Origin of the sequence: Rheinheimera sp. 4Y26 (genome assembly GCF_025245835.1) — a bacterium.
Lineage (GTDB): Bacteria > Pseudomonadota > Gammaproteobacteria > Enterobacterales > Alteromonadaceae > Pararheinheimera.
Map to the genome: position 1 here is coordinate 1 of NZ_JAOBWS010000004.1, position 57,671 is coordinate 57,671.

The following is a 57,671-nucleotide window of genomic DNA, read 5'->3' on the forward strand; positions in this document are numbered from 1 at the left end:
GCACAAAGCACAAAGCACAAAGCACAAAGCACAAAGCACAAAGCACAAAGCACAAAGCACAAAGCACAAAGCACAAACAGCCTGTGGTAGCGCGTTTTATTGCCTCGCATCCTTCAGCAATTTTTGCTGCTGGTGGTTTGGGTGTCCTGACTATTTTTTGGCAAAAGCCGTTTATTTCCCTTCAAATATATTGTATACAATATTCTTATTCAATCGGAATCAGCTTTGTTACAGGACTTTTGTGTGTCAAAAAATGCATTTGCTTTATGGCAGCCGCCTTCAGACTGGCAGCAGATCAGTTGTTTAGATTGTCATACCGGTGGCGAACCGCTGCGGATTGTGACCTCAGGTTTTCCAGCCCTTCACGGCGACACTGTGCTGGCACAGCGGCGTGACTGTCAGCAACGCTTTGACCATTTACGCCGTGCCCTGATGTTTGAACCCAGAGGCCATGCCGATATGTATGGCTGTATTATTCTGCCGCCTGAACGCAGCGACAGTGCTTTTGGGGTGTTGTTTTTGCACAACGAAGGCTACAGCACCATGTGTGGCCATGCCATGATAGCGCTGGCCAAAGTGGCGGTGGAAGCCGGTGTGGTGCCAGCCGCTTATCCGATAACACGCTTTAAGGTGGATGCACCTTGCGGTCAGATCCAGCTGTATGCCGAACTGGCGCCGGCGGCTCAAAGCAAGTCGGATAACAACTATGCAGTGCAGCCCCAGGTGCAGCGCTGCTGGTTCGACAATGTGCCTTCATTTGTCCTGGCCGCCAATCAGCAAACGCAGGTACCCGGCATAGGCGCTGTGCCTTATCAGCTGGCTTATGGCGGGGCTTTTTACGCTTATGTGGAGGCCCAGGCTATTGGCCTTGATTTGGATATCAGCAATCACAGGCAAATTATTCGTTACGGCGAGCTGATTAAGCAGCAGCTGCTGGCTGAAATCTCGGTGCAACATCCTTTTGCCGATGATTTGAGTTTGTTATATGGCGTGATTTTTACCGCACCTTCGGCAAAAAACGGCGTAGCGCAGCGCAACGTTTGTGTATTTGCCGATGGCCAACTTGATCGCAGTCCAACCGGCAGTGGCGTGTCCGGACTTGCCGCTTTGTTGCATCAACAAGGCAAGCTGGAGCCGGGACAGAGCATCCGGATTGAAAGTATTGTCGGCTCCGAGTTTAGCGTGGTTATTCAATCACTTTGTAATTATGGCCCTTATCAGGCGGTGATCCCTCAGGTGGCCGGCACCGCTTATGTTACGGCAATTCAGAACTTTGTGTTTGACCCGGCTGACCCTGTTGCAGAAGGATTTATTTTCCGATGAACACCACTATTCCAATGAAAGCTGAGCCTGGCTTTACAAATCACAATGCAGATAACCGCACATACAGCAGCGCAGACAAAGCTGCCGGCAAGATGAGCGCGCCGCAATTTGCGCAAAGGTTAAGCCGCTTTCGCTATCAGATGGTGCAGGCCGGTCAGGATGCGGCGCTTGTTTTTTCGCCGGTGAATTTGCGTTATTTATTTAATTACAGCGGTGAAGCGCTGATGGCCATTGTCAGCCCCTCAGCTGTGGTGCTGGTGACCGATTATCGTTTTATCGCACAGGCAAGTCAGGAGGCGCCGGCAGAGCTTCAGTTGAAATGTTATTGCCGTGACCGTGACCGCGAAAGCCTGGCGCAGGTGATTGCAGCACATCTTTTGCAATTTAAAGCACGCCGGGTCTGGTTCGAAGACAGTGATATCAGTGTGCTGCAATGGCGAGCCATTTGTGAAGGCAACGGCCTGATTGAATTTAGTCCTTGTCCGCCGCATCTGGCGGCGCAGCGTATGGTGAAAGATGAATGGGAGGTGGTGCAGATTGAACAGGCTGCGGCCATTGCCGATCTGGCATTGGAGCGTGCTCTGCCGCTGTTGCAGGTGGGGGTCAGTGAGCGGGAATTTGCCACTGAGCTTGAATATCAGCTGAAAAAGGCCGGCGCTGAAGATTTTTCTTTTGCCACTATTTTGGGTTTTGCCGAACGTTCCGCCTTACCTCATGCCTTGCCTGGTAGTAAAAGACTGAAAAAAGGCGACTTGATAGTGCTGGATTTTGGCGCTGTGGTAAATGGCTACCGCTCAGATATGACCCGAAGTTTTGTCTGCGGCAAAGCCAGCCCTTTGCAACAACAAATGTACAACGCTGTGTTTAACGCGCAGCGGGCTGCGCTTGACGCAGTGCGTGCCGGTATCAGCGGTGCTGCACTGAATAACATTGCCGCCGATGTGCTGGCCGCTTCGCCTTTTGCCAAAGATGCCGGGCCTGGTCTTGGTCATGGGGTGGGTTTGCAGCTGCACGAACAGCCTTTTCTCGGCCCTTTGTGCCGGCAGTTATTGCCGGAAAATGCCGTGATCACTATTGAACCCGGTATTTATATCACCGACTTTGGTGGCGTCCGGATTGAAGATGACGTGCTGGTAACCAAAGAAGGTTGCCGTATTTTAACCAAAGCCGCTAAACAATTTGAATTGCCAGAGAGGTTGTAGCCATGCTGATGCTCAATGGTGCGCAAGTCAGCGCGTTCCTCGATTACCCGTCGTTAATTCAGGCCTTGCATCGGGGTTTTGCTGCGGAATTTACCGCACCGCCGCGCCTGTTGTATCCACTGTCGGCAGGTCAGCACGACGCTTTTGCACTGTTGCCGGCCTGGAATGAACGTTATCTCTGTGTCAAAGCTTTTACTTATTTGCCGCAAAACGCGGCCAAAGGCCGGTCGGTGTTGCATTCACAGCTGATGCTATTTGCGCGGGAAAGTGGTGAGCCACTCGCTTTTATCGACGGTGTAGCTGTGACCTGCGCCCGCACCGCAGCAGTGTCGGCACTGGCGGCCTTTCATCTGGCAAAACCTGATGCGAGCAGTTTGTTATTGCTGGGTACCGGCAATCTGGCGATGCCGCTGTTACGGGCACATCTGGCTATCAGGCCGCTTCGTCACATCACACTGTGGGGGCGAAATGCCGTCAAAGTGAAGGCGCTTTGCGAGCAGGCGATAGCAGAGCTGCTGCCGCTGTATCCTGACCTGCATATTCAGATTGCCGACGATGTGGAGAGCGCACAACAAACACATCAGATCATTGTCAGTGCAACAGCTTCAGCAGAGCCATTGGTGTTTGGCGAGCTTGTTGCTGCCGGTACTCATGTCGATTTACTTGGCAATCACAATGTGGATAAACGCGAATGTGACAGTGCTTTGGTGCAACAAGCGCGGGTTTTTGTCGATGATAAAAACAATGTGCTCAGAGAAGCCGGCGAGCTGTTGTTGCCGATAGCTGAAGGTTGTTTTACTGACAGCCAAATTCAGGGCGATTTGGCGGCCTTGTGCCGGGGCGGTGATTTACCTGTTGCGGGGCAAACCAGAACTCAGCTGCCGCCCGCACGGCTAAACCACAGTGACATTACCTTGTTTAAGTCGGTCGGCACTGCGCTCAGTGATTTGCTTTGTGCCGCTTTGGTCTATGAGCGCAAGCTCGCGAAGGAGCCGCAGAGCAGATGAGCATGTTGATATCAGAATCGACCACAGAGCCGGTTGCAGGCCAGCACCCGGCAGCACGCGCCGATGGGCCCGGCTCTGCTGCTGTGGCAAAGCGAAAAACCGCGCGCAGTGCTTTTCCGGCGGCTTTTTATCTGGCCAATGGTATGGAAATTTTTGAGCGGTTGGCCTGGTATGGTTTTTTTACCTTGTCGTCGTTATATCTGACCAGCCCGTTAAGTCAGGGCGGACTGGCTTTTAGTGAACAACAACGGGGATTTGTGCAGGGCATGATCCCGTTTTTGCTGTATTTATTGCCGGTGCTGACCGGTGCCATGGCCGACAGATATGGCTACAGGCGCATGTTTTTATTGTCTTTTATGCTGATGACACCGGGTTATTATCTGCTTGGTCAGGTGCAGGAATTCTGGACTTTTTTTGTGGTGTTTTTGCTCGTTGCACTTGGCGCCGCCTGTTTTAAACCTGTGGTGGTGGGCACAGTAGGGCGCACTACCGACAACAGCAACAGAGGCCTTGGCTTTGGTATTTTTTATACCATGGTCAATATTGGTGGTTTTATCGGGCCATTGGTTGCAGGTTATGTGCGCGCCATCAGCTGGGACTGGGTATTTGTGATGTCGGCGTTCTGGATCAGCCTGAACTTTATTCCGGCTTTACTCTGGTACAAAGAGCCAGCGCTGACAGATGTCGAAAAAGCAAACAAAACCAAAGATTTACCGCTACTGCAGGAAATTCAGCTGGTGCTGGGCAATGGCCGGCTGGCGATTATGGTGCTGCCGCTGTTGCTGCTGTTAATGTTCAGCAGTTTAACGGCGCTGGTTTTTTGGCAAATTGCTGCGATTGCCGGTTTGTGGGTCACGCTCAATGCAAGCTGGAGTCTGTTGCTGTCGGCTGCCAACATTAAGGCAACACGCTGGTATTCATCGCCGATGAAGGTCGGCAATAAAGCTTTTGTCTGGTATTTATTGATCCTGACCGGTTTCTGGACCATCTACAACCAGCTGTTTATTACAGTACCGCTTTTTATCCGCGACTTTGTTGATACCCGGGATTTGGTGCAGGCTATAGCGCAATTTGCGCCGTCCTGGCTGGATTATCTGGCGGTGGTGGATATCAAGCAGCTGGCGCAGCTGTTACCCGGCCTTGCTGATGCTTATCAGCAGCAAAGTCAGAGTCTTTTGCAAATCAGTCAGACTTTGCATCACTACAAAGTGCGGGTTCCCACCGAAGAGCTGGCGCCGGCACTGCAGGCACTGGCACAACAACAAACCGATGCCGCAAGCCTCGCCACAGCCTGGCAACAGCAGCACCGGCAGCTGAATCCGGAATATATTGTGAATCTCGGGTTTGCGCTGATAGTGCTTTTGCAAATTGCCATCAGTTTGGCCATTGCACGGATGCCGGCGTTGCCTGTTCTGGTGGGCGGCACCCTGGTGCTAAGTGCCGGCTTATTTTGTTTTGGTGTCAGTGGTCTGTTGCCTGTTGGTGGTTTTGCGATAGCGGGTGCTGTGTTGTTATTTTCGCTTGGCGAAATGCTGGCATCGCCGAAAAGTCAGGAATATGTAGCAGCAATTGCACCCGGCCATCAGACAGCTATGTATATGGGATATTATTTTGTGGCTATGGCGCTTGGTTATTTATTTGCCGGTTTATTGTCGGGCTGGGCTTATCAGTTGTTTGCGATAGAGCAGCAACAGCCAATGTTAATGTGGACTTTTTTTGCTTCATTGGGGCTTGTCACCTCATTGATGCTGTTTTGGTTGCATTATTCGGTGGCCAAAGCGCATTAAGTCACACAAGGATGTCGCCAAAGACAGTTACTCCAGACTGCGGCAATCAGCTTTGATTGCCGCTGCCGATTTTGCTTTGCAAATATTGCAGCACCAGTTTCAGGCCGGCTTTCATATGGGTGCGATGTGGATACACCAGATGAACGGGTAAAGGTTTTGGCATATAGTCGGGTAGCACAGGCACCAGCAAACCAGACTGCAACTCTTCTTCCACCTGATAGCGGGTAACAAACATCAGCCCCATGCCAGCCAGCACTGTGGGTTTGGCGGCTCTGTTGCTGTTGGTATAAAAAGGGCCGCTGGCCGGTACTTTGAGCACCTGGCCATCTTCCAGAAACTCCCAGCTGGTTTCCGGCCCGCCACTGCCGGTAGAGATACAGGCATGGTTGGAAAGATCCCGCGGATGCTGAGGCACACCCTGTGTTGCCAGATAAGCAGGGGATGCCACCAGCACTATCGGCAGATGGGTTAGTGGCCGGGCTATTAAACTGGAACTGGGTAATTTGCCAAAACGAATGGCCAAATCCACTTCATCAGCCACCAAATCAACCATTTTGTCATTGAGTTCAAGTTCTAACTGCAGTTTGGGATAGCGCTGTAACAACTCAGGGATCAGTGGTGCTATCACAGTGGAGCCATAAGTGACGGCCACACTAATGCGGATACTGCCAACAGGTTCATCCCGAAGTTCAGCCAGATGATGCTCGGCCTGATCGGCCTGGCGCACCACCTGCTGACAATAAGCAAAAAAAGCCTGACCTTCACTGCTGAGTCTGAGCTGGCGGGTGGTTCTTTGTAATAAACGCACTGCCAGATGTTGTTCGAGCCGGGCTATGGCTTTACTGACAGCCCCTTTGGACATGCCAAGCGCAATAGAAGCCTGAGTAAAACTGCCACTTTCTACCACCCTGGCAAAAATGGCCATATCGCTGAGTCTTTGTAATAACGACATTGTAACCCCGTGTTAAACAGCAGCAGTGGATGATACCAGTAAGATATCTGGCTAATTGTTTCCTTTAGGAAACAATGTATCTCTGGCTTGCTGTCTAATCAAGGTAACAATAGCTACTTACAATACGCAGGTCGCAATCGGCAACAAGGAGCCTGGTGATGTTTTTCCAAATTTTATTCAGAGTGTTTAAAGGAATGCTGGAAATGGACGGTGTGGTGCTGGATAAGTTGCCACCACAACCACAAGACAAAACAAGCTGCTGTGACAGCGCTTGTCAGGCCAAAGTTAAACCTTGATTTACAGTCTAATTAATACAGTTATTTTAACCTCAGGGCAAAACGCCGGTAGGATTGATACCGGCGTCTATGATGTCGAAATAGAGTGTGGCACTGCTGCCAAAACAATCAATCGCTAGAGTCAGACTTTACTCGGGTTGTAATTTTCCATCGCCTGATCAAGTTGTGCCAGAGTGGGCGGGTTACAGCCTTTGCTGGCAATATTTAAGCTTGCTGCCAGCATAGCCCGGGTTAAACATTGTTCCAGCTGCAAGGCATTACACCGTCTCGCGTCAGGTAAACCCAGCTTTAACAGTGCAGAGAGCAAATTGGCCCAAAAAGTGTCGCCAGCGCCCACTGTATCTACAAAGGGGGTTGCAGTTATCACGGGTAATCGAATCTGATGATTTTGCCAGAAAATCGTTGCGCCTTTATCGCCCTCAGTCAGCGCCAGCAGAGCGGCGGGTGCAGTTTGCCTGATTTCAGCGACAGCATCGGCTAGTGCCGTAGCGGCAAAAAGCAACGTCAAATCTTCGTCACTGGCTTTAATAAAATCACTTTGTTGAATCATTTCAAGCACAAAGCTACGATAGGCCCTAGGGTCAGATACCGCGTTCAGACGCACATTAATGTCGAGTGCAATTTGAATACCGCGCGTTTTTGCCGCTGCAACCACCTGCCGGATGCGGGGGGCGTCTTCGCTTTCAAGCGCCAGTGAACCTAAATGCAGCAGCTGGCAAGTTGGCGGCAAAGCGGCTATTTGCCTGTCGGCACAGATGTCACGATCTGCGATGCCACTGCGGTATAAACTGTACTGAGGCTGCAGCTGCTCGTTGATACTGACCAGTGCCAGCGAGCTTGGACAGCTGCTGAAGCTATCCAGGCCGTAGGTAGCACCATGTTCACGCAGATAATCAGCAAACTGTCGGCCAAAGTTATCCTCTGACAAAGGTGAAATGTAACTGACCTGAATTTGTTGTCTGGCCGCCCCTATGGCGACATTAAAAGGCGAACCACCCAGACAGGCCCGGTATAAACCATTGGCGTCAGGCAACAAGTCAACAACGTTTTCTCCAATTACAGCAAGCATAGTAGTATCCTGTGACAGTCAGCTCAGCCAGAACCAGCGGTTGGCTATTGTTTAAAAATCATATAACTTAATCAATTAAGATGAAAGCCTGAAGTGACCGGGTCATGAGTAAATTAACGCTGAAAAGTGTGGCAAAAACGCTGGGTGTGTCGACGGCCACCATTTCCAATGCCTTTAACAGGCCCGATCAGCTGTCTGTTGTGCTTAGAGAAAAAATACTCAGCGCTTGTGCCGAGCTTGGATATTTTGGCCCAAACAAAGCAGCCCAGTCGTTGCGTACCGGTAGTTCAGGCATTGTGGCTGTGATTTTATCTGACTCGCTGGAATATATGGTCAGCGACCCTGTTGCCAGTCAGTTTTTACGAGGGGTCACCCGAGAGCTGGAGCGGCATAAACTGCATTTATTATTGTTTTCCGGCAGCAGTGCAAACTTAGAGGCGATTAGTGATTTTGTCGATGGTTTTATTTGTTATGGCGCACCACGCAATCTGGGACTGATTGAACAATTAATACGCAGCCCAAAGCGGGTGTTAAGCGTTGATTTTGATTTGCCCGGCCGGCCCTCCGTCAATATCGACAATGAGCAGGCGGCCTATCAAAGTGCGCTTGCGGTGTTAAAGCCCACAGACACTGTTGCCATTTTAGGTTTGCGGCTGATTGACGCCCAAGACAGTCGTCCCGTGCTGCAAGCTCCGATGTGGGACAACCAAAGTTCGATTGCCCACCGCAGGCTGGATGGATATTTGCGAGCCATGGCCGAGTGCGGTGTAACACTGCGGCCCGAATATCTCTGGCACTTGCCCGAAAGTAATCAGCATTATGGCCAGCTTGCTGCCAAAGCGGTGTTGGCATTAGAACCCAGACCCACTGTGCTGCTGTGTATGAGTGATTTAATTGCACTCAGTGCCATGCGCGAAGCGTTACAACAAGGTATTGCGATCCCGGATCAGCTCAGAGTGGTTGGGTTTGATGGCATTGAAGAAACTTTACGCTATCACCCGACTTTGAGCACTGTCTGGCAGTTCAGCGATGCCAAGGGCCAGGCCGCGGTGCGGGCATTTTTGTCCGGTGATGATAGCCCCCAGCTGTTACCTTACGAGCTCAGGCTGGGGGAGAGCAGTTAATTTGTGGGCAGGCTTTGCCACCGAGACAGCTGGCTTGTTACGCCAGCAAATCGGCAAGGGGCAGTTGCTGTGGCGCTTGTCCCTGATGTTGCCAGGCGATCGTGGCCGTCATGTTATCCAGTGTCAGGCTTAAACTGGCCCGATGACCGCCGTGCTGCCAGTTCAGCTGATACAGGTCGGGCGCTAAAGTCTGGCTAAAGTCACCCTCAAAAGCTTTCAGGGTTCGGCGCAGTTTGATGAGTTTTATTAGAGCTTGCACCACTGGTTTTTGCAGTGCCTGCTGCAGGCTGGTCTCATCAAAATACGGCCTGTTAATGTCACGGCCAACCGCGGTTTGCTTTAACAGTGCAACGTCATTTTCCGCCGCCAGCAGTCCGCCATAATAAATCTGGCTGATGCCAGGGCAAAACAGCTGAATAGCGCGCGCCAGCAGATAGTGCTGATTGTTACGGCCCAGTGCATCATAAAAACTGCAATTGACCTGATACAAATCAACGTTATTGGCAGCATTGCCTGTTGCCAGTTTTGAGCTGCCGCAGCTGTTGTGATGGATTTTTTCGACCAGACTATCCAGCTCCGGATCGGTGAGAAGTCCGGGCTCGCCCTGATAATCGGCAGCGTCAACAATGCCAATGCCGTCATGGGTGTCGAGCACGGTAATACAATTGCGTGGCGCTATATCAAGCCAGGTTTTTAATGCCTGAGCGTTGCCGCTGAAAATTGTATGCAATACCAGGGGGGGCAGCGCAAAGTCGTAGACCATGTCACAGCGTTTGGCGATTTCTATCTGCGTTTTATGGTAACCATGAATTTCAACCAGGCAGGTCATGCCACGCGCCTTGGCTTGTTTTGACAGTTTTTCAATAAATTCAAAGGTTTCAGGCAGCATAAAACAACTGCTGCCGGCTTTTTTAATGGCATAACCAGCCGCGTCCAACCGGATATATTTAACACCATGGTCGGTAAAACGCTGCAAAATGGCCTGCAGGTAAGCTTCACCCTGAGCGGAAGTTACATCGATATCAATCTGATTGGCGGTAAAAGTGGTCCAGAATGCTTTGGTGTCACCATTGGCTAAGCGAATATCGGTAAAGCAGGGGGTTGGCCTTGGCCGGTAAATGGCATCGAGCTGAGCCTGATCCGGCTGCTGACCAAACACTTTGTCACGGGTTAAAAACAGTGGCCAGTAGGGGGAGCTTTCGCCTTGTTGCAGGACATCCAGAAATTGCGGTGACTGCGCCGACATATGATTAACAATCATATCCGCCATAATGGGGTAATCGGCCGCCAGACGTTCAATATCAGCCCAGCTACCTAAGCGGCTGTCCACTGCGGTATGGTCTGTCGGGTCAAAGCCTGCGTCTTCACCGTCAATAGGCGGGTAAAACGGCAGCAAATGCACAGCATCAAACAAGCCGGCCAGTTGCCCCTGAAGTAGCCTGTGTAAATCTGTTATTTTTCCGCCACTTAATCTATCAACATAGGTGATTAACTGGATCTGGTTGGTCTGTACAGCATGGGTCATTGTGCGCTTCCTAAAAAAATATTTGCATCTTAAACGATTAAGATATAGCTTTAAGCCAGCACGCAACTTTGTCAAGCCCCGAGGGAATAATTACAGGGCGAAGGTACAAAGCACTGTCACCAGGCGTCTAAACCGGATGGGGAATGAAGGCCAGCCTGCTGTAACCACGGGGAATAAAATGCAGACAAGTAAAACGCATGGGGTCGCTGTTTCTGCCGATGGCACCCTTGATGCAACACAACAGGCGACACAACAGGCGACAGAACAGATGCAGCGCCAGGTGCGCTGGATGACTTATCTGATGTTTTTTGTTTTTGCCATGACCACAGACGCAGTTGGCGTCATTATTCCTCAGGCCATGGCGCAATACCAACTGAGCTTATTTCAGGCCAGTGCTTTTCATTACGTTCCTATGGTGGCCATTGGCCTGGCCGGACTGTTCCTTGGGCGGCTGGCAGATAAATTGGGGCGCAAAAGTCTGATTATCGTGGGTCTGAGTTTGTATGCTGGCGCTTGTTATGCTTTTACTGCCGGCGACAATGCGCTGTTTTTTATCCTGCTGATGGGCATTTGTGGTTTGGCAATCGGCATCTTTAAAACGGCTGCTTTGGCCCTTATCGGCGATATCAGCCCTGACAGCTTAAGCCACACCAGAACCATGAATAAAGTGGAAGGTTTTTTTGCACTCGGCGCTATCGCAGGTCCTGCATTAGTGACAGTAATGATTGCTGCTTCAATACACTGGAAACAGTTATATCTGGTTGCCGGCTTGTTGTGCACTGTACTGGTCATTATGGCGGCCAGATTGCCATATCCGCCTTATCAGGCCGCTGCCGAACAGGTTTCGCTGCGTCAGTCACTGGCTTTATTAAAAGATCGCTACGCACTGGGTTTTTCCCTGGCCATTGCACTTTATGTGGGCTGTGAAGTGGCTATTTTTGTCTGGTTGCCGACTCTGCTGGCCGATTATCAAGGCAGTTTTGCTGTTGTTGCGACGCATGCCATCACGCTGTTTTTTATGCTTCGTGCCGCCGGGCGTTTTGTCGCCGGACTTATCCTGCAACATTTTTGCTGGAGCAGTGTGATGGCAAGCTGCACCCTGGCCATCTTTGCCTGTTTTTTCTTTAGTATGCTCGGCGGTAAAGCGGTTGCACTTTGGTTAATGCCGCTGTCCGGTCTTTTTATGTCAATGATTTACCCCACGTTAAATTCCAAAGGCATCAGCTGTTTTGGCCGTCAGCAACACGGTGCTGTTGCCGGTTTGATCCTGGCATTTACTGCCTTATCAGCAGCGCTGGCACCTGCGCTGATGGCGCTTATCGGAGATTTAGCGGCCGATGTCAGTGCCGGTTTTTATCTTGCCACTGTTTTTTCGGCATTGCTTGCGGCGGCCATGCTTTACAACTACCTGGCACAACCGGCCAAACGCCGGCTCGATTACCGCCGGCAATCATAACCTGATACCTAAAATGATAAGTCAGATCGATGTTGTCGGTTTAATAGACTTAAACGATTAAGTTTTTAATAAAAGAGCTGTCCAGTCAAAGAGATAGCACAATCAACACGGGAGCTAGACGATGAAAATACAACAGATAAAACCTGCTTATCTTGCGCTGGCGGTCAGCCTGGCCCTGGGCAGTGGTTATGCACAGGCACAACAGAATGAGTCAAAGGCACAGCCTGCCGATGACAGTAAAACTCAGTCTGAGCCTGCAGCCGGTGCAGGCCTTGATTTTGAGCGTATTGTGGTGACAGGCGCTGTTGCCCGTAAACAAACTGTGATGCAATCAAGCGTCTCGGTCAGCACTTTAACGCCCACTGATATTGAAGTGGCAACCCCACGCAGCACGGCGGAGATTTTCCGTATGTTGCCTGGCGTGCGCAGTGAATCGACCGGCGGTGAAGGCAATGCCAATATTGCCGTGCGCGGTTTACCTGTTGCATCGGGCGGTGCCAAGTTCTTAGCACTGCAGGAAGATGGTTTGCCTGTACTGCAATTTGGCGATATCGCCTTTGGGAATGCCGATATCTTTTTGCGATCTGACGCCACCTTAGCCCGTCTGGATGTGATCCGGGGTGGGTCAGCCAGCACAGCCGCCAGCAATTCACCCGGCGGTATTATTAATTTTGTCAGTAAAACCGGTGAAAACGAAGGCGGCAGTATCGCCTTAACCAATGGCCTGAATTACGACACTTTGCGCACCGACTTTGAATATGGTGGTGATATCAATGCAGAAACCCGCTTTCATATCGGTGGTTTTGTCCGGCAGGGCGAAGGTGTAAGGGATCCGGGTTATCAGGGCGAAAGCGGTTATCAGCTCAAAGCCAACCTGACCCGCGAATTTGACAGCGGTTATGTACGGTTATATCTGAAACACCTGAACGACAAAGCCGCCAGTTACATGCCAATGCCGATGCTGGCGGATGGCAGCTCGGTTGCCGGTTTTGATGCAAAGCGTGACACTTTACAGTCGGCCTATTTAACCCAAACTGTGCGCCTTAACGGCGATAATCAAATATCCCGCGGTGATGTGCGTGACGGTATGAACCCACAGGTGAACAGTGTGGGTGCTGAAGCTGTGTTTGAGTTGCCGGAAGGCTGGACCATGGAAAACCGCTTTCGTTTAAGCGATATCAGCGGCAATTTTATCACCCTGTTCCCGGCAGAAGTTGGCGATAGTCAACAAATGGCAAACAGTATTGCAGGCGCTGGGGCAGCACTGAGTTACGCTGTGGGGCCAAATGCGGGTCAGGCCTATAACGCAAAAAATGCCATGCGTATTCATACTTTTGATGTTGAGCTCAATGACTTTGGTTCTATCGTCAATGATCTGAAATTGTCCCGCAGCTTTGGCGATGTGGATGTTAACCTTGGGTATTATGTTGCCGACCAGAACATCAGTATGTCCTGGTTGTGGAACAGTTATCTGATGGCACTCAAAGGGGACAATGCTGAGCTTTTGAATGTGACTGCTGCCGATGGCACCGCGTTTTCCGAACAAGGTTTAGTCGCTTATGGCGTGCCCTATTGGGGCAATTGTTGTCAGCGTAATTACGATACCAGCTACAGCATAAAAGCGCCTTATGCCGGTTTGAGCTGGGCTTTTGGCAGCTTGTCACTGGACGCCAGTGTGCGTCGTGATAATGGTGATGCGTCCGGCACTTATGCTGGCGCTGCACAAAGTGCACGGGATATGAATAACGACGGCGTAATCAGCCGTGTTGAGCAAAGTGTGTCCGGTATCAATCTGGCCCAGCCAAACCTGGTCAACTATAGCTGGGGTTATAACTCCTATTCCGCCGGCGCCAACTATCAGCTTGAGACAGACTGGGCGCTGTTTGCCCGTGTCAGTCAGGGTGGCCGTGCCAATGCGGATCGTTTGTTATTCGGCAAGGTAAATGCCGATGGCAGCGTGGCCAAAGAAGATGCCGTTGATGAAGTGACTCAGTATGAATTTGGCAGTAAAAGCCGTCATGGTGATTTAAATCTGTTTGCGACGGCCTTTTACGCCGAAACCGAAGAGCAGAATTTTGAAGCGACCAGCCAGCGCTTTTTTGATCGGGTTTATCAGGCGCAAGGCCTGGAGCTGGAGAGCAGCTACCGCTTAGGTGATTTGGAACTGCGCGGCTCTGTCACGCTGACCGATGCCGAAATCAGCAAAGATGCGTTAAATCCGGAGCTGGTCGGTAATAAACCACGGCGCCAGGCGGATCTGTTGTATAGCCTGCTGGCCCGTTATTACCTGGAAAAAGCCCAGCTGGGATTCAGCATTATTGGCAGCAGTGACGCTTATGCGCAGGATAATAACGACCTGAAGTTCAGTGGTTATGCGCAGGTCAACGCCTTTGCCAGCTACAATTTGGCGCAAAACCTTGATCTGTCAGTGAATATTAACAACCTCTTTGACAAAGTTGGTTTAACCGAAGCAGAAGAGGGCTCAGTGCCGGCCAACGGTATTATCCGTGCCCGTACTATTAATGGCCGTACCGCCTCACTGGGTTTGAAGTATCAGTTTTAAGTCTGTAAGTTTTAATTAAAAATACCCCGCACTGGCGGGGTATTTTTTTAACTGGCGAGCAAGTATGAAGAGTTAGCATCTGCATCCAACGGATATTTGCATTTAATTTCCCACCTCATTACAACCTGTCCTCACCACCTGTTGCAGGTGAATCACACCACCACGTTTATGCAAAGTACCACTTCGTCGAAAAGTGGCTTTGTACCAGGAGTTGCCATGAGTTTGTGATGCAGTTAACGTCCGCTTTGACCTTAAAGCGGACATTGCTAAGACCGAATGAACCGCAGCTCTCGAAAGATTCGAAACATTAAAACATTGCCAACAGGTTAACAATACGTGCATTATTCAGCTCAATTTTTAGTTGATAATCAATATATAAAGTATCAGTACGACGGATGCACACCGTTTAAAACCGGTGAATCTTGGTTGCAAATGTTGGTATGACGACCCTACCTACTGCATGCATTTGGCAATGCAATTGGTAACTCGATAGTTTCGTCAATGATGCCAGCCACACCGCAGCAAGCGGAAAAGAAAGCAGAAGTTGCAGCAGAGCAAGCCAAACGCCGTGGAGCTTCACCGAGGCAAGTTGAAGCCATCAAGCTTGAAACTTACGCCCGAGAGCGGGGCGCTGTGGTTGAACCTGTCACGACCACTGCGGATGGTCGCAGTACCAGTGTGACATTACGCGGTGAAGAGCATACCGGCTTTAGGTTATCCAATGGCAAAGACACAGCGCTGATTGATTACAGTGCCGGTCTGGATGCGGTATCGGACTTCCTTGGCGACAGCCCGGCACGGGATTTAAGCATGCAGTATGCGGCACAAGTGATGACTATCCAGCAGAAATCCCAACAGGCATTTGACGATGGTTATAACCGTGGTTTTGTAAGTTCGGTACGTTCTGGAGTTAGAGCGCAGCAACAGCAACAACTGCAAACGTCACGTCAACTCGATGTAATTAACCAGCAGCGATACAATGAAACAAAGAATGCGATGTCATTTGGCGAAAAGGTGACGATGGCTGGGTTTAAGCACGGTGATTTTATTTTAACTGCACACATTGATGCGTTTACATTGCTCACGGATCCAAATGCAATATTTAAACTCGAAGAACGTACTGATAAAGTGATTAGCCAAGGATATCTGGCTAAAGGAGAAGAGCTTTCTTATCGAATGGCAAAGGAGATTTATGATAGAGGCCTTGACGATTTTGTCCTCAGAGTCGATGGTCGTGTAATTGGAACAGTAGGTCCGATGGTCACACCATTTCCATTAGATAGTTTAAAAGTTCATGGAAGTGTAGGTACGAGCCCAGCTGGTCGAATTTTTGACGGCGATTATGATTTCCTAGAAGGTAATGGCACACTGAATCAGACAATACCGAGTGGTGCTGGTCTGCTTGATTCTACTATCATATATAGTAGGAATCAGTTAAATCACATCGCGTACTCGCAGCATTCTCCTAACGGAAAACCTTATCATATTGAATATACTTACAATGATAACGATTTAATGTATGGTAGGAAGAATTATGCTCCTTGGAAACTTGATGTTGATCCTTCATATGCTGATTCATATGCGTCTTATCTAACTAAGTATCCAAGAAATAAGGGGTTAAAGTGATAAAGTGCGTCAAAATGCTCATTGCCATCGCTGGGATTTTATTTTTTTTGTTTGTTTTCTTTGAAGATGAAATTAGGCTTGGTTGGGGGTACGATATAAAATACCGAGGAACAGGTGAGTGGTTTGTAAGTCGGTATGATAAGGTTGTTGTCGAGCCAGCGTTGTTTGATTATCAGATTTTGTCTGGTTACCTTGTAGCGATTGGTTTGCCAACTCAAGATATAGTTTGCAATCATAAACCTATGAGAGTGTATATCGATAGTCCTGTTTATTATGTTTTGAAGCTGGATGAAACAATTTTAAAAAGTTTTCTAAATAAGTCTGACTTTGATAAAACGCTTGGTGATTTGTTACTTAGCAAAGATGTAAATTTAAATTACTCATTGTTGGATGACTTATTTCGATATGGTCATAGGTTGGATAGTAGTTCAGATTATTCTGAATGTTTAGATGGCTATAACTTGAGTGGAAAACAAGTTGTTACCAGCAAATAGCTATAAATAATAATTCTGGATAGAACAAAGCCCCTATACTGGGGCTTTGTTCTATCCGATGCTTTTGGCAATGCGTTGGGGAACTCGATTGTCTCCAAACTCAGCCAGCCGAAAGGTTACCAAATCGGTGATGAAATCACTGTCGATGGCCAAAAAGGTTATGTGGCTGGTGTGGATGCCAATGGCGAGCCGACATCGATTAGTCATAGTGCGGACAATCTGCGAGTTGAGCGTGAACAGCTTGCAGAGTGGCGAATGCAAGACATGATACAGCAGCTTCCATCGAATGGTTTTGACCGTTTGAGGGGGGCTGATTCAGGATTTATTGTAAATGATGCTTCAAGAAAGCAGCGCTACGATACTTATTCGAATTCTTTAGAAAAACTTAAAGATTTTAATTCAAAACAGTTGCGAAAATTGATCAATGGAACGGCATCGATTGAAGATCGAACTATATTAGCCGGTGTCTTAACTGCCGGGCGAAGTGGCGACGAGCGCTACAGAGCATATCTTGAAAATGTTGATACTCAAATGCTTAACCAGTTATCTAAAGTTGACCGGTTTGAAGTCATGTTTGATATTTTCGCGACAGGTATCAATCCAAAAAGTACAGAGTTTGAAAAAATTAATGGTGTCTTATATCCATCTATGACGTTTACTGATGGCCCAATTATTGATGCTTTATCTGGCACAGAGTCAATCGACTTCGTTAGGCAAAAGCTCTCAGTTGACCCATCCGTTTCACTAGAAAATGTCCGTGGAGCTTGGTTTGACTTCAGTTACCCTATCAAGCACACCAATCAATGGATGAATAATATGCTTGAAGCAATAGTATCAGGTGGCAATATGTTGGAAGCATATGATCCACGTGGTTATAGGGCTATGAATAAAGCTGGTGAAAATTTCTTCGGCAATGTTGGTGGATGGTTTGAATCACGAATTAACTCAACATTGGGTGTGAATTCAAATTGGTCACCTAATAATAATTTTGATTGGGATCAGCATTTTATTGGCAGCTACAGTGTTGAGAAAGCTTATATAACTTCAACCACTAGAATGCAAGTTAGAGCATCAAATGCAACTTCGTGGAGCTCAATGACTCCATATTTTGCAAATAGTTATACAGATTCTGGCCCATTTAGAACTTTTATCTGGAATTACCATTGGAGCGAGGCTTTTAATGGCAAATAATAAAATTATAGTATTTGGGACGTTGCTGGCATGTTCGTTGGCGGCTTCATTTTTATTAAATCTCAATATTTTTTCTAGGGCAGTTTCGGATTCGCTTGCAGAGAGTAAAAAAGATGGGGTAATCATTTACGGTATATACATAAGTGATTTTGGTGAGCAATTAACACTTCGTGAAGATGGATCGTATACCTATCATAAAGTATTAGTTACTGGGGAGGACTACAAATTCTCTGGCCAGTTTTATTTTTCGGAAGAGGAAAATTTTGAAAGTGGAAAGTTAAACAAAGTAATTAAGTTTAAGGACTATGCAAGTACATTTGATGCCTGGAAGAACGATAAATCGGTACCGAAGGGTTCCACTTTCCATGTATTTTTTGGTACAACGGGCTCTGTTAAATTTTGCAATTATGGTGGTTTGCATGGTGATTACAATTGTTTTAGACCTGTCAAAGAGCTTCGATAAATCAAGGCTGCATTAAATTGATTGAGCCCCTTCGTTGAAACAGGGGCTTTGTTTTACCCGATGCATTTGGCAATGCGTTGGGTAAACGGAAAAACGAATGTCTCCGGTAAATTGAGGTGACGTTTTGCACCCAACGCAGCAGACGTTTTATTTGAGCGGTCCGGCAACGCTCCGCTTGTTTATTGCGAACATCAAATGGCGGGTAGAACCTGCAAATTTCAGTTACAAAAAACCGACATCAAGCTGGCTTTTAAGTTGGCAGCTTGAGTCGCCCGGTTTTTTTGAGAGCGAACCGGCGACCTTCGGGTTATCTGTTCGGCATGTCTGTTGTCATTACCAAATTTCAGATACAAAAAAACCGACATCAAGTCGGCCTTTAAGTTGGTTGCTGGAGTCGCCCGGTGTTTTAGACAGCGAACCGGCGATCTTCGGGTGGTGAAGCAGTGAGCCTGAATTTTAGATACAAAAAAACCGACATCAAGTCGGCTTTTAAGTTGGTTGCTGGAGTCGCCCGGTTTTTTTGAGAGCGAACCGACGACCTTCGGGTTATTTATTTCGAGTACCAAAGTACAGATACAACCCTGAATTTCAGATACAAAAAAACCGACATCAAGTCGGCTTTTAAGTTGGTTGCGGGAGCCGGATTTGAACCGACGACCTTCGGGTTATGAGCCCGACGAGCTACCAGGCTGCTCCATCCCGCGTCCGAAAATTACATTTGAGCAGATAATGTAATTGTTCTACTGCAATGATTTTTATTGTCTGAACCTTGTTAAGTTTCAGCAAGTTGGTTGCGGGAGCCGGATTTGAACCGACGACCTTCGGGTTATGAGCCCGACGAGCTACCAGGCTGCTCCATCCCGCGTCCGTCATTGCGGGGCGCATCTTATGGTTTTTAACTGCTGATGGCAAGTCACAATTTTGATTTAGCGGCTATTTTGCAACTGACTGCTGCTTTAATCGGCAATCTGCTGCTTTATTGGCTGATCCCAACTAAATTAGCCACCAAATGCAGCCGTGAAGCGCAAAAACGCACGGCGGATTTAACAAAGCTTCTGCTATAATGCGCGCCAATTTGCCAAAAGGTAGTGTATATGCAGGAATTCTGGGCCTTAACCTCGAAAGGGGTTGAAGAAGTGTTAGCCACCGAAATTAAACAACATGGCGGTGAAGTTGTAAAACTGGGTTTGGGTATGGTGCGTTTTACCGCCACGACCGAAACCGCCTATCGTTTGTGTTTATGGTCGCGGCTGGCCACCCGGATCATGCGCCAGATAGCAGCTGTGGCTATTGATGAACAAAGTGATGTTTATCAGGTCGCAAGCGCCATTGACTGGTCGCAGTATATGAAGGTGAACCAAAGCTTAGCGCTGGAGTGTGTGGGCAAACACCCAACTATCGATAACACCCAGTTTGGCGCTATGCGCGTGAAAGATGCGATTTGCGACCAATTTCGCAATAAAACCGGCGAAAGACCCAATGTGGACAGGCTGGAGCCTGATGTCCGTTTTCAGCTGAGGATGGAGCGCACCCATTTTTATTTTGCCCAGGATTTTTCCGGCCCTTCGTTACATCAGCGTGGTTACCGTAAAGAGCAGGGCGAAGCGCCTTTAAAAGAACATCTGGCGGCAGCACTGCTTATTCGCTCCGGCTGGCAGTTTAACCAGCCGCTGCTCGACCCATTTTGTGGCTCCGGCACTTTATTAATTGAAGCGGCTTTAATGGCCCGTAATCTGGCGCCTGGTTTAAAACGTCCGCATTTTGCATTTGAAAAACTGCAGGATTTTGACGCCTCTTTATGGCACCAGTTGCGTGCCGACGCTTTAGCGGCGCGCCGCGCTATTGAACCTGGTGTGCGTTTTATTGGTTTTGACCTGGATAGCCGCTCGCTGGAAAAAGCACGGCAAAATGCCAACAGAGCAGGGCTCAGTGATTTAATTGAGCTAAAACAAGGTGATGCCACCAGGCTTGAAGCTATTGAAGGCCTGACACCAGGTGTGATTGTGACCAACCCGCCTTATGGTGAGCGGTTAAGTGATTTACCTGCGCTTATTCCGGTGTATGCCGAATTTTCGCTTAGGTTAAAACAACATTTTGCCGGTTGGCGTTTGGCGGTTATCACCTCCAACAGCGACTTATTGCGGGCGCTGAAATTATCCAAACTGAAAAACTATAAGTTTAACAACGGTCCGCTGGAATGTGACTTTAGCTTGTTTGATCTCACCGAAAAACAGGTGCAGGTGAACAGTGCAGCGCCAGCGCAGTTTTTTGCCGAAAGTGATTCTTTTGCCAACAGACTAAAGAAAAACGTGAAGCAACTGGAAAAGTGGGCCAAACGCGAGAATATCAGCTGTTATCGTTTGTATGATGCTGATATTCCGGAATATAACGTCGCCGTTGACTGGTACGACGGTGAAGTGGTGATCCATGAATACGCAGCGCCCGCTAATGTTGATGAGCAGATAGCACAAAAACGTTTATTTGATATTGTGAATTTAACACCCAAGGTGCTGGGTATTCCGGCCGACAAAATGGTGCTGAAAGTTCGCGAAAAACAAAAAGGCAAAGAGCAGTACCAGGTGCTGGCCAAAGCCGGTCAGTACAAAGTGGTTAGCGAATATGGTGCTAAGTTCTGGGTGAACCTGCGTGATTATCTTGATACCGGTTTGTTTTTGGATCACCGCGTGACCCGTCGTGCTATTCAACAACAAAGTAAAAACAAAGCGGTGTTAAACCTGTTTGCCTACACCGGCACAGCCTCAGTGCATGCAGCCCTTGGTGGCGCTCGTAATGTCACCACTGTTGATATGTCTAACACTTACCTCGACTGGGCCAAACGCAATTTTGAATTAAATCAGCTCAGTGGCAAACAGTATCAGTTTGTACAGGACAACGTGCTGGATTGGCTTAAAGGCTGTAAAAACCAGTTTGATCTGATTTTTGTAGACCCACCCACTTTTTCCAACTCAAAACGGATGGAAGATACCTGGGATGTGCAACGTGACCATGTAAAACTTTTGAATATGCTGACGACTTTGGTGGCGCCAGGCGGCAAGGTGATCTTCTCCAACAACAAACGCCGTTTTAAGCTGGACTACGACGCGCTACAACAAGCCGGCTGGCAGATCAAAGATATCTCCGCTGCCAGTTTGCCGGAAGATTTTAAACGTAATGTGCATATTCATGTTTGTTTTGAACTGACACGGGCAGCCTGATGCAAGCAGTGACTTTATACAGCACCTGGGGCTGCCATTTGTGTGAAGAGGCCGAGGCGCTACTTAAGCAGGCCGCTGTCAATTTTCAGCTGGTTGATATAGTCGACGACGAGCAGGCTTTTGCCACATTTCGGCTGCATATTCCGGTGGTTGCAATAGAACAACAATATTTGTACTGGCCTTTTGACCTGGATGCCCTGACGGCTTTTGTCAAAACTCACAGTAATAAAGGATAAGAGTGTGGAATTATTACGTTTTCAGCAAGCGAGTTTAGCTTTTGGCACCAACCCTGTGCTGGATAAAGTCGACTTTAGTTTATTCGCCGGTGAGCGGGTGTGTTTAGTCGGCCGCAACGGTGCCGGTAAATCCACCATGCTGAAATTGCTGACCGGTCAGCAGAATCTAGATGATGGCCAGATAGTTAAGCAAAACAATGTGTTATTAAGCCGCTTGGAGCAAGACCCGCCAGCACGGGTGGATGTAAAAATTGCCGATTTTATCCGTGAAGGCGCCGGTGATTTAGCGCAAAAGCTGCATGATTTTTATCAGTTATCTGACCATTTAAGCGAAGCAACAGATGCCCAGATGCACCATTTTGGCGAGTTACAGGCCGAACTGGACGCCCGTGATGGCTGGCAGCTGGAAGCCCGTATTCTGCAACTGTGCGAACAGTTCGAAATGAACCCCGAAGCAACTTTGGCGTCACTTTCTGGCGGTTGGCTGCGTAAAGCGGCTTTAGCCCGTGCCTTGGTGGCAAAACCCAATATTCTGCTGCTCGATGAGCCGACTAACCATCTGGATGTGGCGGCTATTCAGTGGCTGGAGCAGTTTTTAATTAATTTTAGCGGCGCCATTATTTTTGTATCACACGACCGGGCTTTTATCCGCGCTGTGGCTACCCGCATTATTGATTTAGACCGTGGCATTTTAACCTCACATCCTGGCAACTACGCTGAGTATCTGGAGCGTAAACAAAAAATGCTGGAAGTTGAGCAGTCGCATAACGCCTTGTTTGATAAAAAGCTGGCCGAAGAAGAAGTGTGGATCCGTCAGGGCATTAAAGCCCGCCGTACCCGTAATGAAGGCAGGGTGCGGGCGTTAAAAGAGCTGCGAAAAGAGCGGGCGGCCAGGGTTGAACAGTTGGGTAAAGTTGATTTTGCCATCGAGCAGGCGGCTAAATCAGGCAAGCTGGTGTTTGAAGGTAAAAAGCTGAATTTGTCCTTTGATGGCAAAAAAGTAATGGACGATCTGGATCTGTTACTGATGCGCGGTGACCGTGTTGCGTTAGTTGGGCCAAACGGTGTCGGTAAATCCAGCCTGATCAAAGTGTTACTGGACGAATATCAGGTGGAATCCGGTGAAGTCAAACGCGGCACCAATTTAGAAGTCGCCTATTTTGATCAACACCGCATGGCGCTGGATTTAGACAAAACAGTGCAGGACAACGTGGCCGATGGCCGTCAGGAAATTACCCAAAACGGTAATACCCGTCATGTGCTGAGTTATTTGCAGGACTTTTTATTTGCGCCAGCACGCGCCCGTACCCCGGTGCGGGCTTTATCCGGTGGTGAAAAGAACCGTTTATTGCTGGCGCGGCTTTTTGCCAAACCAAGCAATTTACTTATTCTCGACGAACCGACCAACGATCTGGACGTAGAAACGCTGGAACTGCTCGAAGACATTCTGGAGCAGTATCAGGGCACTGTGATTCTGGTCAGCCACGACCGGGAATTTGTGAATAACACAGTCACCAGTTCTTTGTGGTTTGCCGGTGAAGGCAAAATTATTGATATTGCCGGCGACTATAACGACGTAGTTGCCTATCAGCAGCGTTATCAGCAACAAACGAAAACAGTTGTCAAACCACAAGTTTCTGCTGAAATCAAAGCCGAACCTGTGGTACAAACTGCAGCAGCAACTTCAGCATTAAATACCAAGAAGTTATCTTATAAAGAAAAACGCGAACTGGAATTATTGCCTGCTTTGATTGAAAGCCTGGATGCTGAACTCAGCAGCCTGCAAAGCAAGGTCAATGATCCAGATTTTTTCCGGCAAAGCGCCGAAGCCACCACAGCTATATTGAACCAATTGCAGCAGACCGAGTCGAAGCTGGCGCACGCATACGAGCGTTGGGAACAATTAGAAGCATTAAACCAGCAGTAGTAGGGGATTTGAATGAAATTAACGCCTATTTTTTTCGCAATGTTACCGGCTTTATCGGTATTTGCGACTCAGGCTGAAGTCTACCAGGTTGTTGAACTTGGTCCTGTCGACGGTTACAAATCAAGTTTTTCTTCGGCAATCAATAACAGTAATCAGGCAGTGGGTACTATAACGGGTCAGTTTAATTTCCCTGTGGATTTAACTTATGTTGATTTTACCAACTCAGCCATTACCTCGGCCCTGACTGCTGCTGAAATTGAAGAAGTCAAAAAAGGCAATATTAATGACAAGGCGCAAACGGCCCTGCTGAACTATCTGCAGGCTTCTGTCAATGACTATAAGGCACAACGTTTTAGTGACGCTTTTGCCAGCCGTTTAGATAACAAACAACTGCTGAAATTAAGAGAAACAGCACCAGTTCAGACCAACTATGAATATCTGACCGATATCAATGATTTGGGGCAAATTGCAGGTTATGCCAGCGCGCCTTTTAGTGTACAGAGTTTTACCCCGGCAGTGACCGAAACAACACCCAACCCGGCGGCGCAGAGATTGTGGGTGCCGCAACCAGGTTATGTGTTGGGCACTGTCATGACCAATGGCGTGACTGAAACTTTGCCTCCACTTTATACCAATTATGGTGGTGGTTTCTCAGTAGCCCGGGCTATTAGTAACAATGGCAAAGTGGTGGGTTATGGTAGCGTTTCGATGACAGATGCCACCATCAGTGCCATCACTACCGCATGTGTTGGTAAAACTGAACCTGTTGCGCTCTGTTATCACAGCATTGTCAGCAGTCCGCAGAGTATGGCTTATATTAATAACGGCCTGGCTTGGCAGTTGGATGCCAATGGTAAACCGGCTGCTCCGGTACAGTTAGGTTACCTGGGTGATAAAAATACCGGCCTGGCCCATACCAGAACTGATTACCCGGCAGTGCAGTACACGTCCATACCAAATGAAGTTAATGACGCTGGCCTGATTGTCGGCAGTTCTATTTACACCGACAGCACTGACATTCGTTTTAGCCCATTTAGCTTTCGCGATGAGATTTATACCGTCACTCAAGCCACTGTATTTAGCGGCTCTGAGGTGAAACCACTGCTTGATGCAAAAGAATGGGAATTCAGCAACGCTGTGGATGTGAATAATAAAAACATCATTGTCGGTGTGGCGCAGCAAAAGTGGTATACCTATGCCCAGTCGCGAACTGCACAAAAACTCTTTGTTTATGACTACAACAGTAAAACCGTGAGTTTCCCGAATGCATTGTTTGCAACAGCCAATACCATTCCGGAAGCGTTAAACGACAATAATCTGGTAGTAGGTACCACAGAGGCATACACTGAGCAGTCTTCTTCCCGCCGCAATGTGGCGTTTTTATACGACATCAGCACAGATAAATTTACCAACCTCAATACCATGCTCAAATGTGACGCCGGTTATACACTAGTGTCAGCGATGGATATTAACGAAAAAAATGTGATTCTGGCCACAGCAGTCAAAGCTGTTGATAAAAAGGACAGTCAGGGCAATGTGGTCAAAGACAGTGCCGGCAATGTGGTGCGTGAAGAAGTTGCTGTAGCGGTGCAATTAAATCCGGTGGCTGGCGGGACTATCGACAACTGTAGTCCAGCCGAAGATGCGGGTTACGAGCGTAAAGGCGGTAGCACAGGTATGGTGGCGTTATCTTTATTAGCGCTGGCAGGTCTTCTGCGCAGACGCGTGCTGCGTTAATGTTTTAATTATCAGTGTATTAAGCTGTTTAATGCAGATTGGCGCCGGTTTTATGCCTGCGCCAATCTGCTGTTGATTAGCTGGGTTTGCCGATATTGCAGTTTTTACTCTGTTATTACTCCATTCGCTGAATACGCCTCAAATTTTGCTTTCTGTTAAAGGCTAAAGCCTGAGCCGACGTCATGACATCACTCTTATGCTGCGCTGAGGCTGTTGTTTGCCAACCGCGATGTTGTGCCGGATTTTACCCGGGCTACCAGGGGGTTTTAGCGGACTCATTTTGCAAAATCAGAAAACGCCACTAAAACAGAAAAAAAATTTAATTTTTTTTTCATCAAATTGTAATGAAGTTCAGCCGCTTATATTTTGTCAAGTTTTATTCCTGTTTTCTTTGGTTGAACCTTTCCGGTACTGGGGCTATCTATTAACTACAGGCTTATTTCAGGTGACTGAAAAAGTGCTGTGCTCCAATAATACAGTTGAGGAAGACTGCCGTATGAAAAGACAAAAACGTGATCGTCTGGAACGTGCTCATGCTCAAGGTTACCGTGCTGGTGTAACAGGCCGTTCTAAAGAAATTTGTCCGTATCAGAATTTAGATGCGCGCTCGCAATGGTTAGGGGGTTACCGCGAGGCGATGGAAGACCGTGGAGTGGGGCTCTTTAGTAAAGGCCAATAATCTTATCCTTCCCGACGCCTGATGCGTCGCTCAACACAAACCCCACTTCGGTGGGGTTTGTTGTTTTTGGCCTACTTCATTTGGACAGAACAGCGTCAGCTCTGACCGAATACCGAATAACAACCCGGCCGCTGTTTCTTAACGAAATTTAATCAACAACAAAGCCCGCAATAGCGGGCTTTGTTGTTGAAGCAACTTGCTGTTGTGGCTATCGAATAATGGCTAGTTAGAAGCTTGAGGTGTCCTGAAACAGGCCAACTTTTAACTCTTCTGCGGCGTAAATATCGCGGCCGTCGACACTGACCACACCGTCGCCAATCCCCATAAAGAGCTTACGTTTAATCACACGTTTCATATCGATGGTGTAGGTTACTTTTTTCGCTGTTGGCAAAATCTGACCGGTAAATTTCACTTCGCCCACACCCAGAGCACGTCCTTTACCCGGGCCTCCTGACCAACCTAAGAAAAAGCCCACCAGCTGCCACATGGCGTCTAAACCCAGGCAGCCAGGCATTACCGGATCACCCTGAAAATGGCAGCCAAAGAACCACAGATCAGTATTAATATCGAACTCAGCGACAATTTGCCCTTTGCCGTATTTACCACCTTCTTCTGAAATGTGCACGATACGGTCGATCATCAGCATATTGCCGATAGGGAGCTGACTGTTGCCAGGACCAAACAAACGGCCTTCGCCGCAAGCGATTAATTCTTCTTTTGTAAAGCTATTCTGAGTCATGTATGTTAAGTCCGAAAAAAATTGCCGTTCACTTTAGCGAACAGCTGTAAGCTAAACAAGTCCGATTTGTCACAATCACGACGTGCAGCACAGCATTGTGGGTAATTTTGATGAAGATAGTGTGACGGGGAGCAGTGCATGACAGAGCCGGCTAAAAAGACACTCAGCAACGCCGAAAAACAGCAGCGCTACCGGGAGCGGCAAAAGCAGTCCGGACGCAAGGAGCTCAGAGGTTATTTATCGCCTGAAGCCTTAGCCTGCTACGAAGAAATTCAGCAAAAAACCCAGTGGAATGATAGTTTGCTGCTTAGTAACGCTATCCGGCTGATGTATGCAGCTCATAAACTGGGGCAGGTTGGTCTGTTAAATGGCTGGTTGAACGATCATCAACGCTAGAATCATCAGCATTTATTGGCTGTTTTGGCAATGAAATGCGGTGACTTAACGCAACTTTGGGTTAACTCAAAGCTTTGCTTTGACGTATAATGCCGGCAACTTTTTTTGTAGTGACAGGCCCAGCATGATCTTATTTGTCCGCGATTTAACTGTGATTGATTTTTCCTACCTTTGTCAGCAGCGTGGCCTGCTTGGTGAAAGTTATATCGTAGATGTTGAGTTGCACGGTGAATTGAATGCCACTTCGATGGTGTTTGATTTTGGTCACGTCAAAAAAGTGATTAAAAAAGCTATCGACAGCCTGGTTGATCACAAACTGGCGTATCCGGCCAGCGCAGATTGTCTGGTGCAACAGCAGCAGGGGGAAACCCATATTCTGCAGTGGCAAAGTGAGCGCGGTTTAATTCAGATTGCTTCCCCGGCAGAAGCTCATGTTGCTATTCCTGGTCATGCCATTCACGAACAAAGTGTCGCGCTCTTTTTAACGGAGCAAATTACGCCTTTGTTGCCGGCCAATGTTACAGCGCTGAAATTTCAGCTCAGAACTGAGCGCAGTAACAGCTTTTATTATCACTACAGTCATGGTTTGAAAAAACACGACGGTAACTGCCAGCGTATTGCGCATGGCCACCGTTCGACCATTGAGATTTACCAAAATGGCATGCTTTCGCCCAGATTAAATAAGTACTGGACAGAGCGTTGGCAGGACATTTATTTAGGCACCAGTGAAGACCTGGTTAAACCTGAACAGCTGCAATTTATTAAAGCCAATACGGAAGATCACAGTTTCCGTTATCAGGCACCACAAGGCTGGTTTGAAATCAGCTTGCCAAAAAACCATTGTGAAATAGTACCTTGTGATACCACTGTTGAATGCCTGGCTGATTATATCGCTGACCAGTTGCAGCAAATGGAGGCTGCCGACTACAAAGTTGTGGCGTACGAAGGAGTGGGCAAAGGCGCGATAGCCTTTAGCTAACACCTGGTTGTTCGTCTGTTTTGCACCATAACGCCGGCTCTGAGCCGGCGTTATGTTTTCTTTAGTGCAACGCTGCTCTATTTCAGACGCCAGTTGTTTCCGGCTGGGTTTCAGGCCGAGTGTTTAACAGCGATGCCTGTTTTAGCCAATCTGACGCCAGAGTGTCGTTGTCAACTTCCAGCATGGCCACAACCTGTGGCGCTTCACAAACTTCCAGTTGCAGCTTTAACAACCGCTGTTGCCGGAACAGATGTAACTCTAAATGTGCGCCAAGCGGATGGCGGCTTAACATGGCCTGAAAGTTTTTGTCGTTGGCTTTTAGTCCGGCCACAGCAATCAGTAAATCGCCCGCCATCAGGCCTGCGGCTGATGCTGCTGAACCTTCCGCCACTGCGGTAATTTGCAAGCCCTCGTTACTGCTTTGGTATAAAGCGCCAAAGGCTCTGGGGGCGCCACCCTGAGCTTTACCGGATAAATCCTGCGGCGAGTGAGCGCCGCGCCAGTCAAGCTTCACCCCGAGTTTTTGCAGTGAATCACCAAGCGGCAACACTTCAGGGTGTTCAACCCAACGGCGTACTTTTTCAGTGAGATCCGGGTTTTGACTATAAAGCAAAAGTTGCTGCCAGAAATCCTGCTCTTCACTGCCAAGACCCGATACCCCAAAGGCATGCCAGCACTGTTGCATTAATGCATCGAGGCTGAGTCCGGATGCCCTGAGCTCAGCATCGAGGCAAAGTGCCACCAGGCTACCTTTGGCGTAATAACTCACCACAGCGTTGATCGCATTTTCATCTTGCTGATAAAACTTGGTCCAGGCGCTGAAACTGCTTTCTGCCAGACTTTGTCTGCTGTTGCTGGGCGCGCGGCTAACCCGGCTGATGGTTTTTGCCAAAGTGGTCAGATATTGACTGGCGTCGGTAATACCGGCCCGCACCAGGGCTAAATCGTCGTAATAGGAGGTAAAACCTTCATATAACCATAGCTGTGAGGTGTATTGTTCGGCCTGCAGCTGATATTGCAGGAAGCTTGCAGGCTTAGCTCTTTTGACCCACCAGGTGTGGAAGTATTCATGCGAACACAAGGCGAGATAATTCTGATAGTCGTCGCTCAGTTCATCCGGCTGCTGTGGATTGGGTAAATCGTATCTGCTTAACAACAACAAAGTGGAATTGTGGTGCTCGAGCCCACCATAACCGTTGTCGACCACCCAGTTTAAAAACCAATATTCGGTTAAGTCGGCTGGTAAAGCACCAAAAAGGGCAATTTGCTGGGCACAAACCGGTGCCAGGTCGCGCTTGACTCTGTCTAAATCGGCGAGCACTGCGCCAGCATATACCTGATAATGCCGCACACCCTCAAGGTCAAATGAGGTCATGGCAAGCTCGCCGAGCAACAGCGGGCTGTCAATCAGCTGTAAATAATTATCGGCCTGATATTCACCAAAACCTAAAAGTTCTGTGCCTTGTGCACGTTTTAAGCCGGTGGCACAGTGCCAGTCCGGTTTGCCTGATACCTTGGCCATCACCAGCTGATGCGGAAGTTCCGTTAAACCGGCCACAGCCAGGCAGCAGGCTGCCGGGTTCAGCACCGACACTTCGTCATTGATGTAACAGGCCCGCACCGACAAATCGTAAGCATAAACCCGGTAGCTGACCGTCACGGGCTTGGTATTATGCAAAAGCGTCCAGCTGTGTTTATCGTGGGTATGTATCTCTAGCTCGCCATGGCTGTCTTTGGCACGAATAGCCACCACATGTCTGGCAAAATTGCGGATCAGATAACTGCCCGGGATCCAGGCCGGCATGGTTAATAACACAGGGTCGGTGTTTGGTGGGGTAAAACTTAAAGTGACATCTAAATAATGTGCAGTGATATCAGCAATTGAAAAGTGGAAAGCAACCTTGTCCATCACTTATACTCGGCCAACAATAAAAGTGCCAAGTATACCCAAAAGCATCATTGAAGGATCTGAAATGGCTGAAGAAACAATTTTTAGTAAAATTATCCGCCGCGAAATTGCCACCGAGTTGTTATATCAGGATGAGCTGGTTACCGCCTTTCGCGATATTCATCCAAGAGCGCCAACTCATATTCTGATTGTGCCCAATGTGCTGATCCCAACAGTCAACGATGTCGAGCCGCAGCATGAAGCCGCACTTGGCCGGATGTTTACTGTGGCGCGTAAACTGGCCGCTGATGCCGGCATCAGTGAAAAGGGTTACCGGCTTATTATGAACTGCAACAGTCACGGTGGTCAGGAGGTGTATCATATTCATATGCATCTGGTTGGCGGCCAGCCGCTGGGCCCTATGCTGGCGCGTTAAACACACCATTTTTTTATACCTGTTGAGGGCGCGGTTGGCTTTTATGAAAAAGCTCACTAAAATCCGCGCCTTTTGCGCTCTAGTTCAGAGGTATTCTCATGTCTAATGATGCTCAGGTGGCGATTCGTACCGAATATGCCGTGACCCGTGTGACCAAAACAGTTTTTCCAGGCCGCACCAATCATCACAATACCTTATTTGGTGGTGAAGCTCTGGCTTGGATGGATGAAGCTGCTTTTATTGCCGCCACCCGTTTTTGCCGTAAACCGCTGGTCACAGTGTCTTCAGACCGGGTCGACTTTAAAGAATCTATTCCGGCAGGCACCATTATTGAGCTGGTGGCCAGAATTGAACATGTCGGGCGCACCAGTATCAGGGTGAATGTAGATATTTTTGTTGAGAATATGTACAGCGACGACCAGCACAAAGCCATCTCCGGCACCTTTACTTTTGTGGCTTTAGGGCCGGACCGCAAACCAACGCCGGTACTGGGTTAATCAGCCTCTTGTAGTTTGTCAGGCTCGGCGTTAAAGTGGTTTGACCAATCAAAACGACCTTAATCAAGAGCCTGCATAATGAAAACAATAGAGCAATGGCTGGCAGAGTATGCCGAGAGTCATCAAAACCCCATCAATAAAAAGATTCACTTTCTGGCAGTACCGCTGATTTATCTCACCGTCTTTGGTTTGCTGTGGCAAATTCCCATGCCACTTGCAGGTTTTGCCGAACAACAAATCAACTGGCCTTTGTTAATTTGTTTGCCTGTGCTTGGTTTTTATTTCAGTTTGTCTTTTGCCATTGGCGTGGGGATGACCATTTTCAGTGCAGCAATTGTGCTGTTTTTACGCTGGTTTGAATCGGCGGTGATGGTGGATGTATGGCTGGCTTCTTTAGTTCTTTTTGTGCTGATGTGGATATTGCAGTTTATCGGTCATCATATCGAAGGCAAAAAGCCCTCGTTTTTTAAAGATCTGCAATTTCTGCTGATAGGCCCAGCCTGGATTTTAGCTTTTGTGCTGCGCCGTTTTGGCATCCGTTATTAAATTTCTGCTTGCCCCAACTTTTCATTCTGGCTGTTAGAACCTTAGTTCCCGCTTCGCCTGCTGCAACTTACGCTGTTGCATGCGACGAAGCGGGATCCGTCTGAGTTTAATGTTTAAGGCCTACAGCGCTTCTTTGATATAATCCGGCTTGTTCTGTTTTTCCTGTCAGCGCTGAGTATTTAGTTTGCACAAAATTTTTGAAGACCGTCACCGCCAGTTTTGGATCCTGCATACCCTAGGCTGGCTTGGTTTTGCCGTGGTCGGTTATCTGGGCTCATTATTCCAGGAAATGCGTGAAGCCTACATCTTTGTTGTGGCGCTGGATGCTTATGCCGGTTGGCTGCTGTCTATTCCGATGCGTTATGCCTATCAGCGCATCTGGCACTGGGCTCCCTGGAAAATGGTGTTATCTATTCTGGCCATGGCTTTTGTACTGTCCTGCATCTGGACTGTGGTGAAGAATTTTAATTATTGGGAAATTTACCGCCATGGCTACCGGCCGGATGACTGGATCCAGTATTTCCGCCAAACCTCAGTTGGTTTTTATGTGATGCTCAGCTGGAGTGGTTTGTATTTTGGGATCCGTTATTACCAAACCTTGCAGCTGGAAAAACAAAAACTGCTGACAGCGTCGAATAAAGCCCACGAAGCGCAGCTGAAAATGCTGCGGTATCAGCTTAATCCGCATTTTTTATTTAATACGCTGAACGCAGTGTCAACGCTGGTGCTGATCAACGAAGCAGAAACGGCAAACAAAATGCTGAGCCGGCTCAGTGATTTTTTACGCTATTCACTTTATAAAGACCCTATCAATAAGGTTGCGCTGGCGCAGGAAATTTACGCCGCTAATTTGTATCTGGAAATCGAAAAAGTCCGGTTTTCCGAGCGCCTCAGTATTGAATTTGATATTGCCGAAAATACCCAGCAGGCGCTGGTGCCAAGCCTGATTTTGCAGCCTCTGGTTGAAAATGCCATTAAATATGCGGTGGCAAGACAAAGTAGTGGTGGACTGATCAGCATTAAGGCACGTAAGTTTGGTCATGATTTATTAATTGAAGTTGCCGATAACGGCCCTGGTATGCCCGAGCAACCCGACACAGCGCCTGATGGGGGTGGTGTCGGTCTGGTCAATACCCGTGAACGGCTGGCAGCTTTGTATGATAAAAACTTTTCGCTGGTGCTGACACCAAATCAGCCTAAAGGCGTAAAAGTGAATATCCGGATCCCGTTTGAGGTGGAACATAACGATGAAAAACTTGCTTAAAGTCGTAGTTGTAGATGATGAGCCCCTGGCCCGCAAAGGTATGCTGATGCGCCTGGCCGCTTTTGCCGAGCTGCAGGTGGTGGCTGAGTGTAATAACGGTTTATCTGCAGTTGAAGCAATCCGCGACTTAGCGCCGGATGTGGTGTTCCTGGATGTTGAAATGCCGGAGCTGGATGGTTTTGGTGTGTTAAAAATGCTGCAACAGCAAAACATTGAGCTGCCTTATATTATTTTTGTCACTGCTTTTGATCAGTACGCGTTAAACGCCTTTGAAGTCAGTGCGGTCGATTATGTGTTAAAGCCGGTAGAAGGCGAGCGTCTGGCGGCAGCAGTGGAAAAACTGCTGAAAGTCGTAGAAGCTAAAGACGATCATAAACATAAAGGTCAGCTGGCGCAGGCTGTGGCCAAACTGACTGGCGAAGATGCCACAGAAATACTGCAGCGTCTGGATCAGGAAGAGCCGGTGATGAACGACCGTTTCCCTGAAGCCATCAGCATTAAAGACAGTGGTGAAATTACCCGGGTGCCGGTACTCAATATCGATTGGGTGGACGCTGCCGGCGATTATATGTGTATTCACACCAAAGACGGCCAGACCCATATTTTACGCCGCACTATGAAAGAGCTGGAGCAGGAGTTAGACCCACGCCAGTTTGTGCGGGTGCATCGTTCGGCCATTGTGAATGTGAACACTATTGCCAAGTTACAGATGCTGGCTAATGGCGAGCACCAGTTAATGCTGACCAATGGCCAGGCGGTAAAAGTTAGCCGCAGCTATAAAGACAGGGTCAAAACTGTATTTAGCGCCTGAAAAAAGGGAGTAGATAACCTGCGGTAGCTGGTGGCTGATGCGGCCGCTACAGAGGAAAAAACCGGCTTTGATGCCGGTTTTTTTATTGCTTTTTTTATTTTAATCTTTGGCAGGGTAAAGCGCTGATATAAGCTATTGCATTGATATTATTGTGTTTTTACCTGGCCAAAGAGGTGTTTTTAGCTGCATCCGAAACGAACTACAGAAACAGCAACAAAAGCCTACCGGCTTTAACTTTGGGGTTCGCTTTGTTGCAGCATGCGCTGTTGCCATTGTAATAAATACGGATCGGCCCGTTTCTTTTTGTCACCGGTCAGTACCAGCGGATATAACACTGCCTGCCCAGCCTGTTCGCCCGCCATCATCATATGGGCATTGCCTTCAAGCAGTTGTTCAATGGCAAAGGCGCCAAGTTTGGTGGCTAAAATCCGGTCTGAACCCACCGGTCTGCCGCCACGTTGTAAGTGACCTAACACACAGGCGCGGCATTCAGTGCCGGAGCGGGCGGTTATTTCTGCCGCCAATGCCAGGGCGCCGGCCGGATACATAGTTTCTGCCATCACTATGATGTAACTGCCTGCGCCAAAATCCCGCTTTAGCCGACTGATGTCCTGTAATAAATCATCAAGGTCAACTTTATCACCATATTCAGGACAGATAATTTGTTCGGCACCACCGGCAATGCCAGCGGCAAGTGCCAGATAACCGGTATGGCGGCCCATCACTTCCACTAAAAATGTGCGTTCAAAGGCATCGGCGGTGTCACGGATTTTGTCGATGGCATCCAGTGCGGTATCGAGCGCAGTGGCAAAACCAATGGTAAAGTCGGTGCCATCCACATCATTGTCGATGGTGCCGGGAATACCAACAATCTGACCACGATAAAACGCCGAAATGGCCTGACAACCGCGGAAACTGCCATCACCACCAATGACGATCAGCGCATCAATACAGAGCTGATGCAAAATATCGGCTGCCTGCGCTGCGCCGTCAGGTTGTTGCAGCTGTTTACAGCGTGCACTTTTCAAAATGGTGCCCCCCAGCTGGATAATATGCAGCACATCGGCTTTTTCCAGCCTGATGTAGTCCTGTTGATAAATGCCATTAAAACCATGGCGAAAACCTATCACTTCAACGCCGGCAGCTTCGGCACTCAGCACCACGGCTCTTAATGCTGCATTCATACCGGGAGCGTCGCCGCCTGAAGTTAAAATGCCGATCCGTTTTATGTTTTGTGTCATATATTGCTCCAAAATGGGTGGGCAAAAGTGCTTGGTGATAAACAAGCATAGCTATTGATTATGCACCTATGTCAGCACAAGGTTATTGATGCAACACAAAAATCAGCAAGAAGTTAGTTAAGTTGTGTTTCAGCGCAAAGGCAGCGGCTTTGACGAAAAAGCCGCGACAGCACAGCAAAAAACAGCGAAAATAGCGCTCCTGCAGTTGTACCTGAATTCTTAGGATTAAGTTATGCATCAAGCATCGGGCAAAAGCCTGACCGGTTTTATTCTTGCGCTGACCACCGCAGTGTTATGGGGCATGTTACCCATAGCACTAAAAGTTGTGCTGACAGAACTTTCCGCCAATACCATTACCTGGGTGCGCTTTTTAGTGGCGGCCATTTTTGTGGTGCTGGTGCTGTGGAAACAACAGAATTTACCTAAGCTTGGCAAACTCAAAGGCAAAGCGCGCACCCTGATGCTGATCGCTGTTGCCGGTTTGTTGTCCAATTACATTTTATATTTGATGGGGCTTAATTTGTTGACCGCCGAGACGGCACAGGTGGTGATTCAGCTGGCGCCGTTTTTGATGATGCTGGGTGGTATTTTTATTTTCCGCGAACGTTTGTTGTTATGGCAAAAAATTGGTGCAGCCACTTTAGTTGCCGGTTTATTGTTGTTTTTTAATGACAGATTGTTGTTATTAGTTACAGAGCTTGGCCAGGACAGCTTTGGTATTTTGCTGGTGATCATCGCGGCTTTTACCTGGGCTGCTTATGCCTTAGCGCAAAAACAGTTATTGATGCACTTTAATTCCCAACAAATTATGGCCTTTATTTATGTGGCTGGCGCTTTGTGCTTTTTACCTGTCATTGATATTGCGCCCGTGTTTGAGTTGTCGTTATTACACTGGGCTTTGTTGTTGTTTTGTTGTTTAAATACCATAGTGGCCTACGGCGCTTTTGCTGAAGCGCTGGAACACTGGGAAGCGTCGAAAGTCAGTGCAGTGCTGGCAATTACACCTTTGTTAACCATTTTATTTGCCAATTTGGCCGCCTGGTTATGGCCGGAGGCACCTAAACCTGAGGCACTGAATTTGCTGGCGGTATTGGGTGCAGTGCTGGTGGTATTTGGCTCTGCAGTCACAGCGCTGGCACCGGTGTTAAAACAGTGGCGGCAGGACAGGGCAGCGGCATAACCGACTTAGCATTTTCTCTCCCTGGTTGTTGTTGTCTGGCGAAACCGGCAAAGTAAAGTGCACAATTTGCAGCTGAAAAAAAACCACCGCAAGCGGTGGTTTTTTACTATCAACAGTTGGTGTTATTTAACAGTTACTATTTTACAGGTGTTGGACGCACCTACGGTTTCCATTACATCGCCATGGGTTAAAATCACCAGATCACCGGTTTTTAAGCCCGCTGCTTTTTTCACGGCGGCAACTGCATCATCGGCCAGGTGATCGTTACTGATGCCGTGGCTGTCAAAAAACACCGGGTAAACACCACGGTAAAGTGCCATTTTATTCAGCGTTTTTACATGGCGCGATAAGGCATAAATAGCGTGCGCTGAGGTGATACGCGACATCAGCTTGGCGGTATAACCAGACTCAGTTAACGCAATAATGGCCTTGATGCCATCTAAATGATTGGCGGCATACATGGCCGACAGCGCAATAGTTTCGCTGATTTCAGTAAAAGTAACGTCCATCCGGTGTTTGGATGACAACACTTTTGGATGTTTTTCCGCACCATCACAAACCCGGCCCATGGCTTTTACGGTTTCAGTTGGATATTTACCGGCCGCAGTTTCTGCCGATAACATCACAGCGTCAGTACCATCTAACACAGCGTTGGCCACGTCCATCACTTCAGCACGGGTTGGCATCGGGCTTTCAATCATCGATTCCATCATCTGAGTTGCGGTGATCACCACACGGTTCAGCTGACGGGAGCGGGCGATAATACGTTTTTGCTGGCCAACCAGCTCAGCGTCACCAATTTCTACACCCAAATCACCACGCGCCACCATCACTGCGTCAGAGGCGCGGATAATGTCGTCCAAAGTAGCGTCATCAGCCACAGCCTCAGCTCGCTCGACTTTAGAGACGATTAAAGCTTCTGAGCCGGCATCACGCGCCAGCTGGCGTGCCAGACGCAAATCATCACCACAACGCGGAAAAGATACCGCCAGATAATCCACGTCAATTTTTGACGCCAGCGCGATATCTGCTTTGTCTTTGTCGGTGAGAGCCGGTGCCGACAAACCACCGCCTAACCTGTTAATACCTTTGTTGTTGGATAACTTACCTGCCACTGATACTTTGGTCAGAATGCGGCTACCTTGTACTTTATCAACAATCAGCTGAATACGACCGTCGTCTAATAACAACACGTCTGCAGGGCGTACATCACCTGGCAGCTCTTTATAGTCGATACCAACCTGAGTTTCATCGCCCAAACCTTTGCCAAGTTCGGCATCCAATACAAAGTCCTGACCTTCAGTTAGTTCTACACTGCCATTTTTAAAGGTGGAAACGCGGATTTTCGGGCCTTGTAAGTCACCTAAGATGGCAACATGGGCGTTGGTGGCGGCTGCAGCGGCACGAACCATCCGGGCACGCTGAATATGATCATCGGCACTGCCGTGCGAAAAGTTAAAACGAAAGACGGTGGCGCCTGCCAGGATCAGTTTTTCAATGGCGGCCTGGGTATTGGTGGCCGGGCCTAAGGTGGCAACTATTTTGGTTCTTCTTGGCATGTGCTGCTCCTGCCTGTTGATGTGCATGCCCGCCAGTGGACCCTGGCGGTGATGCTGACAGTGTAATGTAATTTAATTACAGAATATAGCGTGAATTTGGAGAAAACTTACAGGTAGGCGCAGTTGCCTGCGCCAGAGACCGGTTAAAAATCTTTCTTTTCAAAACGGGAACCGCGCAAACTGTCTTTTACTTTCTTTAAGTTTTCACGGAATTTTGTGCCGCGGCGTAAGGTAAAACCTGTGGCCAGAATATCAATCAGCACCAGCTGCGCTACGCGTGACGCCATCGGCATATACATATCAGTGTCTTCCGGAACATCCAGTGACAACACCAAAGTACATTCTTTGGCAAGCGGGCTGTCATAAGCGGTAATGCCTATCACAGTGGCGTCGTTCTCGCGTGCGATAGCGGCAATATCACAAAGGTTTTTGGTGCGGCCAGTGTGGGAAATACACACCACTACATCACCTTCGCTGCTGTTAATAGCGCTCATACGCTGCATCACGATGTCGTCAAAACATACCACGGGCACATTAAAACGGAAAAATTTGTTCTGGGCGTCATGGGCAACCGAAGCGGATGCTCCCAGGCCAAAAAAGGAGATCTTTTTCGCCTGGGTTAACACATCAACAGCACGGTTAATGGTATTAATATCAACGTTTTGGCGCGCAGCATCCAATGCTGCCATGGTCGATTCAAAAATTTTGGCTGTGTAAGCCTCAGGGCCGTCGTCTTCTTCGACATGACGGTTTACATAAGGCGTACCGTTGGCCAGGCTTTGTGCCAGATGCAGTTTAAAATCCGGAAAACCTTTGGTATCCAGCCGGCGGCAAAAGCGGTTGACGGTAGGTTCAGACACATCGGCCATTTTAGCCAAAGCCGCAATACTGCTATGAATAGTGGTTTGCGGATTGGCCAGAATGACATCTGCAACTTTACGCTCTGATTTACTGAAGCTGTTGACACTATTTACGATTTTTTCCAGCACATTCATCCGATATTTCCTGCTCTGACACAGACCCTGGCGGCCCTGGATTGATTTTGTAATTAATTTTGTAGCCCAACCGGGGCAGTAACAACAAAAGTGATAAACTTACAACGAATTTAATGATACATCGTAAAGACTGCCTTAAGATATAGGCTACGTCAAAACTTTAAGGAAGTTGTAATTTAATTACAACTTATCCGGTTTACAACCGCCAGACACTTCGCTAGTATGCGGTTAAGTGTTGTAAAATTACATCTAATCAAGGGTCAGCGCATGACAACAGCAGCACACTCGAATAAAGCCTGTGATCTTATTCTGTTCGGCACCAAAGGGGATTTAGCCCGTCGTAAACTTTTACCTGCTTTGTATCAGCTGGAAATGGCTGGACTTTTACATGCAGACAGCCGGATCACCGGTGTTGCCCGCGACGCGCTGACGCTGGATGCTTATATTGAAGTTGTTGAAACTAACTTACAGAAATTTGTAAAAGAGCCGCTGGTGCCTGAGGTTTGGGCAAGGTTAAAAGCCAAACTGCAATATGTACAAATTGATTTGTCGCAAGAGCAGGATTACATCAAGTTAAAAGCCGTGACCGACATTAAAAGCCGCATTCCGGTCAGTTATTTTGCCACCGCGCCTTCGTTATTTGGCCATATCTGTAAAGGCCTGGATTCCGCCGGTTTGTCCAAACAACCATCCCGCGTAGTGCTGGAAAAACCCATTGGTCATTGCCTTGAGTCGTCCAAAGTGATTAATGACGAAGTGGCCAAGTATTTTAAAGAATCGCAGATTTACCGCATTGACCATTACCTTGGTAAAGAAACAGTGCTGAACCTGCTGGCGTTGCGTTTTGCCAATGCCATTTTTGCCTCAAACTGGGACCACAACGCTATTGATCATGTGCAGATTTCCGTGGCCGAAGAAGTAGGTGTGGAAGGGCGCTGGGGTTATTACGACGACGCCGGTCAAATGCGCGACATGGTGCAAAACCACTTATTACAGGTGCTGTCTTTAATTGCGATGGAACCGCCAGCCAGTCTGGATGCTGACAGTATCCGCGACGAAAAATTAAAAGTACTAAAAGCGCTGCGGCCAATTAACTTGCAAAACGTGCAGGAAAAAACGGTGCGCGGGCAATACAGCGCTGGTTTTGTTGGCGGCAAAGCCGTGCCTGGTTATCTGGAAGAAGAAGACGCCAGACCGAACAGCAAAACCGAAACTTTTGTCGCTATTAAAGTGGATATCGACAACTGGCGCTGGGCCGGTGTGCCGTTTTACCTGCGTACCGGTAAACGGATGCCAAATAAAGTGTCAGAAGTGGTGATTTGTTTTAAACCTCAGCCACACAATATTTTCCATGAAACTTATAAACAGCTGCCGGCCAATAAACTCATTATCCGTTTGCAGCCGGACGAAGGCGTGGAAATTCAGATCATGAATAAAATTCCTGGCCTTGGCGAAACCATGCAGTTGCAACAAAGCAAACTGGATTTAAGTTTTGACGAAACCTTTAAAGCCCAGCGGATTGCCGATGCTTACGAGCGTTTGTTGCTCGAAGCTATGCTGGGCAATCAATACCTCTTTGTCCGTCGTGATGAAGTGGAACAAGCCTGGAAATGGGTGGACGGAATTCTGGACGCCTGGCGTGTCAATAACGAACCACCAAAATCTTATCAGGCCGGAACCTGGGGCCCTGTTGCTGCTATCTCATTATTAGCCCGCGATGACAGAAACTGGGACGAATAAGATGCAGCTGAATACTTTTACCAGTTCAGATGAGCTGAACCAACAATTTGCCAGGCGCCTTGTTGCCATTTTGTCGGATGCCATTGCCAATCGCGGCCATGCTTATTTAGTGGTGTCGGGTGGACGTACGCCACAGGCATTGTTTCAGCAGTTAAGTCAGGCTGAACTTGATTGGTCGAAAGTGACCATTACGTTAGCCGACGACAGATTTTTGCCGGATAGCGAAGCTGACAGTAATGAGCGGCTGGTGAAAGCCAGTTTGTTGCAACACAAGGCTGCAAAAGCAAGTTTTATCAGTTTGTACGCGCCTTTTGATCAAGCCGAGCAGGCTGTGCCGGAGCTTTTAACTAGAGTTGCTGATTTACCCACTTTTGATGCCGTGATTCTGGGCATGGGTGAAGATGGCCATACAGCGTCGTTATTCCCGTGCAGTAAAGAAGTACAAAAGGGAATGGCAGCAGATGCACCGGCGCTTCTGGCGGTGAATCCGACAACAGCGCCTTATCAGCGTATCTCTTTTAGTAAAACAAGATTACTTAACAGCCGTTTTTTGTTTTTGCACCTGGTGGGCGAGTCCAAGCTCAGAGTGCTGGAACAAGCCATGGCCAGCCGCGACGAATTGGCGATGCCAATCCGCGCTTTTTTACACCACACTGATCCGGACATATCAGTGATGTTCGCAGCCAAGTAGAGGTCAACATGCATCCGGTTATCCAGCAAGTTACAGACAGGATCATCGCCCGCAGTGAAAAATCACGGGCGATTTATCTGAGCCGAATTGAACAGGCCCGTGCCAAAGGTCCACACCGGGGAGCCCTGGCTTGTGGCAATCTGGCGCATGGTTTTGCCGCCTGTAACAAACAGGAAAAAGCGGATTTACGCAGTCTGACCAAAGCCAATATCGGCATTATTTCCAGCTACAACGACATGTTGTCGGCGCATCAGCCTTATGAAACTTATCCGGCTTTAATTAAAGAAGCGGTGGCGCAGGTTGGTTCAGTGGCGCAGTTTGCCGGTGGTGTGCCTGCCATGTGTGATGGTGTGACCCAGGGGCAGCCTGGTATGGAGCTGAGTTTATTAAGCCGCGACATTATTGCCATGTCGGCTGCTGTTGGCCTGTCACACAATATGTTTGACGGCGGTTTAATGCTGGGTATTTGCGACAAGATTGTGCCGGGTTTGTTAATGGCGGCACTAAGTTTTGGCCATCTGCCTTTTGTATTTGTACCTGCAGGTCCAATGCCATCCGGTATTCCAAACAAAGAAAAGGCGCGGGTGCGTCAGCTGTTTGCCGAAGGCAAAGTAGGCAAAGAAGAGCTGCTGGAATCAGAATCAGCCTCTTACCACAGCGCCGGCACCTGTACTTTTTATGGCACAGCAAACTCTAATCAGCTGGTGGTGGAAATGATGGGTCTGCATTTACCAGGCTCTTCTTTTGTCAATCCAGGCACGCCACTTCGGGATGAGCTGACCAAAGCTGCGGCCCGTCAGGTTACCCGTTTAACAGATTTAGGCGCGGACTATATGCCGATCGGTCATATTGTCGATGCCAAAGCTGTAGTAAACGGTATTGTGGGTTTATTGGCTACAGGTGGTTCAACCAACCACACCATGCACCTGGTGGCTGTAGCACGCTCTGCCGGTTTTATTGTGAACTGGGACGATTTTGCTGATTTATCCAATGCCACGCCTTTACTTACCAAAATTTATCCAAACGGTCAGGCTGATATCAACCACTTCCAGCAAGCCGGTGGTATGGCTTATCTGATGAAAGAGCTGCTGGACGCAGGACTACTGCATGAAGATGTCAACACAGTTGCCGGTTTTGGTCTGCGCCGTTACACCCAGGTGCCGGTATTACAGGACGGTCAGCTGGTCTGGGTTGATGGCCCAAGTGCCTCTTCTGATGAAACTGTACTGACGTCTGCCGCTAAACCATTTAAAGATCATGGTGGTTTACAGGTGCTGTCGGGCAACGTTGGCCGAGGTGTTATTAAAACCTCGGCGCTGCGCCCGGGTACTGAAGTGGTGAAAGCGCCTGCAGTGGTGTTTTCCAGTCAGCACGAACTGGACGCTGCTTTTAAAGCCGGCGAGTTAGATAAAGATTGTATTGTTGTAGTGCGTTTTCAGGGGCCAAAAGCCTGTGGTATGCCAGAGCTGCATAAACTGACACCGCCGCTTGGGGTGTTGCAGGACCGTGGCTATCACGTGGCGCTGGTTACAGACGGTCGGATGTCAGGTGCATCAGGCAAGGTACCTGCTGCTATTCATGTGACGCCTGAGGCCATTGAAGGCGGCATGATCGCCAAAATTCAGACCGGCGATATGATGCTGGTCGACGGTGAAACCGGTGTATTGCAGCTGTTGGTGTCAGACGAAGAGCTGGCCAAACGTGAATTTGCCACCCGCGATATGTCGGACAGTTATTACGGTATGGGCCGGGAGATTTTCGGTGGTCTGCGTACCGTGCTGACAGGCGCAGAGCAGGGCGCTTGCAGCCTCTTTACTACTGAGGAACATCTGCATGGTTAATTTTGCCATTGTCGCTGATATTGGCGGCACCAATGCCCGTTTTAGCCGGGTGAATTTGTCCACGCTGGAACTTGACCATGTAGTGGTGTACCCCTGCGCCGATTTTGCCAGCCTGACCCTGGCGCTCAGTTATTACCAGAGCACCCAGCAGTTACAGGATATTGCCCATGTGGCTGTGGCTATTGCTTGTCCGGTCAATGGCGACCTGGTGAAAATGACCAATTTTCACTGGCAATTCTCCATCAGCCAGATTAAAGCTGAGTTGGAACTTGCTGAATTTATTGTGTTAAACGACTTTACCGCAGTGGCCATGTCGCTGCCTGCGCTCAAAGACAACGAAAAAATTAAGTTTGGTGCAGGGGAAAGTGATGCCAATAAGCCTATGGCTGTTCTTGGCGCCGGCACCGGCCTTGGGGTTGGGCATTTAATTCCGACCGCTCATGGTTATATTCCGTTACCGGGTGAAGGTGGTCATACCGACTGGACAGCACAAAACGAGCAGGAATGGTTTATTCAGCGTTATCTCGCTGCTCATTATGGTCATGTGTCGCCAGAGCGGCTGTTATCTGGCCCTGGCATTGAAAGTTTGTATCTGGCCATTGCCGCTTACCGTGGTTTAACGGTTGAGCCAATGTCAGCCGCCGACATCAGCACCCATGCGCTTAATAACAGCAACGAACTTTGTGCTGCGGTTATAGAGCAGTTTTTTGCAAGTTTAGGCGCATTAGCCGGCGATTTAGCGCTGACGCTCAGCACCTTTGGTGGTGTGTATGTGGCCGGTGGCATAGTGCCCAAGTTATTACCTTTGCTGGAGCAGAGCGAGTTTCGCACCCGTTTTGAAGCAAAAGGCCGTTTTACCGACTTTAACCGGCGCATTGCCACTTATGTCGTCACTGCAGAGCAACCGGGTTTGCTGGGCTGCGCTGTCTACTTAAAACAAATTCTGGCGAGTTAAGCTTATGTCTTTTCAAAATTGGCAATTACAACCTGACACCCTGTTTGCACAAGGACCTGTGGTACCGGTCATTGTGATTAAAGATCTCGCCACCGCTGTGCCTCTGGCCAAAGCTTTATTGGCCGGTGGTATTAAAGTTCTGGAAGTGACTTTACGCACCCCTGTTGCGCTGGAAGCCATCAGCCTGTTAGCCAAAGAAGTACCGGACGCTATTGTGGGCGCCGGCACTGTCACCACGCCTGAGCAACTGCAAAAAGTAATTGAAGCCGGTGCCAAATTTGCCATCAGCCCGGGGCTGACCCGCGAATTACTGGCCGCAGGTAAAGAAGCACCTATTCCGCTGATCCCTGGCATTGCTTCTATTTCTGAATTGATGGAAGGTACAGGTTTAGGATATACCCATTTTAAATTTTTCCCGGCAGAAGCGGCCGGCGGTGTGAAAACTTTAAAGTCGATTCATGGGCCGTTTTCAGATATCCGCTTTTGCCCGACCGGCGGCATTAACGAGAAAAATTTCCTGGAATACCTGGCATTACCAAACGTGCTTTGTGTCGGCGGCTCCTGGATAGTGCCGGATGATGCTATTGTGGCTGGCGACTGGCAACGTATTACCGACTTATGTCTGGACGCTGTGGCCAAAGCCGGCGCTGTTGCCTGAAGAGTTATTTTGTCATGGATAAACAATGCGGCTGTTGTGGCCTGCATTGTTGTAATGGAGAACCCGGTTGTTGGAAGCCGGGTTTTTCTGTTTTAAGAGAGCGCTTATTTGTCGTCCGATTTTGCCAGATACAAAGGTTTATCACGTTGTTGTGTCACTGCAATCATGGCTAAAGCGGTGTCCAGCGCCGGCCAGAGTTTGGCGTTGAGGCACTGGGTTACATTCACCCGCATAAAATTGTCCGCATCCTGCTGCAGGCTAAAATGACTGCCTGGCGCCAGAATAATATGCTGGCGTTCTAAAAGTTCGGTGAGTTTTTTCGCGCTGACGCCCGCTGGCAACATCAGCCATAACAAATAGCCGCCATCCGGCTGGTGCCAGGGCCTGAAACCACGTTTGACAAATTGACGGCTGACCTGCGACATGGCGTCCTGCAGTTTTTTGCGCAGTGACTCCAGATGGCGACGATAAGCGCCACCGGTCAGAATTTGATACACAATACGCTCTACAGTTTGGGAGCTGGAACTGCCGGTGATGAGTTTTAAGTCCGTTAACGAAGCGATTTGCTCCGGGCTGGCGACGATATAACCCACCCGCAAATCAGCTGAAATGGTTTTTGACAAACTGCCCAAATAAATGCCGCTGCGAAGACCCGTCAAACTGGAATAGCGCAAACTGCTGTGCAGCTCAAAATCGGCATAAATATCATCTTCTATCAGCAGGCACTGATGTTCTTTTAAAAGCTCCAGTACAGCAAAAGCCTTTTGTGGGCTAACACAGGTGCCCACCGGATTCGACAGCACTGAATTGGTAATATAGGCTCTGGGTTTTTCTGTTTGCAACAGCGTTGTCATGGCCTGCAGATCCGGGCCGTCTTTGCAGCGCGGCAAGGGCACCACCTTTAAATGGTACAGCCTGAGCATGGCAAAAAAATTATAAAAGCCGGGGTCATCCACCAGCACCGCATCACCGGGTTTTAAATACAGCCGTAAACATAAATCCAGCGCATGGGTGGCGCTGGAGGTTAATAAAATTTGTTGTGGTTCGGTTGGAATATTCAGTTTAGCCAGATGCTCCGCCAGATAACGGCGCAGCGCAATATTGCCCTGCGCCGGACCGTAGTCAGTGAGGGATTGCCCCTGACGAGCCACTTCGCGCATTGCCTGACGAATGGCATCTGTCGGCAGCCATTCCGGTGTTAACCAGCCAGCTGCTGGTTTAATGACGGCCGACTCACGTTGCAACGTCTGGCGCATCAAAGCAACTTCATCCGCCAATAAACTCTGACCGGCCTGAGCTTCAGACAACAGCGCCACCGGCTGGCTTTTGGCGACATAAACGCCGCTACCTGGGCGGCTAACCACCAGCGACTGTGCCGCCAGTCGTTCGTACAGCTCTGCCACTGTGAACTTACTGACTTCAAGCCTGGTTGCCAGCTGGCGAATGGAAGGTAGTTTCATGCCCGCAGGCCAAAGCCCGCTGCTGATAGCGTTTTGCGATTGTTGCAATAATTGTTTTGACCAGGGTTCCGAGCTGCTTTTGTCCAGCTGCAGTTGAATTGTCATGGTTATTATTCCTATACAGTTTGGCCGAATAGCTGCCAACTGTCCTGATTGTCTGGTGCTTTTGTATTTTATAGTAGCGGCTCTGGTGGTGTTGTAAAGCGATGTTGTCCCCTGATGTTGCAGAGCAGGCGTTGTGCTTTTGTTGCCTTGCTCATGTGCTCATGTGCTCATGTGCTCATGTGCTCATGTGCTCATGTGCTGGTGTGCCGTTTTGCCTTGTTGGGGGCTGCGCTAAAAGCGTTTCACCGCCACACACCACCTTTGAGTGAATCAGTGCCTGAATCAGTGCCTGGATCAGTGCGTGAATCGTTAAGTGGATCAGTGCAGGAGCAAATTATGGCAAAGCTAAACACCCTTCAGGCCACAGCGCTCAATACGGACGCAGTAAGCAATATCGATGCAGCACTTAACACCGATGCAGCAAGTGCCAAGCTGTTATCGGCTCGCCGGCAATATTGGCAAGGGCTGGCCTGGGGCATGCTGGGCGTATTGATGTTTTCCGGTGGCATTCCGGCAACCAAACTGGCGGTTGCCGAGTTGCCTTCCATTTTTGTTGGCGCAGGACGGGCGCTGGTGGCGGCGCTGCTCAGTTTGTTGTTATTGCTGCTGCTGAATCAACCGCTGCCCAAACGCCAGCACTGGAATGGTCTGCTGGTGGTGGCTTTTGGTGCTGTATTTGCGTATCCGGTGTTATCAGCCATTGCCATGCAAACTGTGGATGCCAGTCATGGCACCCTGGTCAGCAGCATTATGCCGCTTTTTACCGCTATTTTTGGTGCCTGGCTCAGTGGTCAGTGGCCCAGAGCAGGTTTTTGGTTGTCGGCTTTGGCCGGTACTGCAGCTGTCATGTTGTATGCATCGGCACAAGCGCAGGGCAGTCTGGCATCCGGCGACCTCTGGTTATTATTGGCTTGTTTTTGTTGTGGTTTGAGTTATGCCAAAGGCGCTTTATTAGCGCGGCAGATGGGCAGCTGGCAGGTGATCTGCTGGGCTTTGGTGTTGTCATTGCCGATTTTGCTGCCCCTGTGTTGGTATACCAGGCCTGAGCAGCTGAATGTCAGTGCACAAGGCTGGTTTGGTTTTGCTTATCTATCGGTATTTAGCATGTTTCTGGGTTTTTTTGCCTGGTATAAGGGGCTTGCCATGGGCGGTGTGGCGCAAATCAGTCAGCTACAGCTGCTCACCCCATTTTTGGCGTTCAGCGCTGCCGCGCTCTGGCTTGGCGAAAGTATCAGTGCGCTGGAGTGGGCGCTGGCGGTTTTTGTGGTGGCGGCCATTGCAGTGGGTCGCAAACTAGCCTGAGGCGGTTATGCTGAGCATTTTACCGGCGCCTTTAACGGGAGCGGGCAGGCGCCTGCACGCTGGCTGAATGGACAGAACAGTGCAACTGATGACAATTGGGTGAATTTTGCGCAAAACCGGCGCTATTGTTTTGTAATTTCTGGCCAAAAAGCGTATAGTGGCGCGCCTTTTTTAAGGGCATCTGTTGGGTTTGAACAGTTCAACCCAAGCCATTTTTACCACGCTGCAGTTTGTACCTCAGCACCAAAGCCAGGCGAAATAATCCGTGATAGCTACCGCAAATATTACTATGCAATTTGGCGCTAAGCCGCTGTTTGAAAACATCTCCATCAAGTTTGGTTCAGGTAACCGTTATGGCCTGATTGGCGCCAACGGTTGCGGTAAATCTACTTTTATGAAGATTTTAAGCCGCGAGCTGGAACCCAGTGCCGGTAACGTGATGGTTGAGCCAAATATGCGTGTGGCCAAGCTGCATCAGGATCAGTTTGCTTTTGAACAATACAGTGTCATTGACACTGTGATCATGGGGCATGCGGAACTGTGGCAAGTTAAAGCTGAACGGGATCGTATTTATTCCAGCCCGGAAATGAGCGAAGAAGACGGCATGATAGTGGCCGACTTAGAAGTTGCTTTTGGTGAAATGGATGGTTACACCGCCGAATCCCGTGCCGGTGAACTGTTATTAGGTGTGGGTATTCCACTGGAGCAGCATTTTGGCCCTATGTCGGCTGTAGCGCCAGGCTGGAAACTGCGGGTATTACTGGCGCAGGTGCTGTTTGCCAATCCGGATATTATGTTGCTGGACGAACCGACCAACAACTTAGACATTCACACCATCCACTGGCTGGAAGATGTGTTGTCTGAGCGCAACTGCACCATGATTATTATTTCGCACGACCGTCACTTTTTAAACTCGGTCTGTACCCACATGGCCGATTTGGACTACGGTGAGCTGCGGGTTTATCCTGGCAACTATGATGAATATATGTTTGCGGCCACTCAGGCGCGCGAGCGTTTATTGGCCGACAATGCCAAGAAAAAAGCACAAATTGCTGAGCTGCAGACTTTCGTCAGCCGCTTCTCTGCCAATGCTTCTAAAGCGCGTCAGGCTACTTCACGTGCTAAACAAATTGACAAAATTCAGTTAGAAGAAGTCAAAGCATCGAGCCGCGTCAACCCCTTTATCCGTTTTGAGCAGCAAAAGCAGCTGTACCGGATGGCGTTAGAAGTTGAAGGTTTAAACAAGAGTTTTGGCGATCTGCATTTATTAAAAAACCTCAGCCTGAATATCGAAGTGGGCGAAAAGGTGGCCATTCTGGGTACCAACGGTATTGGTAAATCGACCTTGTTAAAATGTCTGGTAGGTGATTTAACGCCCGAAGCCGGCACTGTGAAATGGTCAGAAAACTGCAATATCGGTTATTACGCTCAGGATCATGAATACGAATTTGCTGAAGACATGACGGTATTTGACTGGATGGCGCAGCATAAACAGCCGTCAGACGATGAGCAGGCGGTACGTGGTATTTTAGGCCGTTTGTTGTTCTCTCAGGATGACATCAAGAAAAAAGTCAAAGTGTTATCCGGTGGTGAAAAAGGCCGGATGTTATTTGGCAAGCTGATGTTGCAAAGACCCAATATCCTGGTGATGGACGAACCAACCAACCATTTGGATATGGAATCTATTGAGTCACTCAATATGGCGCTGGAGATGTACAAAGGTACCCTGATTTTTGTCAGTCACGACCGCGAATTTGTATCTTCACTGGCCACCCGTATTATCGAAATTACTGACAAAGATACCCGCAACTTTGTGGGCTCTTATGATGATTATCTGGCGCAGACTTTAGCCCAGGGTTAATAGTTAACGCGCTGATGTAAAATTAAAAAAAAGCTGCTTTGGCAGCTTTTTTTATGCGTTTTAATCGTCGCCGAGGCCAGAGTTTTTGCCCTGATGTGAAATCCGGTCTATCACTATGACTGCGGCCAGCAATTGGGCTGTCCATTCGGGGGCATAAATTTCCACGCCATAGGTATCAGACCAGCTAAACCAGGCTTTGGACACAGAAGCCAATAACCGGCCTTGCTGGCGAATTTGATATTCGTGTTGCCATAAATTACCGCTGATTTCGAGCTCACCCGCAGGGCCATACACGCTAAAACGGGAGGTCCAGAAGGGCCAAAAGCGTTTTTTAATCAGCCACTCGCTGCCGTCGGCACATAACAAACGGCAGGCTGGCAATAAAGTTAAATATTTACGTTTAATTTTCAGAAGCTCGCGCCCCCGCATGTCGTACAGTGTCTGACTGCTGGAAATACTAAACAGCTTGCCTTTGGCCTGCAGCACCACGGTGCCACGTTCATCCTGAATATCAAAACTGTCGGTCAGGCTGAATATTTTTTGCCGGATCTGGTATTTCATCACGTCTCCTTGCGCGTTTTTTTGCACAATAAATCAATTAACATAAATAAGAAAGACAGGACGCACGCTGCAGGCTGGCCAGCCGTTGCCGTAAAAGTCTGTTGTTTTGCCCCAGTCTGCTTTGAAGCCGTGGCTTTTTTCCGCTAAGGTAAGCCTGTGATTTTTTTATATAAACTTCAGGGTGATCAGGATGAAAATTAATATTGGTATCGAAGAGCAAGACCGTAAAGCCATAGCCGCAGGTTTAGCTGTGCTGCTGGCAGACACTTATACCTTGTATTTAAAAACCCATAATTACCACTGGAACGTAACAGGGCCGATGTTTCAGGCGCTGCACACTTTATTTGAAACCCAATATACCGAACTGGCGCTGGCGGTAGATTTAATTGCTGAACGTATTCGCGCTCTGGGGGAATTTGCCCCTGGCTCTTATAAAGAATTTGCCAAACTGACCAGCATTAAAGAAGCCGACGGCCATCTAACTGCTGAAGAGATGATTAAAGATTTAGTCAAAGGTCAGGAAGCTATTGCTAAAACAGCCCGCTCTATTGTGCCGGTTGCTGATAAAGCCTCTGATGAGCCAACTTTAGATTTATTAACCCAGCGTATGCAGGCGCATGAAAAAAATGCCTGGATGCTCAGAAGTTTGGTCAGCTAAGCCTCTGTGCCCGGTGAAAAGGACTTCAGTTGAAGTCCTTTTTTTATGAAGGTGGTTTTGAAAGGTTGCTCAGCGCGCTGTTGCAATCTGTTCGGACTGTGGCGCAGCGGATATCCGGAACACTTTTCCTGCTCAAGCTGGCGCTGCTTTAGTTGCAAGCAAAAACGTCACTAGCTGCTTAGCTGCTTGATTGGTTCGCTGATTAGCTACGTGATGAGTGGTGTGAAGGCGATAGCGGTAAAGTTGCGGATAAATATTTTATATCCGGCTGAATTTAGTCTTTTTTTGCCCGATGCCTTGGCATAGGATGGAGTTTCGATGTTGAGCTCCAGGGGAGACTTATGATTTTTAACCGTGCGCTGAAAGAAGAAAACCAACAACTCAGGCAACAACTGAAAGAACTACAACAACAATATCAGGCCGAACAACAACAAAAAGACCATCAGCTGCAGCAATTGCATCAAGAGTTGCAGCAATTACAACAGCAACAGGCAAACCAGTCACAGTGGCAACAACAGTCTTTTGCCGGCGCCACAACACTTGCTATGGTGCAACAGACAGTCAACCAGCTGGCAGAAAGTCTGATTGATGAAAGAACTGCACTTGCCAGGCTTGAAGATATTTTCGGCCAAACCCAAAGTGCCATCCGCACCTTAGAAACCCGCTCTGTGCATATTACCGACCACGCCAACCAGAGCGCACAAACTGCTGCTGTGCTGGATGGTACAGCCAGTGCTATCACAGCGCTTATTTCCAGTATTCAGGAAATTTCAGACCAAACCAACTTACTGGCGCTGAACGCCGCCATTGAAGCGGCCAGGGCAGGTGAAGCTGGCCGTGGTTTTGCCGTGGTGGCCGATGAAGTCCGTACTCTGGCTGGTAAAGCCAATGAAGCCAGTAAACAAATTGAAAACCTGATCCGTAAAGTTATTGAACAAACCAACAATATCAAGGCTATGGTGCAACAGAGCCAGCAAAGCGCAGCCGATATTTCGGTGTCGAGCAGCCAGATTGATCAGGTGGTGAATGAAGTGATCAACCGCTCAGAGGCGATGAAAAAGCTTATCCGCACCACCACCACCTTAACTTACCTCAATGGTCTGAAACTGGATTATTTAACTTTTAAAGCTGAGCTTTACCAGGCGCTGCAACAGCACAAAACTTTGCCGGTGTCGCAAGCGGAGCAAAAATTCCAGAGTTGGTGTGGCGCTGGTGGTTATGGCCATAAACATTATGGCCAGCTCGGTAGCTTTAAAAGCTTAGAAAGGCCACACCGTGCTATGCATGAAGCTGCGCGTGAAGCACATAAAGCTGCGCTTGAACACAACGAAACCAGAATGAACAGCACGCTGGCGGACGTTGAATCGCAGTGTCTGCAGGTTGTTCAGGCCATCACACTGTTACAGCAGGATGTTGCTGCCGCCTGAAAACCTGCGTTTGATCTAAGACAAAAGTCGTGTTCAATATCTGATGCAAACTGGCCTAACATAGCATGTCAGGCCAGTGTGCACAGAGGTTTAAATGTTTTTCCGCAAGAAGTTACATCAAGAAATCAACCAACTGCAGCAGCAACTGGTGGAACACAAGCAGCAAGCAATTGCAGAACAACAGCGGCAGCAGCAAGATCTGGTTTTACACAAACACCAGCTTGATGAACAAAAGCAACTCTATATCCAGCAACAGCAACTATGTAGCTGTATGTTAAGTGGCAATGTGCTGTTGAGCGCCATCCGCCAGGATCTGGCCGATAATGCAACAACACTGGCAACAGAGCATCAGTCGTTACAGCAGCTTGACCAATTGTTTCAGCACACAAAATCAGCAGTGGCTGAACTCGACAGCAGGGCGCAGCAAATTACCCGGGATGCCGCACAAAGCGCTCAGGTGGCAGCCGTACTTGATGGCACAGCGGGTGCTATTAACCAACTGATTTCCAGTATTCAGGAAATATCTGATCAAACGAATTTACTGGCCCTCAATGCAGCAATTGAAGCCGCGAGAGCAGGTGAAGCAGGGCGTGGTTTTGCCGTAGTGGCGGATGAAGTCCGCACACTGGCAGGCAAGGCGCATCAGGCCAGCAGCCAAATTGAACAACTTATCCGGCAGGTGATGGATCAAACCAGCAACATCCGCCAGATGGTGGCACAAAGTCAACAAAGTGCCGATGCAGTGGCATCAAGCTCGCTTCAGATAGATAACGTGGTCAATCAGGTTATTCAGAGTTCTGACCATATGCAAAAAGTGATTGCTGGCTCCGCCACTATTGCCTTTTTAAACACTGTGAAACTTGATCATGCCGTCTGGAAAACACAAGTCTACAATCTTCTGCAACAACAGAGTTATCAACAAACTCTGACAACCCATACAGAATGCCGGTTAGGTCAGTGGTATTTTCAGGGGGAAGGTGCCCGTTTATACGGTAATTTACCTGCTTTTAAGCGACTGGACGGGCCGCACCAGGCAGTACACAAAGCAGGTCAGGCCGCATTGGAAGCGGCTTTGCGGGGCGATTTCCCGGGCCTGAGCCAGGCACTCCAGCTGATGGAGCAAAGCAGCATGCAAGTGACAAACGCACTGACAGCTTTACAACAGGATGTCATTTTTAATGAGCGGCAACATTGAGCTGACTGGCAAATCAGCGGGATAAAGCCTTCAGTGAGCTAAAGCCGGGTTCACGCGCAATACCGGCGTTTTCATCAGCCAAAACGCCGGCAACTTACCACATAACTTCAGCTTCAGAGCGCTGTCAGCACCTTAGCAAGCAAGGCTTGGGTGGACCAATCCAGCTGGTGATAAGCAAGATCCGGGCGGTAATAAACGCCTTTCTCCCTTGGCCTGTTCACATACATTTTGTTGGGGATCACCACCTTGGCAAGACCAGAAGGCAGTGGCTCAAATCGAACATCCATATAAGTCGAATCAGAACTGCTTTCGGTACCAAGCAGTCGGGTGTTGTTAAAGAGTTTAAAGATATCAATGGCATCCAGACAGGCGCTGGCACATTGGCCTGGTACTATCACATAAACCGGGGTTTTAATCTGCTGTGGCAGCTCTGTTGCTGCTGCGGTCGCTGCAGCAAGGTCCGTTTCATCTGCTTCCACAAAAAATGGCCGCTGCGCTTTTAGCGCTTGTGCCATGCCCTGACCAACCTGGCTGATCCAGGGTAACAATGACTCCTGTCCTTGTGATTGCATCACGCCATACAGCGATTTGACATAAGCGGTATTGCCGGCTGAGGCAAACCACCAGACTTCAGTGTTGGCAAACAAAGCTGTGGCTTTTTGCTGAACCAGGTCTTTCCCCCATAACAAACCGGCAACCTGAAAACTCCAGTATGAGGAACCGCCCTCATTACGGCGCAAGTCCAGCACTATGGCTTTGGCCTGTTGCAGCCTGGCTTTTTGTTGGTTAAGGCTGCTGAATAACGATTCGTATTGACTGATTTCAGCTTTGGACGGGTTAAAAGTCGGCATGGCAATCCAGGCCACTTCCGCTGTGTTGTTTTGCTGTTCAGCATCTGCGACGGCGGTATTTTTGCCGGCGGTTCCTGCCTGATGCCAGTACAGACCAACATCCAGTGGGTCACCATCATAAGCCGCCTGGGCATAAGGCTGCACTGCGTCTGGCCGCTCAGTCCAGCTCAGTGGTAGTTTCTGTATACTTCCGTCCGCGCTTTTAAAATCACAGTGCGCAAGTGGCGGGGTAAAAGGGTTGCCATCGTCGGTAAAGAGACTACCGCCAGAAGCCCACCAATGGCCGGGTTGGTCGACCTGACCTGAATATTGAAACACACGCTGCCGGATAAGAGTTTCAACCGTCACGCCATCACAGGCCACAATTTGCATGCCTTTGTTAAGCGCAGGTATCGCGCTGTGATACACCCATAAAGCATCACCGCGCCACACCGCAATAAAACCTGGCCAACGCCTTTTGGGGCGAACTTCATCGGGTAAGCTGGCAAAAGCACCGGCATGTCCGTCCTGTAGTGTGGTACTAAATCGTGCTATTGCAGCTTCATAGGCCATAGCACTGTCGACAAAAGGCAGCAGCGCCATGGCATTTTTTTGCGCTTGTTGCAGCAAAGCCGGAAAACCCGGATCCATAGGGTTGGCCATGCCGGGGTGATTGTCTGCCGTAAGCTGATAAGCGGCGGCAATATCTTGTTTTGCTGCCAGCGCCCAGTCTTTGGCGGTGGCAGGCAATGCTGGTGCAGCTGCGTTCGCAAGCAGCGGCGATGCTGCCATAAGCATCAGACCGCAGCCAAGGGTGGCAACGGCTTTTGGCAAAAACATCGTGAAGTTCATCTTAAGTGCTCGTTATTTTATTGTTAACTTTTTAAAATACTAACTGAAACAATAAGATGTGAGCAATCAACACTTGAGTTTTCTCTGACAGCAGTTTTATCCGGCAGCAGAGGGTGTGATGCTACTGCAGCCGCAGGGTTAAGGCTGTTTTACCCTGATGCTGTGGATCAGCACCGGCGTTTGGGGTCTGTGAAAGGCAACAGCTTTGCCCCCGGGATTATCCAGCCATTTTTCCGTTACTTTCACTGCGGCTATTTTATCCAGCACGGCTTCGCCTTCGATGAGCTGGCCAAAATGGCTGTATTTGCCGTCTAAATGGGCACGCCGTGTCAAACAAATATAAAACTCTGTGCTGCCACTATTGGGATCTTCATCCCTTGCCATGCCCAGGCTGCCTTTGATTTGTGGTTTATCGGGCGAGAATTCAGCGTCCAGCTGATATTTTTTATGGTCAGGGTGCAAATCGTCATTGATACCGGCCTGAATGACATGGCCTTTCACCACACGGTAAAATTCTTTGCCGTTATACCAGCCGCTTTTGGCCAGCTTGATAAATTGCGCCGTAGTTTTAGGGGTTATTTTGTCATCCAGTGCAAAAGTCATATCACCGAGATTAGTGCTGATCACCACTTGTGGTGACGACAGATGCACCTGTGGTGACTGCACTTGGGGCGACGACAGAGCTTCCTGGGAAGACGACGCGGCCAGCTGGGGTGATGCTGCAAACAGCAGGGGGCTTATCAACAGTAATGGAAAAAAACAAAGAAATTTTGGCAACATCTGATGGTCCTTGTTGCTGATTTTGCGTTGATTGTCTAAAAATCAGCCTAACAGGACAGAGCGCAGAATAACACCGGCAAGGAGATTTTTATGCTGTCAGCGTTAAAGCAGCCCGCTAAGGCCGCTTTAACCTCACTTTGCTGTTAATTTAACGGCAGAAGCATTGTCAGTTGCCGCATTAAAGTTTTAATACCGAAGCCTGTTGCGCCACTTCCTCTGTCAGTTGCTGCTGTCTTTTCGCCTGCACACTTAAGCTGAACATGGCTTCGTCTGTGCTGCTTGCGCTGCTGCTGATATGGTCAAGCGCACTGCCAATGCCCTGACTGCGCGTGGTTTCGGCGACACTGAGCTGATAAACGGCAGCTGTGGCTTGGGCAATGCGGCTGACTGCATCAAGGCTGATGGCCAGGGCCTGATCGGCCGCTTCTGCACTTTTTAAACATAATGCAGTGCTTTGTTGTTCGTGCTGCAGGCCAGTATTGGTTTGTTGCACCGACAAACTGAGCTGGTTCAGCATCTGCTGAATTTCCAGTGTGGCCTGTTGCGTGCTGCCTGATAAGCGCCGAACTTCATCGGCCACCACGGCAAACCCCCGGCCATGCTCACCGGCTCTGGCCGCTTCAATGGCGGCATTAAGCGCCAGCAAATTGGTTTGTTCAGCCACGCCTTTGATGGTATCGAGCACCTGCACTATGTTGGCGGCCGCTTGTTCCAGTGCCAGCATGCTGTCGCTGGAATTGCTGACCTGTGCTGATAACTGGCCGAGGCGTTGTTGCATTTCTTTGAGCTGCGCCATGCCGGCTGAAGACTGGCTTTCCGCTTCTGTTGCAGCCGAGCTGGCTTGTTGTAACTGTAGCTGCATACCCAAAAGTGCCTGCTGGCTTTGTCTGGCGTCCTGATGTAACTGTAATAACGCACTTTTTTGCGCAAAAACGGCCTGCTGACATTGGCCGCTGATTTCAAGCTGCGTTTTGGCCTGTTGCTGACTTTCTGCACCTGCACTCAGTAACTTCATCAGCACTTGCGACAAGTTGCTAAAAAGCTGATTCAGCGCATCGGCCATCGCCTGCAGTTCAGCGTCACCGCGCCGTTCAAAATGGGTTTGCAGGTTATGTTCAGCTGCGGCCTGACTGATAGCACCGGCAAAATACTCCAGTGGCGCTGCCATACTGCGACCGATACGCCAGGCCACAAATAACGACAACAGCGTTAACACAAATACGATAAGCACACTAAAAGCCAGGGTTTGCGATCTGAGATCATAAAGGAGGGCAAAAGCTTCGCTGCTGTCTTGCTGGGTTAATAACGCATAGGTGCTGTTGCCAATTTGCACTGGTTGATAATTAAGCAGCACCTCAACACCGCGGTAGTCCGTGGTTTCAGCCATGCCGGTTTTGCCGGCCAGCGCTGCCTGCACCTCTTTTGATGCCAGGGTGAGACGTCCGCTCAGGCCAAAGGCGCCTTGCTGCGCTGCAAGTTCAGGGTAGCGCTGTTTAAACTCTGTCGCTGAAGCCAGTTCAGGCCGAAGTGCCGTCACCAGCTTGCCATCAGGTGCTACCAGATAACTGTCTCCGCTTTGGCCTAAGCCAATTTGTTGCCAGTTTTGCTGTTGTGTCATTAAGGCGGTCAGTGCGCTGACCGGCAATTGCAGCACCAGCACCCCCTGAGTTTCCGGGTTAGCGCTCATCGGGCTTTGCACTTTGGCCAGTAAAAAAAGCACCGGCATCTGATAATAACCATCAAAAGCAGTGGGTTCGCTAATCAACCATTGTGGTTCTGTTGTGCTGGCGGCAGGCGTTTTCAGCAGGTTTTTTACTGCATCCGCCAGCGGGCTGGTGGCAAAAGCCCCGTCTTTGAGTGAACTGGCAAAAACCGGAGTTTTGTGTACTGAATACACCACATTCAGCTGTTTTGCGTCCACCAGATACAGCTCCTGTAAGCCATAACGGCGACTGACTTCGACAAAACTCTGATGAAATCTTTTGTGTTGCTGTGCATACACTGAGCCATCGGCGGCATCAATTAAACTGGAAAGATTGTCGGCCTCTGCCGGGTTCTGGCTGAAGTACCTGTGTTGTAACAACAAAGTTTCAGTGCGGCTTTGGTTCAGCCATTTCGCAAAATCCGGAACAAAAGCCTGATTTTGCGCTGTGGCAAATGGCAGGTATTTTTGTTGATACCAGGCCGTTAATCCGGCTTTTAACGTGTCATCACCCGGATTACTGACTTCATAACGGTAAGAAGAAAAAGGCCGTTCCAGTGCATATAAAGCTTCCTGTGTCAGCCGGTTGGCGGCCAGGCTTAATAACAAATCACGCTGTGCATTCAGATACAAACCCAGTGCCTGCTCGC

48 protein-coding genes, 2 tRNA genes and 1 pseudogene (1 of these 51 running past the window's edge) are annotated in these 57,671 nt (G+C 48.8%); 36 read left to right on the forward strand and 15 right to left on the reverse strand.

Annotated features, from left to right (window positions below; genetic code table 11):
- Window positions 1-243: 243 nt before the first annotated feature.
- Genes N3Z11_RS06770 through N3Z11_RS06785 form a run of 4 tightly spaced genes read left to right on the forward strand, consistent with a single transcriptional unit; the run spans window position 244 to window position 5,319 of the window.
- Window positions 244-1,323 (forward strand): proline racemase family protein, encoded by a 1,080-nt coding sequence (locus tag N3Z11_RS06770; RefSeq protein ID WP_260656408.1) that lies wholly within the window; start codon window positions 244-246, stop codon window positions 1,321-1,323.
- Entirely contained in the window at window positions 1,320-2,525 is a 1,206-nt protein-coding gene (locus N3Z11_RS06775; RefSeq protein ID WP_260656409.1) for a M24 family metallopeptidase, read from the forward strand. The genes N3Z11_RS06770 and N3Z11_RS06775 overlap by 4 nt, the downstream gene beginning before the upstream one ends.
- Before the next feature lie 2 nt (window positions 2,526-2,527).
- A complete protein-coding gene (locus tag N3Z11_RS06780; RefSeq protein ID WP_260656410.1) occupies window positions 2,528-3,532 on the forward strand; it encodes an ornithine cyclodeaminase family protein in 1,005 nt (334 codons plus the stop codon).
- Window positions 3,529-5,319: an MFS transporter gene (locus N3Z11_RS06785; RefSeq protein WP_260656411.1), complete on the forward strand. Its 1,791-nt coding sequence runs from the start codon at window positions 3,529-3,531 to the stop codon at window positions 5,317-5,319. Before N3Z11_RS06780 ends, N3Z11_RS06785 begins: the two co-directional genes overlap by 4 nt.
- 46 nt (window positions 5,320-5,365) lie before the next feature.
- On the opposite strand, the gene N3Z11_RS06790 is transcribed toward N3Z11_RS06785, so the two are convergent.
- Window positions 5,366-6,271 (reverse strand): LysR family transcriptional regulator, encoded by a 906-nt coding sequence (locus N3Z11_RS06790; protein ID WP_260656412.1) that lies wholly within the window; start codon window positions 6,269-6,271, stop codon window positions 5,366-5,368.
- Window positions 6,272-6,429: 158 nt separating this feature from the next.
- Here N3Z11_RS06790 and N3Z11_RS06795 point away from each other — a divergent pair, with 158 nt between their 5' ends.
- Window positions 6,430-6,567, forward strand: a complete 138-nt coding sequence (locus tag N3Z11_RS06795; RefSeq protein WP_260656413.1) for a hypothetical protein — start codon at window positions 6,430-6,432, stop codon at window positions 6,565-6,567.
- 121 nt (window positions 6,568-6,688) lie between these two features.
- On the opposite strand, the gene N3Z11_RS06800 is transcribed toward N3Z11_RS06795, so the two are convergent.
- A complete protein-coding gene (locus N3Z11_RS06800) occupies window positions 6,689-7,636 on the reverse strand; it encodes a PfkB family carbohydrate kinase (RefSeq protein ID WP_260656414.1) in 948 nt (315 codons plus the stop codon).
- A gap of 104 nt (window positions 7,637-7,740) precedes the next feature.
- Between N3Z11_RS06800 and N3Z11_RS06805 the strand changes: the two genes are divergently transcribed.
- Window positions 7,741-8,760 (forward strand): LacI family DNA-binding transcriptional regulator, encoded by a 1,020-nt coding sequence (locus N3Z11_RS06805; protein WP_260656415.1) that lies wholly within the window; start codon window positions 7,741-7,743, stop codon window positions 8,758-8,760.
- Window positions 8,761-8,797: 37 nt separating this feature from the next.
- On the opposite strand, the gene gtfA is transcribed toward N3Z11_RS06805, so the two are convergent.
- The gene (gene gtfA / locus N3Z11_RS06810) at window positions 8,798-10,285 is read right to left on the reverse strand and encodes a sucrose phosphorylase (RefSeq protein WP_260656416.1); all 1,488 of its coding nucleotides are present in this window, start codon (window positions 10,283-10,285) and stop codon (window positions 8,798-8,800) included.
- A gap of 178 nt (window positions 10,286-10,463) precedes the next feature.
- Between gtfA and N3Z11_RS06815 the strand changes: the two genes are divergently transcribed.
- The 6 genes from N3Z11_RS06815 to N3Z11_RS06840 all read left to right on the forward strand — a co-directional run bounded on the left by N3Z11_RS06815 (window position 10,464) and on the right by N3Z11_RS06840 (window position 18,078).
- Window positions 10,464-11,741, forward strand: coding sequence for an MFS transporter (locus N3Z11_RS06815; RefSeq protein WP_260656417.1), 1,278 nt, complete (start codon window positions 10,464-10,466; stop codon window positions 11,739-11,741).
- 121 nt (window positions 11,742-11,862) lie between these two features.
- Complete coding sequence (locus N3Z11_RS06820; RefSeq protein WP_260656418.1) at window positions 11,863-14,304, forward strand: TonB-dependent siderophore receptor; 2,442 nt, start codon at window positions 11,863-11,865, stop codon at window positions 14,302-14,304.
- Window positions 14,305-14,805: 501 nt separating this feature from the next.
- The gene (locus N3Z11_RS06825; RefSeq protein ID WP_260656419.1) at window positions 14,806-15,930 is read left to right on the forward strand and encodes a hypothetical protein; all 1,125 of its coding nucleotides are present in this window, start codon (window positions 14,806-14,808) and stop codon (window positions 15,928-15,930) included.
- 14 nt (window positions 15,931-15,944) lie between these two features.
- Window positions 15,945-16,424, forward strand: coding sequence for a hypothetical protein (locus N3Z11_RS06830; RefSeq protein WP_260656420.1), 480 nt, complete (start codon window positions 15,945-15,947; stop codon window positions 16,422-16,424).
- Between the two features lie 75 nt (window positions 16,425-16,499).
- Window positions 16,500-17,615, forward strand: a complete 1,116-nt coding sequence (locus N3Z11_RS06835; protein WP_260656421.1) for a hypothetical protein — start codon at window positions 16,500-16,502, stop codon at window positions 17,613-17,615.
- A complete protein-coding gene (locus N3Z11_RS06840) occupies window positions 17,605-18,078 on the forward strand; it encodes a hypothetical protein (RefSeq protein WP_260656422.1) in 474 nt (157 codons plus the stop codon). The genes N3Z11_RS06835 and N3Z11_RS06840 overlap by 11 nt, the downstream gene beginning before the upstream one ends.
- 627 nt (window positions 18,079-18,705) lie before the next feature.
- On the opposite strand, the gene N3Z11_RS06845 is transcribed toward N3Z11_RS06840, so the two are convergent.
- Window positions 18,706-18,782: transfer RNA gene (locus N3Z11_RS06845), tRNA-Met, on the reverse strand.
- Window positions 18,783-18,866: 84 nt separating this feature from the next.
- A tRNA-Met gene (locus tag N3Z11_RS06850) sits at window positions 18,867-18,943 on the reverse strand.
- A gap of 229 nt (window positions 18,944-19,172) precedes the next feature.
- On the opposite strand from N3Z11_RS06850, the gene rlmKL reads away from it, so the two are divergent.
- The 5 genes from rlmKL (at window position 19,173) to rmf (ending at window position 25,872) form a co-directional block, all read left to right on the forward strand.
- Window positions 19,173-21,293 carry a bifunctional 23S rRNA (guanine(2069)-N(7))-methyltransferase RlmK/23S rRNA (guanine(2445)-N(2))-methyltransferase RlmL gene (rlmKL, locus tag N3Z11_RS06855; protein WP_260656423.1) on the forward strand — a complete coding sequence of 707 codons (2,121 nt, stop codon included), beginning with the start codon at window positions 19,173-19,175 and terminating at the stop codon, window positions 21,291-21,293.
- The gene (locus N3Z11_RS06860; RefSeq protein WP_260656424.1) at window positions 21,293-21,529 is read left to right on the forward strand and encodes a glutaredoxin family protein; all 237 of its coding nucleotides are present in this window, start codon (window positions 21,293-21,295) and stop codon (window positions 21,527-21,529) included. The genes rlmKL and N3Z11_RS06860 overlap by 1 nt, the downstream gene beginning before the upstream one ends.
- Window positions 21,530-21,533: 4 nt before the next feature.
- Complete coding sequence (locus tag N3Z11_RS06865) at window positions 21,534-23,456, forward strand: ATP-binding cassette domain-containing protein (RefSeq protein WP_260656425.1); 1,923 nt, start codon at window positions 21,534-21,536, stop codon at window positions 23,454-23,456.
- A gap of 12 nt (window positions 23,457-23,468) precedes the next feature.
- Window positions 23,469-25,193 carry a DUF3466 family protein gene (locus N3Z11_RS06870; RefSeq protein WP_260656426.1) on the forward strand — a complete coding sequence of 575 codons (1,725 nt, stop codon included), beginning with the start codon at window positions 23,469-23,471 and terminating at the stop codon, window positions 25,191-25,193.
- A gap of 496 nt (window positions 25,194-25,689) precedes the next feature.
- Window positions 25,690-25,872, forward strand: coding sequence for a ribosome modulation factor (gene rmf, locus N3Z11_RS06875; protein ID WP_260656427.1), 183 nt, complete (start codon window positions 25,690-25,692; stop codon window positions 25,870-25,872).
- A gap of 226 nt (window positions 25,873-26,098) precedes the next feature.
- On the opposite strand, the gene fabA is transcribed toward rmf, so the two are convergent.
- Window positions 26,099-26,611: a 3-hydroxyacyl-[acyl-carrier-protein] dehydratase FabA gene (gene fabA / locus N3Z11_RS06880; RefSeq protein ID WP_260656428.1), complete on the reverse strand. Its 513-nt coding sequence runs from the start codon at window positions 26,609-26,611 to the stop codon at window positions 26,099-26,101.
- Window positions 26,612-26,749: 138 nt separating this feature from the next.
- Here fabA and N3Z11_RS06885 point away from each other — a divergent pair, with 138 nt between their 5' ends.
- Together N3Z11_RS06885 and N3Z11_RS06890 are read left to right on the forward strand one after the other, a co-directional pair.
- Window positions 26,750-27,007, forward strand: a complete 258-nt coding sequence (locus N3Z11_RS06885) for a hypothetical protein (RefSeq protein WP_260656429.1) — start codon at window positions 26,750-26,752, stop codon at window positions 27,005-27,007.
- A 124-nt stretch (window positions 27,008-27,131) separates the two neighbouring features.
- Window positions 27,132-27,986, forward strand: a complete 855-nt coding sequence (locus N3Z11_RS06890) for a 6-pyruvoyl trahydropterin synthase family protein (RefSeq protein ID WP_260656430.1) — start codon at window positions 27,132-27,134, stop codon at window positions 27,984-27,986.
- Window positions 27,987-28,068: 82 nt separating this feature from the next.
- Here the strand turns inward: N3Z11_RS06890 and N3Z11_RS06895 are convergent, their stop codons facing one another.
- A complete protein-coding gene (locus tag N3Z11_RS06895) occupies window positions 28,069-29,895 on the reverse strand; it encodes a M61 family metallopeptidase (RefSeq protein WP_260656431.1) in 1,827 nt (608 codons plus the stop codon).
- A 64-nt stretch (window positions 29,896-29,959) separates the two neighbouring features.
- On the opposite strand from N3Z11_RS06895, the gene hinT reads away from it, so the two are divergent.
- The 5 genes from hinT (at window position 29,960) to N3Z11_RS06920 (ending at window position 33,428) form a co-directional block, all read left to right on the forward strand.
- On the forward strand, window positions 29,960-30,310 hold the full coding sequence (gene hinT, locus N3Z11_RS06900) for a purine nucleoside phosphoramidase (protein ID WP_260656432.1): 351 nt from the start codon (window positions 29,960-29,962) through the stop codon (window positions 30,308-30,310).
- 98 nt (window positions 30,311-30,408) lie between these two features.
- Window positions 30,409-30,807, forward strand: a complete 399-nt coding sequence (locus tag N3Z11_RS06905) for an acyl-CoA thioesterase (RefSeq protein WP_260656433.1) — start codon at window positions 30,409-30,411, stop codon at window positions 30,805-30,807.
- 78 nt (window positions 30,808-30,885) lie between these two features.
- Window positions 30,886-31,353, forward strand: a complete 468-nt coding sequence (locus N3Z11_RS06910; protein WP_260656434.1) for a DUF962 domain-containing protein — start codon at window positions 30,886-30,888, stop codon at window positions 31,351-31,353.
- A 184-nt stretch (window positions 31,354-31,537) separates the two neighbouring features.
- On the forward strand, window positions 31,538-32,617 hold the full coding sequence (locus N3Z11_RS06915; protein WP_260656435.1) for a sensor histidine kinase: 1,080 nt from the start codon (window positions 31,538-31,540) through the stop codon (window positions 32,615-32,617).
- Window positions 32,601-33,428: a LytR/AlgR family response regulator transcription factor gene (locus N3Z11_RS06920; protein ID WP_260656436.1), complete on the forward strand. Its 828-nt coding sequence runs from the start codon at window positions 32,601-32,603 to the stop codon at window positions 33,426-33,428. The genes N3Z11_RS06915 and N3Z11_RS06920 overlap by 17 nt, the downstream gene beginning before the upstream one ends.
- A 230-nt stretch (window positions 33,429-33,658) precedes the next feature.
- Here N3Z11_RS06920 and N3Z11_RS06925 read toward each other — a convergent pair whose 3' ends face one another.
- On the reverse strand, window positions 33,659-34,669 hold the full coding sequence (locus N3Z11_RS06925) for an ATP-dependent 6-phosphofructokinase (RefSeq protein ID WP_260656437.1): 1,011 nt from the start codon (window positions 34,667-34,669) through the stop codon (window positions 33,659-33,661).
- 232 nt (window positions 34,670-34,901) lie between these two features.
- Between N3Z11_RS06925 and N3Z11_RS06930 the strand changes: the two genes are divergently transcribed.
- Window positions 34,902-35,849, forward strand: coding sequence for a DMT family transporter (locus N3Z11_RS06930; RefSeq protein WP_260656438.1), 948 nt, complete (start codon window positions 34,902-34,904; stop codon window positions 35,847-35,849).
- 122 nt (window positions 35,850-35,971) lie between these two features.
- Here the strand turns inward: N3Z11_RS06930 and pyk are convergent, their stop codons facing one another.
- Entirely contained in the window at window positions 35,972-37,408 is a 1,437-nt protein-coding gene (gene pyk / locus N3Z11_RS06935) for a pyruvate kinase (protein WP_260656439.1), read from the reverse strand.
- A gap of 143 nt (window positions 37,409-37,551) precedes the next feature.
- Window positions 37,552-38,403 carry a MurR/RpiR family transcriptional regulator gene (locus N3Z11_RS06940; RefSeq protein WP_260656440.1) on the reverse strand — a complete coding sequence of 284 codons (852 nt, stop codon included), beginning with the start codon at window positions 38,401-38,403 and terminating at the stop codon, window positions 37,552-37,554.
- A 267-nt stretch (window positions 38,404-38,670) separates the two neighbouring features.
- Between N3Z11_RS06940 and zwf the strand changes: the two genes are divergently transcribed.
- The 5 genes from zwf to N3Z11_RS06965 are packed head-to-tail and all read left to right on the forward strand — an operon-like array spanning window position 38,671 to window position 44,288.
- The gene (gene zwf, locus N3Z11_RS06945) at window positions 38,671-40,143 is read left to right on the forward strand and encodes a glucose-6-phosphate dehydrogenase (RefSeq protein ID WP_260656441.1); all 1,473 of its coding nucleotides are present in this window, start codon (window positions 38,671-38,673) and stop codon (window positions 40,141-40,143) included.
- Between the two features lies 1 nt (window position 40,144).
- The gene (pgl, locus tag N3Z11_RS06950; RefSeq protein WP_260656442.1) at window positions 40,145-40,834 is read left to right on the forward strand and encodes a 6-phosphogluconolactonase; all 690 of its coding nucleotides are present in this window, start codon (window positions 40,145-40,147) and stop codon (window positions 40,832-40,834) included.
- Between the two features lie 8 nt (window positions 40,835-40,842).
- On the forward strand, window positions 40,843-42,675 hold the full coding sequence (edd, locus tag N3Z11_RS06955) for a phosphogluconate dehydratase (protein WP_260656443.1): 1,833 nt from the start codon (window positions 40,843-40,845) through the stop codon (window positions 42,673-42,675).
- Window positions 42,668-43,630 carry a glucokinase gene (glk, locus tag N3Z11_RS06960; protein ID WP_260656444.1) on the forward strand — a complete coding sequence of 321 codons (963 nt, stop codon included), beginning with the start codon at window positions 42,668-42,670 and terminating at the stop codon, window positions 43,628-43,630. The genes edd and glk overlap by 8 nt, the downstream gene beginning before the upstream one ends.
- 4 nt (window positions 43,631-43,634) lie before the next feature.
- Window positions 43,635-44,288, forward strand: a complete 654-nt coding sequence (locus tag N3Z11_RS06965; protein WP_260656445.1) for a bifunctional 4-hydroxy-2-oxoglutarate aldolase/2-dehydro-3-deoxy-phosphogluconate aldolase — start codon at window positions 43,635-43,637, stop codon at window positions 44,286-44,288.
- 104 nt (window positions 44,289-44,392) lie between these two features.
- Here N3Z11_RS06965 and N3Z11_RS06970 read toward each other — a convergent pair whose 3' ends face one another.
- Window positions 44,393-45,853, reverse strand: a complete 1,461-nt coding sequence (locus N3Z11_RS06970) for a PLP-dependent aminotransferase family protein (protein WP_260656446.1) — start codon at window positions 45,851-45,853, stop codon at window positions 44,393-44,395.
- Between the two features lie 336 nt (window positions 45,854-46,189).
- On the opposite strand from N3Z11_RS06970, the gene N3Z11_RS06975 reads away from it, so the two are divergent.
- Both N3Z11_RS06975 and N3Z11_RS06980 read left to right on the forward strand, forming a co-directional pair.
- Window positions 46,190-47,155, forward strand: coding sequence for a DMT family transporter (locus tag N3Z11_RS06975; protein WP_260656447.1), 966 nt, complete (start codon window positions 46,190-46,192; stop codon window positions 47,153-47,155).
- A 265-nt stretch (window positions 47,156-47,420) separates the two neighbouring features.
- Complete coding sequence (locus tag N3Z11_RS06980; RefSeq protein ID WP_260656448.1) at window positions 47,421-49,016, forward strand: ABC-F family ATPase; 1,596 nt, start codon at window positions 47,421-47,423, stop codon at window positions 49,014-49,016.
- 60 nt (window positions 49,017-49,076) lie between these two features.
- Here N3Z11_RS06980 and N3Z11_RS06985 read toward each other — a convergent pair whose 3' ends face one another.
- Window positions 49,077-49,577, reverse strand: a complete 501-nt coding sequence (locus N3Z11_RS06985; protein WP_260656449.1) for an LURP-one-related/scramblase family protein — start codon at window positions 49,575-49,577, stop codon at window positions 49,077-49,079.
- Window positions 49,578-49,767: 190 nt separating this feature from the next.
- Between N3Z11_RS06985 and N3Z11_RS06990 the strand changes: the two genes are divergently transcribed.
- From N3Z11_RS06990 to N3Z11_RS18080, 4 genes and pseudogenes are all read left to right on the forward strand, one after another.
- On the forward strand, window positions 49,768-50,235 hold the full coding sequence (locus N3Z11_RS06990; RefSeq protein ID WP_260656450.1) for a Dps family protein: 468 nt from the start codon (window positions 49,768-49,770) through the stop codon (window positions 50,233-50,235).
- Window positions 50,236-50,780: 545 nt separating this feature from the next.
- Entirely contained in the window at window positions 50,781-51,662 is an 882-nt protein-coding gene (locus tag N3Z11_RS06995) for a methyl-accepting chemotaxis protein (RefSeq protein WP_260656640.1), read from the forward strand.
- A 271-nt stretch (window positions 51,663-51,933) separates the two neighbouring features.
- A pseudogene (locus N3Z11_RS18075) lies at window positions 51,934-52,440 on the forward strand (methyl-accepting chemotaxis protein); the annotation flags it as partial.
- 27 nt (window positions 52,441-52,467) lie between these two features.
- Window positions 52,468-52,857, forward strand: coding sequence for a CZB domain-containing protein (locus N3Z11_RS18080; RefSeq protein WP_260656641.1), 390 nt, complete (start codon window positions 52,468-52,470; stop codon window positions 52,855-52,857).
- A gap of 113 nt (window positions 52,858-52,970) precedes the next feature.
- Here the strand turns inward: N3Z11_RS18080 and N3Z11_RS07010 are convergent, their stop codons facing one another.
- The 3 genes from N3Z11_RS07010 to N3Z11_RS07020 form a co-directional block, all read right to left on the reverse strand.
- Window positions 52,971-54,479 carry a S41 family peptidase gene (locus tag N3Z11_RS07010; protein ID WP_260656451.1) on the reverse strand — a complete coding sequence of 503 codons (1,509 nt, stop codon included), beginning with the start codon at window positions 54,477-54,479 and terminating at the stop codon, window positions 52,971-52,973.
- A 198-nt stretch (window positions 54,480-54,677) separates the two neighbouring features.
- Complete coding sequence (locus tag N3Z11_RS07015) at window positions 54,678-55,319, reverse strand: peptidylprolyl isomerase (RefSeq protein ID WP_260656452.1); 642 nt, start codon at window positions 55,317-55,319, stop codon at window positions 54,678-54,680.
- A gap of 178 nt (window positions 55,320-55,497) precedes the next feature.
- Window positions 55,498-57,671, reverse strand: the 3' portion of a protein-coding gene (locus N3Z11_RS07020; RefSeq protein ID WP_260656453.1) for a methyl-accepting chemotaxis protein. Its footprint extends 157 nt past the window's final position; only the last 2,174 of its 2,331 coding nucleotides appear in the window; its start codon lies off the right edge, out of view; it ends in the stop codon at window positions 55,498-55,500.

Excerpts from the sequence above, each read along its gene's own strand:
- N3Z11_RS07015 (WP_260656452.1), bottom strand. The coding sequence starts at position 55,319 with ATGTTGCCAAAATTTCTTTGTTTTTTTCCATTACTGTTGATAAGCCCC.
- N3Z11_RS06870 (WP_260656426.1), top strand. The coding sequence starts at position 23,469 with ATGAAATTAACGCCTATTTTTTTCGCAATGTTACCGGCTTTATCGGTA.
- N3Z11_RS06985 (WP_260656449.1), bottom strand. The coding sequence starts at position 49,577 with ATGAAATACCAGATCCGGCAAAAAATATTCAGCCTGACCGACAGTTTT.
- N3Z11_RS06905 (WP_260656433.1), top strand. The coding sequence starts at position 30,409 with ATGTCTAATGATGCTCAGGTGGCGATTCGTACCGAATATGCCGTGACC.
- N3Z11_RS06925 (WP_260656437.1), bottom strand. The coding sequence starts at position 34,669 with ATGACACAAAACATAAAACGGATCGGCATTTTAACTTCAGGCGGCGAC.
- N3Z11_RS06805 (WP_260656415.1), top strand. The coding sequence starts at position 7,741 with ATGAGTAAATTAACGCTGAAAAGTGTGGCAAAAACGCTGGGTGTGTCG.
- N3Z11_RS06965 (WP_260656445.1), top strand. The coding sequence starts at position 43,635 with ATGTCTTTTCAAAATTGGCAATTACAACCTGACACCCTGTTTGCACAA.
- N3Z11_RS06800 (WP_260656414.1), bottom strand. The coding sequence starts at position 7,636 with ATGCTTGCTGTAATTGGAGAAAACGTTGTTGACTTGTTGCCTGACGCC.
- N3Z11_RS06940 (WP_260656440.1), bottom strand. The coding sequence starts at position 38,403 with ATGAATGTGCTGGAAAAAATCGTAAATAGTGTCAACAGCTTCAGTAAA.
- N3Z11_RS06920 (WP_260656436.1), top strand. The coding sequence starts at position 32,601 with ATGAAAAACTTGCTTAAAGTCGTAGTTGTAGATGATGAGCCCCTGGCC.
- N3Z11_RS06910 (WP_260656434.1), top strand. The coding sequence starts at position 30,886 with ATGAAAACAATAGAGCAATGGCTGGCAGAGTATGCCGAGAGTCATCAA.
- N3Z11_RS06885 (WP_260656429.1), top strand. The coding sequence starts at position 26,750 with ATGACAGAGCCGGCTAAAAAGACACTCAGCAACGCCGAAAAACAGCAG.
- fabA (WP_260656428.1), bottom strand. The coding sequence starts at position 26,611 with ATGACTCAGAATAGCTTTACAAAAGAAGAATTAATCGCTTGCGGCGAA.
- pyk (WP_260656439.1), bottom strand. The coding sequence starts at position 37,408 with ATGCCAAGAAGAACCAAAATAGTTGCCACCTTAGGCCCGGCCACCAAT.
- N3Z11_RS06815 (WP_260656417.1), top strand. The coding sequence starts at position 10,464 with ATGCAGACAAGTAAAACGCATGGGGTCGCTGTTTCTGCCGATGGCACC.
- edd (WP_260656443.1), top strand. The coding sequence starts at position 40,843 with ATGCATCCGGTTATCCAGCAAGTTACAGACAGGATCATCGCCCGCAGT.
- N3Z11_RS06790 (WP_260656412.1), bottom strand. The coding sequence starts at position 6,271 with ATGTCGTTATTACAAAGACTCAGCGATATGGCCATTTTTGCCAGGGTG.
- N3Z11_RS06825 (WP_260656419.1), top strand. The coding sequence starts at position 14,806 with ATGATGCCAGCCACACCGCAGCAAGCGGAAAAGAAAGCAGAAGTTGCA.
- N3Z11_RS06995 (WP_260656640.1), top strand. The coding sequence starts at position 50,781 with ATGGTGCAACAGACAGTCAACCAGCTGGCAGAAAGTCTGATTGATGAA.
- pgl (WP_260656442.1), top strand. The coding sequence starts at position 40,145 with ATGCAGCTGAATACTTTTACCAGTTCAGATGAGCTGAACCAACAATTT.
- N3Z11_RS06975 (WP_260656447.1), top strand. The coding sequence starts at position 46,190 with ATGGCAAAGCTAAACACCCTTCAGGCCACAGCGCTCAATACGGACGCA.
- N3Z11_RS07010 (WP_260656451.1), bottom strand. The coding sequence starts at position 54,479 with ATGGCAGCATCGCCGCTGCTTGCGAACGCAGCTGCACCAGCATTGCCT.
- N3Z11_RS06895 (WP_260656431.1), bottom strand. The coding sequence starts at position 29,895 with ATGGACAAGGTTGCTTTCCACTTTTCAATTGCTGATATCACTGCACAT.
- N3Z11_RS06860 (WP_260656424.1), top strand. The coding sequence starts at position 21,293 with ATGCAAGCAGTGACTTTATACAGCACCTGGGGCTGCCATTTGTGTGAA.
- rmf (WP_260656427.1), top strand. The coding sequence starts at position 25,690 with ATGAAAAGACAAAAACGTGATCGTCTGGAACGTGCTCATGCTCAAGGT.
- N3Z11_RS06830 (WP_260656420.1), top strand. The coding sequence starts at position 15,945 with ATGCTCATTGCCATCGCTGGGATTTTATTTTTTTTGTTTGTTTTCTTT.
- hinT (WP_260656432.1), top strand. The coding sequence starts at position 29,960 with ATGGCTGAAGAAACAATTTTTAGTAAAATTATCCGCCGCGAAATTGCC.
- rlmKL (WP_260656423.1), top strand. The coding sequence starts at position 19,173 with ATGCAGGAATTCTGGGCCTTAACCTCGAAAGGGGTTGAAGAAGTGTTA.
- N3Z11_RS06820 (WP_260656418.1), top strand. The coding sequence starts at position 11,863 with ATGAAAATACAACAGATAAAACCTGCTTATCTTGCGCTGGCGGTCAGC.
- N3Z11_RS06795 (WP_260656413.1), top strand. The coding sequence starts at position 6,430 with ATGTTTTTCCAAATTTTATTCAGAGTGTTTAAAGGAATGCTGGAAATG.
- N3Z11_RS18080 (WP_260656641.1), top strand. The coding sequence starts at position 52,468 with ATGCAAAAAGTGATTGCTGGCTCCGCCACTATTGCCTTTTTAAACACT.
- N3Z11_RS06785 (WP_260656411.1), top strand. The coding sequence starts at position 3,529 with ATGAGCATGTTGATATCAGAATCGACCACAGAGCCGGTTGCAGGCCAG.
- N3Z11_RS06970 (WP_260656446.1), bottom strand. The coding sequence starts at position 45,853 with ATGACAATTCAACTGCAGCTGGACAAAAGCAGCTCGGAACCCTGGTCA.
- N3Z11_RS06840 (WP_260656422.1), top strand. The coding sequence starts at position 17,605 with ATGGCAAATAATAAAATTATAGTATTTGGGACGTTGCTGGCATGTTCG.
- N3Z11_RS06930 (WP_260656438.1), top strand. The coding sequence starts at position 34,902 with ATGCATCAAGCATCGGGCAAAAGCCTGACCGGTTTTATTCTTGCGCTG.
- gtfA (WP_260656416.1), bottom strand. The coding sequence starts at position 10,285 with ATGACCCATGCTGTACAGACCAACCAGATCCAGTTAATCACCTATGTT.
- glk (WP_260656444.1), top strand. The coding sequence starts at position 42,668 with ATGGTTAATTTTGCCATTGTCGCTGATATTGGCGGCACCAATGCCCGT.
- N3Z11_RS06780 (WP_260656410.1), top strand. The coding sequence starts at position 2,528 with ATGCTGATGCTCAATGGTGCGCAAGTCAGCGCGTTCCTCGATTACCCG.
- N3Z11_RS06990 (WP_260656450.1), top strand. The coding sequence starts at position 49,768 with ATGAAAATTAATATTGGTATCGAAGAGCAAGACCGTAAAGCCATAGCC.
- zwf (WP_260656441.1), top strand. The coding sequence starts at position 38,671 with ATGACAACAGCAGCACACTCGAATAAAGCCTGTGATCTTATTCTGTTC.
- N3Z11_RS06775 (WP_260656409.1), top strand. The coding sequence starts at position 1,320 with ATGAACACCACTATTCCAATGAAAGCTGAGCCTGGCTTTACAAATCAC.
- N3Z11_RS06890 (WP_260656430.1), top strand. The coding sequence starts at position 27,132 with ATGATCTTATTTGTCCGCGATTTAACTGTGATTGATTTTTCCTACCTT.